This is a genomic window from Streptosporangium sp. NPDC023615 (assembly GCF_040640155.1).
Lineage (GTDB): Bacteria > Actinomycetota > Actinomycetes > Streptosporangiales > Streptosporangiaceae > Streptosporangium.
The window spans coordinates 57,672-115,342 of the sequence record NZ_JBFABE010000017.1 but is presented as its reverse complement, the minus strand read 5'-3'; the positions used below and the strand labels follow the sequence as shown (position 1 = coordinate 115,342).

Annotated in this window: 28 protein-coding genes, 1 tRNA gene and 2 pseudogenes (2 of these 31 cut by a window edge); 22 read left to right on the top strand and 9 right to left on the bottom strand. The window is 69.7% G+C overall.

Annotation, left to right across the window (positions count from 1 at the left end; all coding sequences use genetic code 11):
- The 5 genes from AB0G16_RS15665 to AB0G16_RS15645 form a co-directional block, all read right to left on the bottom strand.
- Positions 1 to 2,445 carry the beginning of an SDR family NAD(P)-dependent oxidoreductase gene (locus AB0G16_RS15665; protein WP_362804792.1) on the bottom strand. Its footprint begins 3,159 nt before the window's first position, so only the first 2,445 of its 5,604 coding nucleotides appear in the window; it begins with the start codon at positions 2,443 to 2,445; its stop codon lies off the left edge, out of view.
- Between the two features lie 178 nt (positions 2,446 to 2,623).
- Positions 2,624 to 8,062: an amino acid adenylation domain-containing protein gene (locus tag AB0G16_RS15660; protein WP_362804789.1), complete on the bottom strand. Its 5,439-nt coding sequence runs from the start codon at positions 8,060 to 8,062 to the stop codon at positions 2,624 to 2,626.
- A gap of 311 nt (positions 8,063 to 8,373) precedes the next feature.
- Complete coding sequence (locus AB0G16_RS15655) at positions 8,374 to 11,607, bottom strand: amino acid adenylation domain-containing protein (RefSeq protein ID WP_362804786.1); 3,234 nt, start codon at positions 11,605 to 11,607, stop codon at positions 8,374 to 8,376.
- Positions 11,607 to 18,659: an amino acid adenylation domain-containing protein gene (locus tag AB0G16_RS15650; RefSeq protein ID WP_362804783.1), complete on the bottom strand. Its 7,053-nt coding sequence runs from the start codon at positions 18,657 to 18,659 to the stop codon at positions 11,607 to 11,609. The genes AB0G16_RS15655 and AB0G16_RS15650 overlap by 1 nt, the downstream gene beginning before the upstream one ends.
- A gap of 395 nt (positions 18,660 to 19,054) precedes the next feature.
- Complete coding sequence (locus tag AB0G16_RS15645) at positions 19,055 to 19,696, bottom strand: GNAT family N-acetyltransferase (protein ID WP_362804780.1); 642 nt, start codon at positions 19,694 to 19,696, stop codon at positions 19,055 to 19,057.
- Between the two features lie 1,894 nt (positions 19,697 to 21,590).
- Here AB0G16_RS15645 and AB0G16_RS15640 point away from each other — a divergent pair.
- From AB0G16_RS15640 to AB0G16_RS15630, 3 genes are read left to right on the top strand one after another with little or no spacing between them, the layout of a single operon-like run.
- Positions 21,591 to 22,130 (top strand): redoxin domain-containing protein, encoded by a 540-nt coding sequence (locus AB0G16_RS15640; RefSeq protein WP_362804777.1) that lies wholly within the window; start codon positions 21,591 to 21,593, stop codon positions 22,128 to 22,130.
- Entirely contained in the window at positions 22,127 to 23,986 is a 1,860-nt protein-coding gene (locus tag AB0G16_RS15635; protein ID WP_362804774.1) for an ABC transporter ATP-binding protein, read from the top strand. The genes AB0G16_RS15640 and AB0G16_RS15635 overlap by 4 nt, the downstream gene beginning before the upstream one ends.
- Positions 23,983 to 24,522: a S26 family signal peptidase gene (locus AB0G16_RS15630; protein ID WP_362804771.1), complete on the top strand. Its 540-nt coding sequence runs from the start codon at positions 23,983 to 23,985 to the stop codon at positions 24,520 to 24,522. The genes AB0G16_RS15635 and AB0G16_RS15630 overlap by 4 nt, the downstream gene beginning before the upstream one ends.
- A gap of 53 nt (positions 24,523 to 24,575) precedes the next feature.
- Here AB0G16_RS15630 and AB0G16_RS15625 read toward each other — a convergent pair.
- A tRNA-Leu gene (locus tag AB0G16_RS15625) sits at positions 24,576 to 24,650 on the bottom strand.
- Positions 24,651 to 24,767: 117 nt separating this feature from the next.
- Between AB0G16_RS15625 and AB0G16_RS15620 the strand changes: the two genes are divergently transcribed.
- The 6 genes and pseudogenes from AB0G16_RS15620 to AB0G16_RS15595 form a co-directional block, all read left to right on the top strand.
- A complete protein-coding gene (locus AB0G16_RS15620; protein WP_362804768.1) occupies positions 24,768 to 25,412 on the top strand; it encodes a response regulator in 645 nt (214 codons plus the stop codon).
- 400 nt (positions 25,413 to 25,812) lie between these two features.
- The gene (locus tag AB0G16_RS15615) at positions 25,813 to 26,991 is read left to right on the top strand and encodes a branched-chain amino acid ABC transporter substrate-binding protein (RefSeq protein ID WP_362804765.1); all 1,179 of its coding nucleotides are present in this window, start codon (positions 25,813 to 25,815) and stop codon (positions 26,989 to 26,991) included.
- 162 nt (positions 26,992 to 27,153) lie between these two features.
- Complete coding sequence (locus tag AB0G16_RS15610) at positions 27,154 to 28,122, top strand: branched-chain amino acid ABC transporter permease (protein WP_362804762.1); 969 nt, start codon at positions 27,154 to 27,156, stop codon at positions 28,120 to 28,122.
- Entirely contained in the window at positions 28,119 to 29,288 is a 1,170-nt protein-coding gene (locus tag AB0G16_RS15605) for a branched-chain amino acid ABC transporter permease (protein ID WP_362804759.1), read from the top strand. The genes AB0G16_RS15610 and AB0G16_RS15605 overlap by 4 nt, the downstream gene beginning before the upstream one ends.
- A gap of 86 nt (positions 29,289 to 29,374) precedes the next feature.
- Positions 29,375 to 30,139 carry an ABC transporter ATP-binding protein gene (locus AB0G16_RS15600; protein WP_362804756.1) on the top strand — a complete coding sequence of 255 codons (765 nt, stop codon included), beginning with the start codon at positions 29,375 to 29,377 and terminating at the stop codon, positions 30,137 to 30,139.
- Positions 30,129 to 30,770 (top strand): annotated as a pseudogene (locus AB0G16_RS15595) (ABC transporter ATP-binding protein); the annotation flags it as partial. The gene AB0G16_RS15600 and the pseudogene AB0G16_RS15595, both read left to right, overlap by 11 nt.
- 414 nt (positions 30,771 to 31,184) lie before the next feature.
- Here the strand turns inward: AB0G16_RS15595 and AB0G16_RS15590 are convergent.
- On the bottom strand, positions 31,185 to 31,751 hold the full coding sequence (locus AB0G16_RS15590; protein ID WP_362804753.1) for a DUF4352 domain-containing protein: 567 nt from the start codon (positions 31,749 to 31,751) through the stop codon (positions 31,185 to 31,187).
- 242 nt (positions 31,752 to 31,993) lie between these two features.
- Between AB0G16_RS15590 and AB0G16_RS15585 the strand changes: the two genes are divergently transcribed.
- From AB0G16_RS15585 to AB0G16_RS15575, 3 genes and pseudogenes are all read left to right on the top strand, one after another.
- The gene (locus AB0G16_RS15585) at positions 31,994 to 32,887 is read left to right on the top strand and encodes an ABC transporter substrate-binding protein (RefSeq protein ID WP_362804750.1); all 894 of its coding nucleotides are present in this window, start codon (positions 31,994 to 31,996) and stop codon (positions 32,885 to 32,887) included.
- 12 nt (positions 32,888 to 32,899) lie between these two features.
- Entirely contained in the window at positions 32,900 to 33,748 is an 849-nt protein-coding gene (locus AB0G16_RS15580; protein ID WP_362804747.1) for an amino acid ABC transporter permease, read from the top strand.
- 7 nt (positions 33,749 to 33,755) lie between these two features.
- A pseudogene (locus AB0G16_RS15575) lies at positions 33,756 to 34,493 on the top strand (amino acid ABC transporter ATP-binding protein); the annotation flags it as partial.
- Between the two features lie 690 nt (positions 34,494 to 35,183).
- On the opposite strand, the gene AB0G16_RS15570 reads toward AB0G16_RS15575, so the two are convergent.
- Entirely contained in the window at positions 35,184 to 35,555 is a 372-nt protein-coding gene (locus AB0G16_RS15570; protein WP_362804813.1) for a hotdog fold thioesterase, read from the bottom strand.
- 119 nt (positions 35,556 to 35,674) lie between these two features.
- Between AB0G16_RS15570 and polA the strand changes: the two genes are divergently transcribed.
- From polA to AB0G16_RS15525, 9 genes are all read left to right on the top strand, one after another.
- On the top strand, positions 35,675 to 38,482 hold the full coding sequence (gene polA / locus AB0G16_RS15565) for a DNA polymerase I (RefSeq protein WP_362804744.1): 2,808 nt from the start codon (positions 35,675 to 35,677) through the stop codon (positions 38,480 to 38,482).
- Between the two features lie 211 nt (positions 38,483 to 38,693).
- On the top strand, positions 38,694 to 39,818 hold the full coding sequence (locus AB0G16_RS15560; RefSeq protein WP_362804742.1) for a polysaccharide deacetylase family protein: 1,125 nt from the start codon (positions 38,694 to 38,696) through the stop codon (positions 39,816 to 39,818).
- Positions 39,819 to 40,038: 220 nt separating this feature from the next.
- A complete protein-coding gene (rpsA, locus tag AB0G16_RS15555) occupies positions 40,039 to 41,541 on the top strand; it encodes a 30S ribosomal protein S1 (RefSeq protein WP_362804739.1) in 1,503 nt (500 codons plus the stop codon).
- A 196-nt stretch (positions 41,542 to 41,737) separates the two neighbouring features.
- A complete protein-coding gene (locus AB0G16_RS15550; protein ID WP_362804736.1) occupies positions 41,738 to 42,193 on the top strand; it encodes a GNAT family N-acetyltransferase in 456 nt (151 codons plus the stop codon).
- A 235-nt stretch (positions 42,194 to 42,428) separates the two neighbouring features.
- Positions 42,429 to 43,028: a dephospho-CoA kinase gene (gene coaE / locus AB0G16_RS15545; RefSeq protein WP_362804733.1), complete on the top strand. Its 600-nt coding sequence runs from the start codon at positions 42,429 to 42,431 to the stop codon at positions 43,026 to 43,028.
- A gap of 63 nt (positions 43,029 to 43,091) precedes the next feature.
- Entirely contained in the window at positions 43,092 to 44,288 is a 1,197-nt protein-coding gene (locus AB0G16_RS15540) for an SLC13 family permease (RefSeq protein WP_362804730.1), read from the top strand.
- A gap of 134 nt (positions 44,289 to 44,422) precedes the next feature.
- A complete protein-coding gene (locus tag AB0G16_RS15535) occupies positions 44,423 to 45,100 on the top strand; it encodes an SDR family NAD(P)-dependent oxidoreductase (protein WP_362804727.1) in 678 nt (225 codons plus the stop codon).
- Between the two features lie 799 nt (positions 45,101 to 45,899).
- Positions 45,900 to 49,220 carry a LamG-like jellyroll fold domain-containing protein gene (locus AB0G16_RS15530; RefSeq protein ID WP_362804724.1) on the top strand — a complete coding sequence of 1,107 codons (3,321 nt, stop codon included), beginning with the start codon at positions 45,900 to 45,902 and terminating at the stop codon, positions 49,218 to 49,220.
- Between the two features lie 385 nt (positions 49,221 to 49,605).
- Positions 49,606 to 50,541, top strand: a complete 936-nt coding sequence (locus tag AB0G16_RS15525; protein ID WP_362804722.1) for a hypothetical protein — start codon at positions 49,606 to 49,608, stop codon at positions 50,539 to 50,541.
- A gap of 13 nt (positions 50,542 to 50,554) precedes the next feature.
- On the opposite strand, the gene AB0G16_RS15520 is transcribed toward AB0G16_RS15525, so the two are convergent.
- A complete protein-coding gene (locus AB0G16_RS15520; RefSeq protein WP_362804719.1) occupies positions 50,555 to 53,572 on the bottom strand; it encodes a BTAD domain-containing putative transcriptional regulator in 3,018 nt (1,005 codons plus the stop codon).
- A gap of 341 nt (positions 53,573 to 53,913) precedes the next feature.
- Between AB0G16_RS15520 and AB0G16_RS15515 the strand changes: the two genes are divergently transcribed.
- A protein-coding gene (locus AB0G16_RS15515) for a LamG-like jellyroll fold domain-containing protein (protein WP_362804716.1) crosses the window boundary here: on the top strand, positions 53,914 to 57,671 show its 5' portion. It continues 1,174 nt past the right edge of the window; the window shows 3,758 of its 4,932 coding nt (coding positions 1–3,758); its start codon is at positions 53,914 to 53,916; its stop codon lies off the right edge, out of view.

Below are 57,671 nucleotides of genomic sequence, written 5' to 3'. Positions count from 1 at the left end.
GCCCGGCGGGTTCTGCGCCCGCGCCAGCCCGGAGAGCTGCTTGCCGGGACCGCACTCGATCATGATCCAGTCGCCGTCGGCGAGCAGGGTCGCCACGCAGTCGCCGAACAGCACCGGCTCGCGCATGTGCCGCGCCCAGTACGACGGGTCCGTCGCCTCGGCCGCGGTGATCCAGGTGCCGGTCACGTTCGACAGGAACGGCAGGCTCGGCGCCGACCGCTCGACCCCGGCCACCAGCTCCCGGAACTCGCCCAGGATCGGGTCCATCATCTCCGAGTGGAAGGCGTGCGAGGTGCGCAGCTCCATCCGGCCGATGCCCTCCTCCTCCAGCAGGGCGGCCAGCTCGGCGATCGTGTCCGGCGGGCCGGCCACCACGCAGGTGCCCGGGCCGTTGACGGTCGCCACCGACACGCCGTCGGGCAGCATCGGCCCGATCTCGTCCGGCGCGAGCTGCACGGCGAGCATCGCCCCGGCCGGCATGCTCTGCACCAGGCGGCCCCGGGCCGCCACCAGCCGCAACGCGTCCGGCAGGCTGAACACCCCGGCGACGGTCGCCGCGACGTACTCGCCGATGCTGTGGCCGATCATGCCGGCGGGCTCGGCGCCCAGCGAGCGCCAGAGCGTCGCCAGCGCGTACTCCACGGTGAACAGGGCCGGCTGGGTCAGCGAGGTCTGCCGCAGCCGCTCGTCGGCCTCCTCGCCGCGGGCGAAGATCAGGTCGCGCAGGTCCTCGCCGAGCTCGGCCCGCAGGATCTCGGCGCACTCGTCGACCGCGTCCCTGAAGACCGGCTCGGTGCGGTACAGCTCGGCGCCCATGCCCGCGTACTGCGAGCCCTGGCCGGAGAACAGGAAGGCCGGACGGGGGGTGCGCCGGGAGGTGGCGCCGGCGATGAGCCGCTTGGGGTCGCGCAGCGCGGCGACGGCGTCGGCGACGCCGGAGGCCACCACCGCGGTCCTGCGGGAGAGCTCCCTGCGCCCCACCCGAAGGGTGTGGGCGACGTCGGCCAGGTCGGCCTCGGGGTGGGCCTCCAGGTGCGCGGCCAGCCGCTCGGCGGCGGCGGCCAGCGCCGAGTCGGTCCTGGCCGACAGGCGCAGCAGGTGCGCCGGGCGCGGGTCGCGCTCCTCGCGGGCCGTCCTGGGCGCCTCCTCCAGCACGATGTGCGCGTTGGTGCCGCCGATGCCGAACGAGCTGACGCCCGCCCGCCTCGGGAAGCCGTTCGGCTCCCACTTGGTCGGCGACGCCGCCACGTAGAACGGGCTCTGCGCGAAATCGATCTTGGGGTTGGGGCTCTCGTAGTGCAGCGTGGGCGGGATCAGCCCGTTCTCCAGGGCCAGCACGGCCTTGATGATGCTGGCGATGCCCGCCGACTGGCCCAGGTGGCCGATGTTGCTCTTGACCGAGCCGATGCCGCACCACTGGGTGTCGTCGGTGTCCTGGCGGAACACGCTGCTCAGCGCCGCGACCTCGATCGGGTCGCCCAGCGCGGTGCCGGTGCCGTGCGCCTCGACGTAGGTGATGGTGCGCGGGTCCACCCCGCCGACCCCGAGCGCCTGGGCGATGACCGCGGCCTGGCCGTCCATGCTGGGCGCGGAGAAGCCCACCTTGCTGGCGCCGTCGTTGTTGATCGCGTTGCCCAGGATGACGGCCCGGACGTTGTCGCCGTCCTCGATCGCCTCCGACAGGCGCTTCAGCACGACCACGCCGCCGCCGCTGCCCCAGATCGTGCCGGCGGCCTTGGCGTCGAAGGCGCGGCAGTGACCGTCGGGGGAGACGATGCCGTCCTCGTCGTAGACGTAGCCCTGGCCCTGCGGCAGGTCCAGCATGGCGCTGCCGGCCAGGGCCATGTCGCACTCGCCGTTGCGCAGCGCCTCGGCCGCGACGTGGATCGCGACCAGCGACGTCGAGCACGCCGTGTGCAGCGTGTAGCTGGGACCGCGCAGGTCCAGCTTGTACGACGACAGGGTGGCGCAGTAGTCGACGTGGTTGCCGACCATGACGGCCAGCCAGCCCGCGTTGGCGTGGGCCTGCGCGTTGCTCCTGATGTTGATCCACTGGTAGAAGTCCGAGCCGGAACCGGCGTAGACGCCGATCTCGCCCGGGTACCGGAACGAGTCGTAGCCGGCGTCCTCCAGGGCGGTGTGCGACAGTTCGAGGAAGAGCCGGTGCTGCGGGTCCCGGATCTCCGCCTCCCTGATCGACATGCCGAAGAACGCGGCGTCGAACCCCTGGTGGTCGTCGAGCATCATCGCGGCCGGCACGAAGTCCGGGTCGTCGAGGATGTGGTCGGGCACGCCGAGCGCGCGCTGCTCCTCGCGGGTGAAGTGGGTCAGTGACTCGACTCCGTCGGACAGGTTGCGCCAGAACTGCCTGGCGTCCCCGGCTCCCGGCACGCGGCACGAGAGGCCGATGATCGCGATCGGTTCGACGGTGGGCTCCTCGGCCATGCGGGGGTCCCTTTCTTCCTTGCTGGGCGCGGTCGGCGCCGGTGCGGGGGGTGGTGCGGTCGTGGACGTCATGTGCGCCGGCGACGTCGGGGACGTCGGTGACGCTGTGGACGCCGGGGTCCGGGACCCCGGGCCGACCGGTCGTCGGCCCGGGTCCGGTTTCGGAGGCGGCAGGGTTTCAGCTCGGTTTCCGTGAACGGTCCTTGAGGCGGTCTCGCCGGACGGCGAGGCGCCGGGCGGCGCGGTCGAGGCCGGGGGTGGGGCCTCCACCGTCCAGGTGCGCGGCGAGCGCGCGGATGGTCGGATGGCGGAACAGGTCGACGATCGGGATCTCCCTGCCGAGCGCCGCGCCCAGGCGGGCCTGGACCGCGGCGATGGCCAGGGAGTGACCGCCGATCTCGAAGAAGTTGTCCGCGGCGCCGACCCGCGGGACGCCGAGCACGGCCCGCCACACCTCGGCCACGGCCCGCTCGGTGGGGCCCGACAGCTCGCCGCCCGCACCGTCGTCCTGCCGGACGGCGGGACGGCGCAGCGCGGCGCGGTCGATCTTGCCGTTGGGGGTCAGCGGCAGCGCGGGCACCACGATCACCTCGGAGGGGATCGCGTGCTCGGGCAGCGCCGCGCGCAGGTGCTCCAGCAGCCGCTGCGGGGCCAGGCCGGGCCTGCGGGGCACAGCGTAGGCGAGCAGCACGGTCTCGCGCCCCTCGCCCCGGTCGGCCACCGCGGCGGCGGCGCGGACCTCGGGGTGGGCGGTCAGCGCCGCCTCCACCTCGCCCGGCTCCACCCGGAAGCCGCGGACCTTCACCTGGTCGTCGCGCCGCCCGGCGATCGTGACCGTCCCGTCCGGGTTGAGCCGGCCCAGATCGCCGGTGGCGAACGAGTCCCCGGTGAAGCGGAGCCGGGTCAGCTCGGGGTCGAGGTAGCCGGTCGCCAGGTTGGCGCTGCGCACCACCACCTCGCCCAGCTCGCCCACCCCGGCCCGGCCGCCGTGCCGGCCGAGGACGACCAGCTCGCTGCCCTCGATGCCGCGCCCCGCGGGGACGGGCTCGGCGCTCGCGCGCGGCCGCTCGGGGATCTCGTACCAGGCGTGCGCCTGCGGCGTCTCGGTGGTGCCGTAGAAGGCGACCAGGCGGGCCGAGGGGGCCAGCCGCCGCAGCCGCGCGGCGTCGGCGTGGGTGAGGCGGTCGCCGCCGGTCGCGATCAGCCGGACGTCGGGCAGCACCGTGCCGGTACCGCAGAGCATCCTGGCGAGCTGCGGGGTCAGGTGCAGCACGCCGACACGGTGCTCGCGCAGCCATCCGGCCAGCCGGGCGGGGTCGCGCAGCAGGTCCTGCTCGGGCATGAGGAGCCGGGCGCCGGTGGCCAGCGGCACGAACAGGTCGCGTAGCGCCGGGTCGTGCGCCAGGCCCGAGAGCAGGGCGAAGCGGTCGTCGGGGGTCACCGCGAAGGTGGCGGCGTACCAGGCGACGAAGTGCGCCAGCGGGCCCTCGCCGGTCAGCACCGGCTTGGGGTCGCCGGTGGTCCCGGAGGTGAGCGAGAGGTACCCGCGCCCGCCGGCCCCCGGCAGGACGGTCCCGGACGGGCCGGTCCCCGGCAGGGCGTCCTCGGGCAGGGCGTCCTCGGGCAGGGCGTCCTCGGACGGTACGGTCCCGGGAAGGACGATCTCCGGCAGGCCCGGCAGGGCGGGCGCGCCCGGGCAGCGCAGCGCGGCCACCGCGCCGGCGGCGGCCGCCTGGCGCGACAGCACCGGCTCGGGGTGGGCCGGGTCGAGGATCACCCAGCGGGCCCCGGAGGCCAGCACCCCCAGCAGCAGGCCGGGAAGCTCGGGAACCCGCGCCGCGAGCACCGCGACCGCCTGCCCGGGCTCGACCCCGGCGGCGCGCAGCGCCTCGGCCGTGCGCCGGCGCAGCGCGACCAGCCCGTCGTACCCCACGGTCCGGCCCGCGCCCTCCACCACGACCTCGGGACGCAGCGTCTCCAGCGGTCCCGGCCCGTCCCAGGCCGGCAGCTCGGCCGGCGGCTCCGGCTCGGACAGCGCGGCCAGGCCCGCCGCCTCGGCGGGACGCTCCAGCAGGCCCGCCAGCAGGTGCCGGTAGGAGGCCAGCAGGGCCTCGATCCTGGCGGCCGAGAACAGGTCGGGGTTGTAGACGAGCTGCAGCGCGTAGCCGTCGCCGCGCTCGCTGACGTACATCGTCAGGTCGAACAACGCGCCCGGCAGCCCGGCGGCCAGCGCCTCGGTCACGCACCCGGGCAGGTCCAGCTTGGGCTCGGCGAAGTTGTACATGTTGAACATGACCTGGGTCACCGGGTTGCGTCCCAGGTCGCGGGGGACGCGCAACGCCTCCACGACGCGCTCCAGGGGCACCTCGCCGTGCGCCACCACCCGGGCCAGCTCGTCGCGGCAGCGGGCCACGTCCTCCTCGAAGGAGGAGCCGGGGTCCTGGCGCAGCCGCAGCGGCAGCACCCGCACGCACATGCCGATCGTCGACTCGAACGCCACGTGCCCCCGGTCGGCGTACGGGGTGCCGACCACCAGGTCGCCCTGCCCGGACAGCCGGGCGAGCAGTTCGGCGAACGCGGCCAGCAGCACCGGGTACGGGGTGACCCCCATCCGCAGGGCCAGCTCCCTGACACGCCCGCCGACGGCCGCGTCGACGTCCGCTGTCAGGAGCGCTCCAAAAAAGGTCTGCACGGGGGGGCGGGGGGCGTCCCTGGGCAGGTCGAGGACCATGGGCGCGTCCCTCAGGTGCTCGCGCCACCAGTCGACGGCCTCGCCGTTCGAGCGCTCCCTGGACCAGGCCACGTAGTCGGTGAACGCCGCCCCGGCCGGTCCCGGATCGGCGCCCCGGTAGGCGGCGCTCAGGTCGCGGTAGAAGACGTCCTGGGACCAGCCGTCGAAGACGACGTGGTGGACGGTCACGGCGAGCACGTGGTCGTCGTCGGCCAGCCGCAGCAGCCTGGCCCGTACCAGCGGCCCGGTCTCCAGGTCGAAGCGCGTCCGCGCCTCGCGCTGCAGCAGCCTCTCCAGCGCCTCCTCGGGGGAGGGGTAGGCCGAGAGGTCGTCGAGCGGGAGCGGCACCTCGCCGGGCGGGGTGACCGAGACGTGCGGCACGCCGGCGCGGGAGGCGATCCGCCAGCGCAGCGCCTCGTGCCGGGCCACCACGGCCTCCAGGGCGCCGCGGAGCGCGTCCGGGTCGAGCGGGCCGCGTACCCGTTCGGCCATCGCGATGTTGTGGGCGGGCGTCTCGGGGGCGAGTCGCTCGACGAACCACATGCGCCGCTGCGCGGGCGAGAGCGACGGTCCCTCCGTGCCCGTCGTGCCCGTCGTGCCCGTCGTGCCCGTCGCGACCGGGGAGCCCGTCGTGGCGGGGGCGCCGGTCGCGTCCGGGGCGCCGGTCGCGTTCGGGAGGGCGGCGCCGGTGCCGCACGGGGGTGCCTGCTCGACACCGGACGACAGGGCGCCGTAGGTGCGGGCAGCGTAGACGTCCTCGACCGAGACCTCCCGGCCGAGCTCGGCCCGGATGGCGGAGACCAGGCGCATCGCCCGCAGCGAGTGCCCGCCACGCTCGAAGAAGTCGTCGTCGGCGGCCGGGGCGGGGGCGTCCAGCACCCGCGCCCAGATACCGGCCAGGCCGGCGGTCCCGGCGGTCCCGGCGGCCTCGGGGGAACCGGCGGTCCCGGGGGAACCGGTGACCGGCGCGGCGGATCCCGTGGCGGTGGTCTCCCCGGCCCGCCCGGTGTCTCCCGCGTCCGCGCCGCCGGCGGTCCCGCCGGTGCCGCGCGCGCCGTCGTCGGCGAGACCGGTGCCGCCGGTGCCGCCGGTGTCGCGGGGGAGTGCCCGCAGGGCGGCCAGGTCGACCTTGCCCGAGGAGTTCAGCGGCAGGACCGGGACGCGCACCACCCGGGTGGGCAGCATGTACACCGGCAGCCGGCGCGCGCAGTGCTCGCGCAGGGCGGCCTGTCCGGGCGCGTCCAGCGGCGCGACGTAGGCCACCAGTTCGCCGGGGGCGTCGACCACGGCCTGCGTCACCCCGGGGTGGGCCCGGACGACCGACTCGACCTCGCCGATCTCGACCCGCTGACCCTGGATCTTCACCTGCCGGTCCAGCCGCCCCATGAAGGCGATCCGGCCGTCGGGCTGCCAGGCCACGTGGTCGCCGGTGCGGTACAGCCGCGCCCCGGGCGCCCGGGAGAACGGGTCGGGCACGAACCTGGCGGCCGTCATGCCGGGCAGCCCCAGATAGCCGCGGCTGACCTGCGGCCCGCCGATGTACAGCTCGCCGGGGACGCCGACGGGGCACTCGCGCATGTCCTCGTCCAGGATGTGCGCCCGGCAGCCGCGCAGCGGGTACCCGATGGGCAGCGACCGCTCCCAGGTACCCGACAGCTCGGTGCCGACCACGCACACGGTCGTCTCGGTGGGGCCGTACCAGTTGTGGAAGCGGGTCCGCGCCGACCAGCGCCCGACCTGCTCGGGGCCGGGCGGCTCGCCCGCGGTGACCAGGTCGCGCAGGTGCGGCAGCCCGGCCGGGTCGACCAGCGGCAGCAGCGCCGGGGGGATGAAGCCCCAGGTGACGTCGTGCGCCTCCAGGAACCGCTGGAGGCGGCCCGGGTCGGTCCTGTCCTCGTCAGGCACCAGCTGCACGCACCCGCCGACGGTGAGCGGGGTGAACATGTCGAGGACCGAGACGTCGAACCCGAGCGCGGAGAAGGCGATCGACCGGCACGTGTCGTCCAGGCCGAAGTGGGCCGCCGAGGCGGTGACGAAGGCCACCACCGAGGAGTGGTCCACGACCACTCCCTTGGGCCGCCCGGTCGATCCCGAGGTGTAGAGCACGTAGGCGGCGTTCCCGGGACGCACGCCGGAGCCGGCGGTACCGCCGCCGGCGCCCTCGTCACCGCCGCCGGTCGCGCCGATGGTCGCGCCTCCGGTGCCGGCCGTTGCGGCCGCGGTCGTTCCGCTGGTTTCGGTCGCGGTACCGCTCCCGGGTGTCGTATCTCCGGTTTCGGACGCCGTGGGGGTGGTGGTCCCGCTCACGGGCGCGATCGGTGTGACGGAGGGGGTGCCCGCCGGGGCGGTGGCGGTAATTTCGGACACGGTTCCGGTCGTCGAACCGATTTCCGGCTCGACCAGGGGCCGCCCGCACCCGGCCAGCAGCCCCCGGCCGCGGGCGTCGGCCACCACGACCGTGACGCCGGCGTCGTCGAGCACCTCGTCCAGCCGGCGGCGCGGGTGCGCCGGGTCGAGGGGGACGTACGCGCCACCGGCCATCATGATGCCCAGGGCGGCGACGGTCATCAGGGGAGTGCGCGCGGCGCAGAGCCCCACCCGGTCCTCGGGTCCCACTCCCAGCGCGCGTAACCGCAGCGCAAGGGCGGTGGCCGCGTCCATCAGCCCCCGGTAGGTGAGGCGGTTCCCCCACTGCCGGATCGCGGGCGCGGACGGCGTCCTTGCCGCCTGGGCGGCGATGAGGTCGCACAAAAGCGCCTCCGGAGCGGTGTGCGCCGGTCCGGCCGTCCAGGAGGCGGGAGCGGGAGCCGCCGGCGGCTCCGGAGAGGTGAACGGCCCTCCGGTCGCCGATGCGGACGACGAGTCCTCCCGCGTCGCTTCGAGCATCCACCCCCCATAGTCCCAAACAGGGTTTTTGCCCTGTCAAGTATTCACAAGCCTCAAGCCAGATCATTCCTAATGTTTGTGTCAGTGGGCAGTCAAGGGTTGAAAGTTAAACCTGTGTCGGAATGCCGGTTTCGGCTGTCCCCCAAGATCCCCAAGGGCATTGACCGTCCAGAATCACCGCAGGTCACAGTGCTTGGTTAGACGGAAGGTGACCGACCACTTCCCTCTGTCGCGAACAGGGGAGCCGGACGGTCACCTGACGTCATGGCGCGTTGACCGAAAGCAAGTGGCCGAAATGCCTATTTCGGCTGTCAGTTCACGACCCGGTCATCCCGGTCGTAGTCGTCGGCGATCCGCTCGGCCTCCTCGTCGGTCAGCCGGTCGATCTCGGCCGCCAGCGTCCCCTCCACCACCAGGGCCAGACGGCGGACCGAGCGCGTGTCGAACAGGGCGTTGAGCGGAAGGTCGATCCCCACCGCCGAGCAGATCCTGGCGACCACCTTGGTGCCGAGCAGCGAGTGCCCGCCGACCTCGAAGAAGTCGTCGTCGATACCGAAGCCCTTGCGGCCCAGCACCTCGCACCAGATCTCGTGCACCAGTTCCTCGCTCGCCGTGACCGGAGCCGCGGGCGGGGCCGTCGCGCCCGCCGCGGCACCGTCGGCGCCGGCGGGGGAGGGCAGCGCGGAGCGGTCGAGCTTGCCGTTGGGCAGCCGGGGCACCGGCCCCAGCGGCACGAAGACGCTCGGCACCATCGTGGCGGGCAGCCGCGACGCCAGGAACGCCCGCAGCTCCCCGGACGGCACCCCGCCCGCCACGCCGCCCGCCACGGCCGCGGCCTCCGCGCCGTCGCCGCCGTCGCCGCCGTCGCCACCGGTCACGGTGGCGGTCGCGCCGGCGGGGGCCATGTCCACGTACGCGACCAGTGCCCGGCCGCCGGGGGCGTCGTCGCGGACCGCGGCGACCACCCGGCGCACCCCCGGGTACGCCGCCAGCGCCGCCTCCACCTCGCCCAGCTCGATCCGCACCCCGCGCACCTTCACCTGGTCGTCGGCGCGTCCCAGGAACTCCAGGGTGCCGTCGGCCAGCCGCCGCACCAGGTCGCCGGTGCGGTAGAGCCGCGCCCCGGGCACCCGGGAGAACGGGTCGGGGACGAAGCGCTCGGCGGTCAGGCCGGGCCGCCCCCGGTACCCCCGGGCCACCCCGTCGCCTCCCAGGAGCAGCTCCCCGGCCACCCCGGCCGGTACCGGCTCCATCCGCTCGTCCAGCACGTACGCCGTCGTGCCCGCGACCGGCGTGCCGATCGACATCGACTCCGCGTCGTCGGGCACCCGGTAGGCCAGCGACCAGATCGTCGTCTCCGTCGGCCCGTAGAGGTTCCACAGCTCACCGGCGACCCGCCTGATCCGCCCGGCCAGCGCCACCGACAGGGGCTCCCCGCCGCTGAAGACGCGGGGCAGCCCGGCCGGCAGCCGTTCCACGATCTCCTCCAGCACCGACGGCGGCGCCTGCACGGTGGTCACCCCGGCCCGCGTCACCAGCTCGGCCAGCCCGCCGTTCCCGTACGGGGGAGCCAGCACCACCGCGCCCCCCGCGGTCAGCGGGCCGAAGATCTCCAGCGCCGCGATGTCGAACGAGAGCGAGGTCAGCAGCAGCATCCGCTCCCGCTCGGTGAAGCCGAACCCGGTGACCAGGTTCACCACCCCGCGGTGCGGCACCACCACCCCCTTGGGCCTCCCCGTGGAACCCGACGTGTAGATCACGTACGCGGGCGCGTCCGGGGAGAGCGGCTCCGGTTCCAGCACGGGCCCGCCGTTCATGGGCAGCGCGTCCATCAGGATCGCCGGGGGATGGTCCGGCGGCAGCCGCTCCACCATCGTCGAGCGGGTCAGCAGCAGCGGGCTGCCCGAGTCGGCGAGCATGAAGGCCAGCCGGTCCGCCGGGTAGTCCGGGTCCAGCGGCACGTAACAGCCGCCCGCCTTGAGCACCGCCAGCAGCGCCACGAGCAGCTCCGGGCCGCGCGGCAGGCAGACCGCGACCGGGGTCTCGGCCCGCACGCCGCGCTCGCGCAGCCGCCGGGCCAGCACGCCCGCCCGCCGCTCCAGCTCCCCGTACGTCAGCTCGCCCTCGCCCCAGACCACCGCGGGCGCGTCAGGCGCCCGCCCCGCCCGCTCGGCGATCAGCTCGTGCAGGCAGCGCTCCGGGTAGGAGGGCGCGGGCCCGTGCCAGGAGGACAGCACCCGCTCCCGCTCCGCGCCGTCCATCAGCGGCAGCCGCGACAGCGGCAGCCCCGGGTCGGCCACGGCGGCGCCGAGCAGCGTCAGGAAGCCCGACACCAGGCGGCGGATCGTCGCCTCGTCGTACAGGTCCGTGCTGTACTCGATCCAGCCCTCCAGCGCCCCCTCGGGGTTGTGCAGCTCCATCGTCAGGTCGGTCTGGGAGGTGCCGTTCCCGTACCGGCCGCGCCCGTCCACCGCGACCTGGTTGAACCCCACCTGGAACAGCGGCGTCCTGCCGGGGTCGCGCGGCGGGTCCACCACCTCCACCAGCTTCGCGAACGGCACGTTCTGGTGGTCGAACGCCTCCAGCACGGTGGTGCGGACCCGGTCCAGCGCCTCGGCGAACGACGGGTCGCCCCCCAGGTCGCTGCGGAGCGGCAGCGTGTTGACGAACATGCCGATCAGCCCGTCCAGCTCGGGCAGTTCGCGCCCGGCCACCGGGGAGCCCACCACCACGTCCGTGCGCCCGCTCCAGCGCGCCAGCAGTGCCGAGAACGCCGTCAGCAGCACCATGAACGGGGTGGTGCCCCGCTCCCTGGCCAGTGTGCCCACCCGCGCCGACAGCTCCTCGGGGACGGTGAAGTCCAGCGCGTCGCCCAGGTAGCTCAGCTGCGCCGGGCGCGGCCGGTCGCCCGGCACCTCCAGCGGGACGCTGCCGCGCAGCCGCTCCCGCCAGTAGGCCAGGTCGGCGTCGAGCTCGCCGCCGCCCAGCCGGTCACGCTGCCAGGCCGCGTAGTCGGCGTACTGGATCGGGAGCTCGGGCAGTTCCGGCGCGCGGCCCTCGCGCAGCGCCAGGTAGATCTCGGCCAGCTCCCGCGAGAACACCCCGGAGGACCAGGCGTCGAAGACCGTGTGGTGCATGACGCCCACCAGCCGCCGGCGCCCACCGCCCAGCGTCACCAGCCGCACCCGCCAGAGCGGGGCGGCGTCCAGGCGGAAGGGCCGGCGCGCGTCCTCGGCGGCGATCCGCTCGAACTCCGCCGAGGCCGCCTCGGGCGCCAGGCCCGACAGGTCCGTCCTGGCGAGCGCGGCCGGCGCCCGGCCCGCGATCGTCTGCACCACCCGCTCGTCGCGCAGCTCGAACGCGGTCCGCAGCGACTCGTGCCGGCCGGCCAGCGTCTCCAGCGCCCGCTCCAGCAGCTCCGGATCCACCGGTCGCAGAGCGGTCAGCTCCGAGACCCAGGCGATGTTGTAGACGGCCAGCTCCGGCATGAGCTCGTGCAGGAACCAGATCCGCTCCTGGGCGAACGAGGCGGGGAAGACGTCCATCACACTTTCTCCTTCAGGCATTCGCGGAGCTGCTCGGCGATCGTGGGCAGGGCGGCCGTCTCGCCCAGGGTGGCCAGCCAGTGCCACTGCTCCAGGGCGTGGCAGAGCCGGTACAGGGCCAGGCGCTCGGCCCAGTCGTCCGGCAGGTCCCCGTAGCCCTCCAGCAGGTGGCGCCGCAGCTCCTCGTCGCCCCTGACCGCGAAGTAGTCGGTCCGCGCCAGGTCCATCAGCGGATCGCCGCCCAGCGCGTTCTCCATGTCGATCACACCGGTCAGCCGCAGCGGCCCGTCCGCCGCGCCCGATCCGTTCCGGCCGTTCAGGCCGCTCAGGCCGTCGGCTCCGTTGAGGCCGTTCGCCCTGTTGAGGCCGTTCGACCCGGCCGCTCCGTGCGAGCCGTTCGCTCCGGTCGAGCCGTTCAGGCCGGCCGTTCCGTTCGAGCCGGTCGTTCTCTCGACCATCACGTTGCGTTCGTGGAAGTCGTAGTGGCACAGCACCGGCTCGGTGCAGCGCGCCAGCAGGTGCCGGTCGCGCCCGATCCGGGCGGTCAGCTCCGCGTGCAGCTCCGCCTCCCCGCCGAAGTCGACGAACTGCGCCAGCAGCGTCTGCGTCCGCGCGCCGAACCAGGCGTCGTTGGTGGGCTCCGTCGGCCCCTCGATCGGCCCGAAGGCCTCCACCCGCACGCCGTGGATCGCCCGCAGCGTCCGGCCCATCTCGCGGTAGAGCGGGGCGATCTCCTCGCTCGACAGCCCGGAGGACACCTCCGACAGCGGACGCCCGGCCACCTTCGTCATCACCGAGTACGGGTAGGGCAGCTCGCGCCGCGAGTCGTCCCAGTGGACCACCTCCGGGCACGCGGCGCCGCTGCCGCGCAGCAGCTCGTAGACGCCCACCTCCTTGTGCAGCCGGGCCGCCAGCACGTTCGGGTAGATCTTCACGATCAGGTCCCGGTCGGCGCACGCGACCTCGTACACCGCGCTGATCTCCCCGCCGGTGCGCAGCCTCACCCCGCGCACCTCCACGTCCGGGCACGGCCCGCGCAGCAGCGCCCGTGCCCTCTCCACCGGCAGCGGCATGGTGATCGCCTTGGCGAACGCCGGGGCGGTCCACGACACGCTCACCCGGTTGCCCGTCCGCTCGCGCAGGATCTGCGCGCCCACCAGGTCGTCCGGCGGCGCGTCGGGCATCTCGTCGTCGAACGTGGACAGCACCCGGGTGCGCATCGAGATCAGCACGTGTACCGCGATGCCAAGGCCGAGCACGACGTACATCAGCGCCACGCCGCGGCCGGGGCCGACGCCGATCACCGCGCCCACCGTCGGCGCCAGCGCCCCCTCGGGCATCATCAACGGGTTCAGCAGCCGCTCGCCCAGCGGCGCGACCACCGCCATCCCGATCGGCAGCGTCGACCACGACACCATCTGGTTGAGCGACTGCACCCGGCCGTGGAAGCGCTGCGGCACCTTGGTGTGGATGATCGTCAGGAAGGTGCCGTTGACGATCGACAGACAGCCCCACAGGCCGAACGCGCCGATCCCCACCACCAGCGCGGAGGGGTGCAGGCCGGTGATCACCGCGAACACCGAGAGCGCCAGCGTCGCCAGCAGCACCCCGCGCATCCGCCGCCGCCGGGGACCGCCCCACAGCGCGATCACCATGCCGCCGACCGCCCCGCCCAGCCCTCCGACGAAGGAGATCTGACCGGCGACCGTCAGCGTGGAGAACGACAGCACCAGCGGCGTGATCGACAGCAGCAGCGCGGCGAGCATCACGTTGAGCGTCGCGAAGTAGATCATCGCCGCCCGCAGGTGGCGGTTGCCGATCGACATCCGCAGGCCCTGCCTGATCTCCTTGGAGAGCGGCTCCCTGGGCGAGTGCGCCATCGTGTCCGGGAAGCGGATCACCAGCAGGGCGACCAGCACCAGCACGAAGCTCGCCACGTCGACCACCAGGATGCCGCCCAGGCCGATCGTGGAGAGCAGCGCCACGGCCAGCAGCGGCGCCGCGAACTGCGCGGTGCCGATCACCATCTGGACCACCCCGGCCGCGTGCCCCATGTACTCCTTGGGGACGAGCTGGGGGAGCGCGGTGGTGAAGCCAAGCCGCTGGAAGATCAACGCGATCGACAGGCAGGCCGTCAGCGGGTAGATGTGCCAGATCTGCAACGTGTCGGTCCAGAACAGCGCGCCCAGGACGAGTTGCGTGCCCCCGGCCATGCAGTTGCCCAGGATCATCATCGTGCGCCGGCTCGACCGGTCCACCAGCGCTCCGGCCAGCGGCGCGATCAGCACGCCCGGCATGATCGACAGCACCACGAACAGGGCGAAGTCCACCAGCGACCCGGTGGTCAGGTAGATCCACACCGGGATCGCGAAGTCGGTGACCGCGGTGCCCACCATCGACACGAGCTGGAACACCGAGACGATCAGGAACCGCCGCAGGCTGGGCGGTGGCGCCTTCCGCGCGGAGCCCGTGGAGCCCGCGGAGCTCGTGGAGCCCGGGGGCCTCGCGGCTCTCGCGGGTGTCGTTCTCGCCGGCGCGGTCCTCGTCGCCGGTGTCGTGGCCGTGACCGTGGTCGTCGTCGGTGTCGTGGCCGTGGCCGTCGTCGTGGCCGTCGCCGGATCGGCCTCCTCCGGCTCCGGGGAGCGGACGGAGACCTCCTCGACCCACCAGCCCGCCACCGGGCCGCGGGAGGGCCGGTCCAGGGTGTCCGCGGCCCCGTACCCGATGGCGATGTGCGTGTTGGTGAGGATCTCCGACAGCTCAGCCGCCCGATATTTCAGGAAATAGTGACCGGCTTCATCCAGGATCACCAGCGCGGCCGTGTCGCTCAGGAAGTGCCACTCACGGTAGCGCTCCAGGTAGTAGTCGGTCGTCGGGTCCTGCTCGCCCACCACCGAGATCACCGGCGCCCGCAGCCGCTCCACCCGCTCGGCCAGCGCCCGCGTGAAGATCTCCTCCGCGATCAGCGTGTCCTGTCGCTGGTTGCGCACCATGAACCGGACCTGCTCGTCGTCCAGCCCGGAGATGTCGGTGCCCATCGACTTCATCCGGTTCTCGTACACCCGGTCGCCGCGCAACCGGTCGTAGCGGGTCAGCCGCGCCAGCGGCCCGGCGATCCGCCCCCGGGGCCGGGCGAAGGGGAAGATCGCGCCGATGTACACCGCCTCCAGCGCGCGGCCCCGCGCCTCCAGCCGCCGCGCCACCTCCACCACCAGTGCCCCGCCGATGCCGCAGTGCCCGTACAGCGCCAGCGGGCCCTCCACGTTCGCCAGGATCTCCTGCACGCACAGGTCCGCGACCTCCTCGAACGGCCGGGTCTCCTCGTCCGGCAGCCCCGGGTCGTGCCCGGGGAAGGCCAGCGCGTGCAGCGCGCACCCGTCCGGCAGCGCGTCGGCCAGCGGCTGGAAGATCAGCGGGCTGCCGCCGCCGTACGGCACGCACACGTACGTCATCAGCCGCGGTCCCGGCGCGGTCAGCTCGTACAGCAGGCTCCGCGGCCCCGACGGGCCCGCGGGCCGCTCCACCAGCGCGGCCAGCTCGCGCACCGTCGGGTGCTTGAACAGGTCCATCACCCCGACCGCCCGGCCCCCGACCGTCGGCAGCGCCTTGCGCATCCGCGCCACCGCCTGGATCGCGACCAGCGAGTGACCGCCCAGCGCGAAGAAGTCCCCGTCGGCGCCGACCGACTCCACGCCCAGCAGCTCCCGCCAGATCTCGGCGATCGCCCGCTCCACCGGCGTCCGGGGCTCGGCCCCGGGCTCCGCCGTCTCGGCGGGCCGGCCCGGCGCGGGCAGCGCGGCGCGGTCCAGCTTGCCGTTCGGGCTCAGCGGCAGCGCGTCCAGCACCACGAACGCCGAGGGCACCATGTGCTCGGGCAGCGTCAGCTTCAACGCCCGCCGCAGCTCCGCCCCGTCCGTCGCCGCCCCGCTGCCCGCCCCGGCCGTCGGCCCGTCCGCCGCCCTGGCCGAGCCGGTCGCCGAGCCGGTCGCCGAGCCGGTCGCGCCGTCCGAGGCCGGGACCACGTACGCCACCAGCCGCCGGTCTCCGGGCGCGCCGTCTTCCCGTACCGTGATCACGGCCTCGCGCACCCCGGGCAGCTCGCGCAGCGCCGCCTCGATCTCGCCCGGCTCGATCCGCTGCCCCCGGATCTTCACCTGGTGGTCGATCCGCCCCAGGAACTCGAGGGCGCCGTCACGGCGGAGCCGCGCCAGGTCACCGGTGCGGTACAGCCGCGATCCCGGCTCCCCGAACGGGTCGGGCACGAACCGCTCGGCCGTCAGGCCGGGCCGGGCGTGGTAGCCCATGGCCACCTGCACCCCGCCGATGTGCAGCTCCCCGGGCACCCCGAACGGCACCGGGCGCAGATGCCCGTCCAGCACGTACAGCGACGTGTTCCGCACCGGATGCCCGATCGGCACCCTGTCGTCACCCGGACGGCACCGCCACAGGCTCACGTCGATCGCGGCCTCCGTCGGCCCGTACAGGTTGTACAGCTCCGTGCCCGGCAGCCGGTCGAAGAGCCGCCCGGCCACGTGGGCGGGCAGCTCCTCGCCGCTGCACACCACCCGCCGCAGCGACCCGCACGCCTCGACGCCCTCCTCCTCCAGGAACGCCGCCAGCATCGAGGGCACGAAATGCGTCGTCGTCACCTTCCGGTGCACGATCAGGTCGCGCAGGTACGCCGCGTCCCGGTGCCCGCCGGGACGGGCAAGCACCAGCCGCGCGCCGGTCACCAGCGGCCAGAAGAACTCCCACACCGACACGTCGAAACCCGCCGGCGTCTTCTGCAGCACCACGTCGTCGCCGGTCAGCCGGTAGACCTCCTGCATCCAGCCCAGCCGGTTGCGGATGCCCGCGTGGCTGTTGGGCACCCCCTTGGGCCGTCCGGTCGACCCCGAGGTGTAGATCATGTACGCCGCGTCCGCCGACGTCGCCGAGGCCGCCGACGGCTCCGGCGGCGTGCCGGGCCCGTCCAGCGGCTCGTCGAGCACCACCGTCACCACGCCGGGGCCGCCCGGGCCGTCAGGGCCGTTCGTGCCGTCAGGACCGTTCGTGCCGCCCAGGGCCGCGTCCCGCAGCTCGGGGAGCGTCTCCAGCACCGCCCGCTGTGCCAGCAGTACCGGCACGGCCGCGTCGGCCAGCATGAACGCCAGCCGCTCCGGCGGGTAGTCCGGGTCCAGCGGCACGTACGCCCCGCCCGCCTTCACCACGCCCAGCAGCGCCACCACCAGCTCGATCGACCGCTCCGCGCACACCGCCACCAGCGAACCGCGCCGCACCCCCAGCTCGCGGAGCCGGTGCGCCAGCCGGTTGGCCCGCGTCTCCAGCTCCGCGTACGTCAGGCGCTCACCCTCGAACTCCACCGCCACCGCGAGGGGCGTCCGCGCCACCTGCGCCTCGAACATCCCACCCAGCGTCGCCCCGTCCCGGTACGGCTCACCCGGCCCCGGCGCGCACGCCAGCACCCGCTCCCGTTCCTCGGCCGACAGGACGTCCAGTTCCGAGACGCGTGCGGCGGGGGTGGCGACGACCGCCTCCAGCAGCGTCCGCAACTGCGCGGCCATCCCCTCCACCGTGGACGCGTCGAACAGGTCGCGGTTGTAGACGAACAACCCGCCCATGCCGTCCGGCTGCTCGGTCAGGAACAGCTCCAGATCGAACCGCGTCGCCCTGGCCTCGAACTCGAACGGCTCCACCTCCAGCCCCGGCCAGCGCGCCGGCTGCCTGCTGCCGTAGCTCTGCAGCGCGAAGACCGTCTGGAACACCGGCGAGCGGCTCACGTCCCGCTCGACGCCCAGCTCCCCGACGAGCTGCTCGAACGGCAGCTCCTGGTGCTCGTACGCCTCCAGCGTGGTCCGCCTGACCCGTGCCAGCAGCTCCGAGAACGTCGGGTCGCCCGACAGGTCGGCCCGCATCGCCAGCACGTTCACGAACATGCCGATCACGCTCTCCAGCTCCCGGCGGGGCCGTCCGCCCACCGGGGAGCCGACCGCGAAGTCCTCCTGGCGCGCGTAGCGTCCCAGAAGCACCTGGTAGGCCGCGAGCAGCACCATGTACAGCGTCGCGTCGGACTCCCGGGCCAACCGCGTCAGCCGTTCCGTCAGCCCGGGGCTCAGCGAGAACCCCTGGGAGGCACCCGCGAACGTCTGCTCGCCCCGCCGCCGCCCGTCCAGCGGGAGCTCCAGTGGCGCCACCCCGGTCAGGCGCGACCGCCAGTACGACAGGCTCGCCTCCGAGGTGGGCCGCTCCCGCTGCCAGAGCGCGTAGTCGCCGTACTGCAGCGCGGGCGCGGGCGGTTCCTTCCCCGCGTAGCAGGCTCCCAGCTCCTCGGCCAGGATGTCGGCGGACCAGCCGTCCCCGCAGATGTGGTGAAGGGCCACCAGCAGCACGTGCTCCTGCGCGTCCTGGTCGTCCCCGGCCCCGAGGGCGTCGCCCGGGTCCCCGGCCCCGCGGACGTCACGGACGTCACGGACGCCGGGGGTGTCACGGGCTTCCGGGGCGTCGGGAGTTTCGTGGCCGTCGCGGGGCTCGCCGGCGTCACGGGCGTCACCGGCGTCCGGGGTGCCGTCCACCCGGACCAGCAGCACCCGCAGCAGCGGCCCGCACGACAGGTCGAACGGCGCCGCCGCCGCGTCGCTCACCAGCCGCAGCGCCTCCCGCAGGTCGGCCGCGCGGGCCCGCTCCAGCGGGACCTCCACCCGCTCCTCGACCACCGCCGACGGGCGGCCGTCCTCGTCGGACGGGAAACGGGTCCGCAGACTCTCGTGCCGGGCGATCACCGCCCCCACGGCCCGCTCCAGCGCCGCCACGTCCAGCCGGCCCCTCAGCCGCAGCGTCATCGGGATCGTGTACGCGGCGGTGCCCGGGGCGAACCGGTCCATGAACCACAACCGCTCCTGCCCGAACGAGAGCGGAGCCACCTGCCCCGCCGCCCGCCGGGGGATCGTGAACGCCGGATCCGGCGCGCGGCGGCGTAACCGTTTCTCCAGCAACGCTCGCTTGGCCTCGGAGAGCTCGGTGCTGCTGGGGGATGGGCCAGGCGAGGAGGTCACGCAGATCTCACTTTCCGCGGGGAGTCGGGCACGCTCCGCGGCGAGGAACGCGCCGGATCGCTACACGACCACTTCCCCTTCGTCGGGATAACTGACATCCATGCATATCTGCCGAAGCCAGTTGAGATCAACGAAAATCAGGATTGAAGTCACGATTCGTTCATGCGGTGTTCCGCTCGCGCGCCGTTCCCTTCACGCCGCGTCCCGTCCGTATCGCGTTCCGCTCACCCGCGAATCGTTCGCCCCGGATTCCCCCACGTCGCCCCGCCACCCGAACCCGCTCACCCCGCGACCCGCGCATGCCGCCCACCCAGCGACCCGCGCGTGCCGTTCACCCCGCGACCCGCGCGTGCCGGATCCTTCTCACGCCGGAGCCCCCTCGCGTGCGATCCTCCTCACGCGGGATTCGCCTCCCGCGCATCGGAGCCCGCGTACTCCCACGTGCGCAACGTGATCGGCCGCCCCTTCTCCTCCAGGGACACCGGTGGCGCGTCCGTCAGCCGGTATCCCGCCGCGCGGGCCACCGCCACGCTCGCGGCGTTGTCGTCCTCGATCTCCAGCAGCAGCCGGTCCACCCCGACCGTCTCCCGGGCGAACTCCGTCATCGTCCGGACGGCCGCCGTCGCCAGCCCGCGCCCGCGGTAGGCGGCTCCCACGCTGTAGCCGATCATGGCCATGTCCAGGCCCAGCTCCCTGAACATCAGCAGGACCTCACCGGCGGGCTCGCCCCCGTCCACGGTGATCGCCAACTGCAGGGACTCCCCGGCCACCCGCCGCTGCCGGGACCGCTCCAGGTAGGTCCGTGCCGCCTGCGGGCCGAACGGCGAGACCAGCGGCGTCCAGTAGGCCACGTCGGGATCGTCGAACAGCTTCGTCATCGCGTCGAGGTCGCCGTCCTCCCACTCCCGCAGCACCATCCCCGGGCCGCTCAGCCTCACGGTCTCCGGAAGGTTCACGGGGCGCCGCCCCGGGCCGTTCCCGTCCTCCGGGACGGTCCGGGCCTCCTGCTCCGTCCGGCCGTCTCCCACGGTTTCCATGCCGCCACCTCTCGTCAGGTCACTTTTCAAGCAACCTACCCGCCCCTGTCGGGAGCGTTCGCGGGCGTGGGTGGTCCGTGCCTCGGAGAGGTCTCGTGTCGTGGCCGGAGAGCGGGAACGGCCTTCCGGAACCGAGCCTGTCCGGGCTCTGAACTCCGGAAGGCCGCGGCCTTCGTCTTCCCGGGCCTTCTCGTCCGGTCCGGCGGGACCGGGTCGGCGTGTTCACCGCGCAGTTTTTATACCGCTGGTTCCAGAGGAATCACTTTCGCCCCGATTCGCGATTCGGCAAGAAGGGGCCCGGTGATTTCTCATACCCGTTCGGGGCGTGTTCGGGATCGCTCGTCGCCGCCGGGCGTGGGAGCGATTCCCAGGAGACCGAGACGGCCCGCCGCATGCCACCTCCGCCGGAATTTCACGGTGGTGTCATGGCCCATGAGGCCGCGTCATCCGTGTCCGAGGATCAGCAGGGCGTGGTCGTCGGCGCGCACGCGTCACACTCCGGCGGATATCCTGGCGCTCCGTAGTAGCACTTCTGTCGGAATTGCACTCGGCCGAGGATCGGGGCCAAGCCGCACCAGCAATGCCGGTAGAAGCCGGCGGCGTCGGCGCCGGTCCGTGGAACGAGCCGTTCGAGCATGTGGTCGCCGATCCTTTTCAGGGGATCGGCCAACCTCGTGAAACTTGCTCTCATCCTGGTCGAACCTTTCTTGTGTAGGTGTGAGCGGATCGAGATCTTGATGCCATGCAAGCACGGGTATTTTATTTAGTCAACGACCGTTCAATCTTGTGTTCCGGGCCTGTGGGGCGGTGAAATTCGCGGCCCGACCTGCACGCTGTCGGCCGGGAACCGTGTCTCTTCGGTCGCGACGGGCCTTGTTTTTCGTCCGCGAACTCCCAAGATGTGACCGGACGTAATTGAAAAGTGCTCCTCCGTGCGATCGGGGATACTTGCCGCCCCGGGAATTCGTGACCGCCACGACACCGCCGCCGGCGACTCGTCCCCGACGCCCTTTGGGGCGTGACCCGACGATCGGTGACCTCCGTCCGGACGAACGGACCGGCATCGCCCCTGCTCACCGTCACTTTTGAGCCGGCGCCCCGGTCGCGGTCATCCTTGTTTGTTTCGTCCCGTACGCCCTGAACCGGCGATGTGTTTTTTCTTCCGGTCCCATTGTGGCTTGAAATCGGATTCGTTGACATTGACGATTCGCGTGTGCTTGCATGGTCGGCGAGCATCCGGCCGATGCCTCGAATCATTCCAAGGAAAAAGGAAGAAGTGATTCCGGATGAACAATTCCCTCCAGGCGCTGGCCGCTCCCTTCAGAAGGGTTGGTGACCGGCTGATCGAACGACTCGTTCCTGGAACTTATGCCTCTGCGGCCGCGGGCTTCTACCAGTACTGCGGATGCGGTTACACCCCGTACCCCGGGGGGAAGGCCACTTACCGTAGGTTCTGTCAGTCGGCGAACAACTGTGGTCCCTGTGTCCAGACGACGGTGCCCTGCTGAGACCGTGAACAGGAGACCGTGAACGGGAGACCGTGAACGGCTCGCCGGCGACAACGTCCACATGGTCGTGAACGCTTGCGGAACTGAAATCCCACAGGTCTCCTCCCGGTGTCGCGACCTGGGCGCAGGGCTTCTTCGCCCGGCCCGCGGCACCGGGACCGGGCCGTCACGGAGCCGAGGCGGTGGTTTCTCCGCTCAGGCGCGGGCGCCGTCCTGCCGAGAAGCGGTGTGAAGGCCGTTGAGACGTCGTCCCGGCTGCCGTGCCACCCATGTGACGCGCCATTTCGACGAAATGAGAAAAGCCGAGCCCGGTCCATGCCGGCCGGGCCGCTTCGAAAAGATCGCGGGCACCGCTCGTGCCCTCGAGTGAACCGTGAGGAGACGCCGTGTCCTTCCTGATTACGGCCGTGGTGTTCGTCGGGTCGCTCGGCGTGCTGAACCTGATTCTCATGCTGGGGGTCATCAGACGGCTGCGGGAGCACACCGCGTTGTTGTCGGCCCGGGGGGACGATCCGTTCTTCATGGCCGCCGGTGAGGAGGTCGGTGAGTTCACCGCCTCCACCACGGACGGTGAGACGCTGAGCCGGGACCTGCTGAAGGACGAAACGCTGGTGGCGTTCTTCTCGCCCGACTGCCTGCCCTGCAAGGAGAAGCTGCCGAAATTCGTGGAGTTCGCACGGGCGATGGCCGGTGGGCGCGACCGGGTGCTGGCCGCCGTGGTGGGGGACGAGGACGAGGCGGCCGCGTTCGCCGCCGAACTCTCACCGGTGGCCCGCGTGGTGATCGAGAAGCCCGGTGACGCCCTCAACGCCGCGTTCAGGATCAGGGCGTACCCGAGCGTGCTGACGGTCGCTCCGGACGAGGGCGGGCGGCTCCTGGTCAGGAACGGCCAGGTCGAGCTGGATCGACCCGTCGCCGCGATATGAGCGAGGGAACGGCGGCCGGGGCGACCTCGAGACAGCGGATCATCGCCGCCTGTTCGCTCGCCGTGACGGCCGCGCCCCGGGCGCTCCTGGCGTACGTGGTGCTGTCGTTCGTGAGTGGTTCGCTGCCGGTGGCCGGCGCGTGGCTCACCAAGCTCGTCATCGACGCCCTCGTGGCCGGGGCCCCGCTGGACGCCCTGCTCCCGCCCGCCGCCGGCATAGGGGCGGTCGGCCTGGTCGCCGTGGTGGCGCCGCAGGTCACCCAGTACCTCCGGGCGGAGATGGACCGCGAGGTCGGCCTGGTCGCCCAGGACCGGCTGTTCGGCGCGGTGGAGCGCTTCGCGGGGCTGGGACGATTCGAGAACCCCCACTTCCTGGACCGCCTGCGGCTGGCGCAGCAGGCCGGGGGCATGGCGCCGAACCAGGCCGTCGACGGGATGCTGGGTGTCGGACGGGCGGCCGTCACCATCGCGGGCTTCCTCGGTTCGCTGTTCCTGCTGGCTCCGCTCATGACCGTACTGGTGCTGATGTCCGGGGTCCCGACGCTGATCGCCGAGGTCGCGCTGTCGCGCCGGCGGGCACGGATGGTCTGGGACGTCGGACCGGTCGAGCGGCGGGAGATCTTCTACGGTCAGCTCCTGTCCAGCGTCGAGGCCGCCAAGGAGGTGCGGCTGTTCGGCATCGGCTCTTTCCTCAGGAAGCGGATGCTGGCCGACAGGCGCACCGTCAACGCCGCGAAGCGGGCGATGGACCGGCGGGAGGTCCTCACCCAGTCGGGGCTCGGGCTGCTGGCCGCGGTGGTGTCCGCCGGTGGCCTGCTCTGGGCGGTCGCCGCCGCGCGGGCGGGACAGATCTCGGTCGGTGACGTCACCATGTTCGTGGCCGCGGTCGCGAGCGTGCAGGGCGCGCTGGCCGCGCTGGCCGGTGAGGTGGCCCGCTCGCACCAGGCGCTGCTGATGTTCGACCACCATCTCGCGGTGACCATGGCGGAACCGGACCTGCCGGTGCCCGCGACACCGTCCGCGCTGCCCCCGCTGCGGCGGGGGATCGAGCTGCGCGACCTGTGGTTCCGCTACTCCGACGACCACCCGTGGGTGCTGCGCGGTGTCGATCTCCACATCCCCGCGGGGAAGGCCGTCGCGCTCGTCGGGCTGAACGGGGCGGGCAAATCCACGCTGGTGAAGTTGCTGTGCAGGTTCTACGACCCCACCCGCGGCTCGATCTCATGGGACGGCGTGGACCTGCGGGAGGCCGACGTGGCGGAGCTGCGCCGGCGGATCGGCGCGGTCTTCCAGGACTACATGCACTACGACATGACGGCCGCGGAGAACATCGGGCTGGGCGATCTGGACGTGTTCGGCGACCTGGAACGCGTGCGGGCCGCCGCGCGGCGCGCCGGCATCCACGAGAAACTCGCCGGCCTGCCGCACGGCTACGACACCTTGCTGACGCGGATGTTCTTCAAGGAGTCGGACAAGGAGGACCCGGAGACCGGAGTGGTGCTCTCCGGCGGGCAGTGGCAGCGAATCGCGCTGGCCCGCGCGTTCCTCCGGGACAGGCGTGACCTGATGATCCTCGACGAGCCCTCGGCGGGACTCGACGCGGAGGCGGAGCACGACATCCACCGATCCCTCAGGCGGCACCGCGCCACCCGGACCAGCCTGCTGATCTCGCACCGTCTCGGTGCCGTGCGCGAGGCGGATCTCATCGTCGTCCTGTCCGACGGGCGGATCGTCGAACGGGGCGACCACGCGGGGTTGATGGCGACGGGTGGAGAATACGCACGGTTGTTCACGCTGCAGGCGTCCGGCTACCGGAACGAGGAAGCGGGCGAACCCACACCCTCAGGAGGACGATGACCACCGGACGAGGACGGACGACGCTCCGCCGCACCTCGGCGCTGTCGCTCGGCCTGGCGGCCCTCGCGGGTGTCGCGGCTCTCGCGGCGCTGAGACGCAGGCTGGTCGTGGTGACCGTGCACGGGGAGAGCATGGAGCCGGCCTACCACGACGGCGACCGGGTGCTCGTGCGCCGGGGCCTGACGCCCGCCCGGGGACAGGTGATCGTGGTGGAACGGCCGACCGTGGACGACCGGTGGTGCGACCCGCCGCGGCCGGCGGTCACGGCCGGCGCCGGGTGGACGGACGACCGTGACTGGATGATGAAACGGGTCGCCGCCCTGCCGGGTGACCCGGTGCCGTACGACCTGGTTCCCGCCCTCGCGGACGTGGCGGAGAAGGTGGTGCCACCGGGCAGGCTGGTCCTGCTCGGGGACAACCGGCGGGCCAGTTTCGACTCCCGGACGGTGGGCTACTTCCCCGCGGAACGCGTACTCGGCGTCGTCCTGCGTCCTTTGTCGAACGGCTCCGCCGGTGCGGCGGACCGAACCGGCTGACCGCCGGGAACAGAAGAACCGCCCGGCTGTTCGGCCGGGCGGCCCGAAGATTGTGCCCCGGGTGGGACTCGAACCCACACTGTACGGGTTTTGAATCCGCTCCCTCATGCCAATTGGGGTACCGGGGCAGTAATCCGGACGCATCCGAATTATCCAAAACGCCTGCCGTGCAGCCTAGCCGATGACGATCCTTTGACCGGTACCGGCGTGGTCCTAATCTAGCGGACGTCGGTACTCTCTTGCTCGTGAGTACGCAGCGGCGAGTGGTGATCGCGGAAGACGAGGCTCTGATCCGTCTCGATCTCAAGGAGATGCTGGAGGAAGAGGGGTATGCGGTCGTCGCGGAGGCCGGGGACGGGGAGTCGGCCGTCACGCTGGCGCTGGAGCACCGGCCGGACCTGGTGATCCTGGATGTGAAGATGCCCGTCCTGGACGGGATCTCCGCGGCCGAGCGGATCGTGTCGCAGCGGGTCGCCCCCTGCCTGATCCTCACCGCCTTCTCGCAGCGCGACCTGGTGGAGAGGGCGAGGGACGCCGGCGCGATGGCGTACCTGGTGAAGCCGTTCACCAAGTCCGACCTGGTGCCGGCGATCGAGATGGCGGTCAGCAGGCACCAGGAGATGGCCGCGCTGGAGCGCGAGGTGGGGACCCTCTCCGAGCGGCTGGAGACGCGCAAGCTGGTCGAGCGGGCCAAGGGCCTGCTGATGGAGCGGCACGGCTGGAGCGAGCCCCAGGCGTTCCGGTGGATCCAGAAGGCGTCGATGGACCGCCGGCTGAGCATGCGGCAGGTGGCGCAGATCGTGGTGGCCGACACCGGCGCGGGGGCGGCGGTCGCCGCGGACGGGGGAGCGGCCGGACCGGAGACGGACACGGGGACACCGGAGGCCTGACACGCGGACACCCCGGGCTTGACACGGGAGCACCCAGGGCTTGAGCGGCTTTTCCTGCTATCCGAGGCTTTTCGGTCACCCCCGCCGGGGAACCGTAATGTGCCCCCCGCGACGCGGTGCCGGGGGTCCGGTGTGGGGTTCCAGGTGCTCGGAGTGATCTCTGGGAGGCCGTAAGGTTGCCAGTGACCACGGCTTTTGTATCTGATAGCCGAAAAGGATCGGTGTTGTAACGAAGCGGTAACGGCGGGCCGTACTGTATCGACCCGTGACATCCGCTGGTTGTACTAACCGACACAACCCCTGGCCACCCGCCAGGGAGGGCATCTGTGAACCCGGGCCCGACGAAGGGCCGGGCGAAAGGAAGGCAACCTTGCGGCCTAAGACTGCACGCCTCGGTGGAGTGCTTGCCGCCAGTGTGGCGCTCACCCTCGGTCTCGCTGCCTGCGGTGGGAGCGACAGTGGTGCGGGAGCCACGCCGGCCGAGGGCGGCTCCAGTGCTGCCGCCTCTGGTACCGTCAAGATCGGCTTCATGGGTGACCTGACCGGCCCCAACGCCGGTATCGTCATTCCCCCGCGGAACGGCGCGAAGCTCGCCATCGACGAGTACAACAAGACCAACCCGGCCACGAAGATCGAGCTGGTCGAGTACGACAGCCAGGGAGACGCCTCCAAGGCGGTCGCCCTGGCGCAGAGGGCCATCAAGACCGACAAGATCGTCGCGATGGTCGGCCCGGCCTTCTCCGGTGAGTCCGCCCAGGTCGCGCCGGTTCTGGAGGAGGCGAAGCTGCCGAGCATCTCGGCCTCCGCCACCAACGCCGCCCTGTCGGCGAACGGCTGGAAGTACTGGCACCGCGTGCTTCCCAGCGACAGCATCCAGGGCCCCGGCATCGGCGAGTTCATCGCCACCGGCGTCGCGGCGAAGAACGTCTTCGTCATCGACGACAAGTCCGAGTACGGCAAGCCCCTGGCCGACGCGGTCCGCAAGACCCTCGGCGACAAGGGCGTGAAGATCACGAACGACTCGCTCGACCCGGCCGAGAGCGACTTCTCCTCGGTCGTCAACAAGGTCGCGGCGGCCAAGCCCGACGCGATCTTCTTCGGTGGCTACTACGCCGCGGGCGGCAACCTGCTCAAGCAGCTCCGCGACAAGGGCGTCAAGGACACCAAGTTCCTGTCCGGCGACGGCTCGCTCGACAAGGGCCTGATCGACGGCGCCGGCGCCGGGAACGCCGAGGGCGCCCTGGTCGGCTGCCCCTGCTACATCGCCACCCCGGACGTGACCGACGAGAAGGTCAAGGCCTTCGCCGACGCCTACAAGGCCGCCTACAGCGCCGACCCGGCCATCTACGCGGCCGAGGGCTACGACGCCGGGACGGTCTTCGTCAACGCGGTCAAGGAAGGCGCCGTCACCTCCGAGGCGATCAACGAGTTCATCGCCAAGGTGGACTTCGGCGGGGTGTCCAAGCAGGTCAAGTTCGAGGCCAACGGTGAGGTCTCGGCCAAGGACATCTACATCTACCAGGTCAAGGACGGCGTCATCGGCCTGCTGGGCAAGTCCACCGAGGCCAAGGTGGGGTAAGGCCGGCGCTACAAGATGAGTAGGTAGCCGACGCGCCGGGAGCGGGAACGCCGCGATGCGTTCCCGCTCCTGTCGTACTCTCAGCGAGATCCACGAGATTCCACTGGGAGCGGCGTGCTACCCGATAGTGCAGGCGACCCCCGCTAGAAGTGGTAAACCCTAGTGCTCAATGACTTCATCAATCAGTTCTGGCCGGCGACGATCGACGGCCTGTCCTTCGGGTCGATCTACGCCCTGATCGCGCTCGGCTACACCATGGTGTACGGCGTGCTCCGGCTGATCAACTTCGCGCACTCCGAAGTTTTCATGATCGGCACCTTCGGCGCGATGCTCGTGCCGTTCGTGTTCGGCATCAACTCGCCGCTGACCGGCATCGCGCTGGTCGGCCTGATCGCGGCGATGATCCTGGCCGGCATGCTCGCCTCGGCGGGCACCGCGGTCGCCCTGGAGCGCATCGCCTACCGGCCGCTGCGCCAGCGCGGCGCGTCCCGGCTGGCGGCGCTGATCTCGGCGATCGGTGCCTCGATCTTCCTGCAGGAGCTCTTCGCGCTCCTCGTCATTCCCAACGTGTTCAACCGTCCCGAGCAGGGCCGCATCCAGATGGGCCTGCCCCGCATCATGGAGCGGAGCGAGCTCTTCTCCGTCTTCGGTTTCGGGGTCCGGGTCGACCAGGTCTTCGTCATCGTGGCCGCGGTCGGCATGATGATCGTGCTGGACGCCCTGGTGAACCGCACGAAGGTCGGCCGAGGAATCCGCGCCACCGCGCAGAACCCCGAGGCCGCCGTCCTGATGGGCGTCGACATCAACAAGGTCGTCCGGATGACCTTCCTCGTCGGCGGCGCCATGGCCGGTGTGGCCGGCGCGCTCTACCTGATCTCGTACGAGAACACGAACTACTACATCGGATTCCTCTTCGGTATCAAGGCGTTCACCGCGGCGGTCCTGGGTGGGATCGGTAACCTGCGCGGGGCCCTGGTCGGTGGAATCACGCTGGGACTGGTGGAGAACTACGGGGCCATCTTCTTCGGCTCCGACTGGAAGCACGTGATCTCCTTCAGCATCCTCGTCTTGGTCCTGATGTTCCGCCCCACCGGAATCCTCGGTGAATCACTCCAGCAGGCGCGCGCATGAACCAGAAGAAACTCCCGACGGGCCTTCGCAGCGGTCTTGGCAACTTCGGTGACGCCATGCACGAACGTTGGCTGAAGACCCCCGGCTGGCAGCGCTGGATCCTCTACGTGGCGTTGATCATCGGGGCTCTGCTCCTGCCCTCCGAGAGCCTCGCGCCCGTCATGTCGCCCTACACCGACTGGGCGAGCATCCTGTTCTTCCCGATCGGGACGTACGTGGTCCTGGCGATCGGCCTGAACGTGGTGGTCGGCCAGGCCGGCCTGCTCGACCTCGGTTTCGTCGCGTTCTACGCGGTGGGCGGCTACGCGATGGCGTTGCTCGGCACCCGGCTCGGATGGAACTTCTGGGTCATCCTGGTGGTCGGCATCGCCATCTGCGCGCTGTCGGGCCTCACGCTGGGCGCTCCGACGCTGCGACTGCGCGGTGACTACCTGGCCATCGTCACGCTGGGCTTCGGTGAGATCATCCGCATCACGGCCCGCAACACCGACGAGATCGGCGGCCCGAACGGCGTCCGCGGCATCCCGCACCCGCCGAGCGTCGAGGACTTCCAGCTGTTCGGGATCAACTTCTCCGAGGTGTTCGGGGTCGATCCCTTCAAGTACGGGGTGCTGGACCCTCGGCCCTACTACTACCTGCTGGTCGCGCTGGCCGTCATCGTGATCATCCTGGTGAAGCGCTGGGAGAAGAGCCGGGTCGGGCGTTCCTGGGCCGCGATCCGCGAGGACGAGGACGCGGCCGAGGTCATGGGCGTGCCGACGTTCCGCTTCAAGATGCTCGCCTTCGCCATCGGCGCCTCCATCGGCGGCGCCATGGGCGTGCTCTGGGCGGCGAAGTCGATCTCGATCAACCCGAACGACTTCCAGTTCCTGCTCTCGGCGACGATCCTGGCCGCGGTGGTCATGGGCGGCGCCGGCAACCTGCCGGGCGTCATGCTGGGCGCGTTCGTGGTGGCCTGGCTGCCCGAGCGGTTCCGCGGCCTGCAGGAGTACCGCATGCTGATCTTCGGTGCGGTGCTGATGGCCCTGATGATCTTCCGTCCGGAGGGTCTGCTCCCGTCACGCCAGCGCAAGGCGGAGCTGCAAGAGGGATCAGGCGGGATGGGTACGCTCGGAGCCGAGGTCCCCGGGCCCGAGTCGCACGGTGAGGAGGTGGCTTCCAAATGAGCGCCGACGTCAATCCCGGCGGTACGACCGCAGAGCCTACCGGGGCGGGGCCGCAGTCCCCGTCTCCGGCGAGGGCGGGTCGCGACATGCTGGAGCTGAAGAACCTCGTCATGCGGTTCGGCGGCGTCACGGCACTGCGCGAGGTGAACCTGACCATCAAGGAAGGGGAGATCTTCGCGCTGATCGGCCCGAACGGCGCCGGCAAGACCACGGTCTTCAACGTGGTGACCGGCGTCTACCAGCCGACCGAGGGCGAGGTCCGCTTCCTGGGGGACCGGATCGACGGCGTCAAGCGCTTCAAGATCACCAAGCGGGGCATCGCCCGTACGTTCCAGAACATCCGGCTGTTCCACAACATGACGGCCGTCGAGAACGTCATGGTGGGCGCGGACGCGCACCACAAGGCCGGCATGGTCAGCGTGGCGCTGGGGCTTCCCTGGCACCGCAGGGCCGAGCGGGACGGGCGCAGGCTGGCGACGGAACTGCTCGACTTCGTGGGCATCTCGCACCGCGCGGACGAGCACGCCAAGAACCTGCCCTACGGTGACCAGCGCCGTCTGGAGATCGCCAGGGCACTGGCGACGAACCCGAAGCTGCTGCTGCTGGACGAGCCGGCCGCCGGTATGAACCCGGCGGAGAAGGTGGCGCTGCAGCAGCTCATCCGGGACATCCGCGACGCGGGCCGGACGATTCTCATCATCGAGCACGACATGAGCCTCATCATGGGCATCAGCGACCGCATCGCGGTGCTGGACTTCGGCCAGAAGATCGCCGATGGCCTGCCGGACGAGGTGCGGAACGACCCCCGGGTCGTCGAGGCGTATTTGGGAGCTCCCGCCGATGCTTCTTGAGGTCAAGAACATTCGTGTCCACTACGGCAAGATCGAGGCGCTCAAGGGCATCTCGGTCGAGGTGAACCAGGGCGAGATCGTCACGCTCATCGGTGCGAACGGGGCCGGTAAGACCACGACCCTGAAGACCATCTCGGGCCTGCGCGGTCTGTCCTCGGGGAGCATCTTCTTCGACGGCCAGGACATCAGCAAGATGCCCGGTCACAAGCGGGTCATCGCCGGTCTCGGGCAGGCGCCCGAGGGCCGGGGCGTCTTCCCCGGCATGACGGTGTACGACAACCTGCTGATGGGCGCCTACACGCGCTCGGGCGACCTGTCGGGCGACCTGGCCGAGGTGTTCGAGCTCTTCCCACGCCTCGCCGAGCGCAGGACGCAGATGGGCGGCACGATGTCCGGCGGCGAGCAGCAGATGCTCGCCATCGGCCGCGCGCTGATGGCCAAGCCCAAGGTGCTGCTGCTGGACGAGCCGTCGATGGGCCTGGCCCCGCTGATGGTCCAGCAGATCTTCTCGATCATCGAGGAGATCAACCGCCGTGGCACCACGGTGCTGCTGGTGGAGCAGAACGCCCAGCAGGCGCTGAGGCTCGCCCACCGCGCCTACGTCCTGGAGACGGGGTCGGTGGTCAAGAGCGCGAACGCGGACGTGCTGCTCAACGACCCGGCCGTGCAGGCCGCCTACCTGGGCGGCGGCGCGGAGGCCGCCATCGTCACCGGGGCGAAGGCCACGCCGGCCTCCGCCGCGGTCCCGCCGTCGGGCTCGTCGCCCGCCCCGGCCCCCGCTCCGGCCTCGGGCGAGCGGGACGTCACGGGCGAGCGGGACGCGACGGACCGGGACGTTCCCGGCCGGGACGTCCCGGGGGAGCGGAGCTGACCCGCTCCGAAGCCCCTCTCGCGTGACCGGGACGGTCCCGCCACCCGGCGGGCCCGTCCTCCCGCGGCCAGGACAGGTCAGGGAACGGCAGGGAACGGCAGGGAACGGCGCCGTGACCCTCCGGACCACGCCGGGGCGCGGTACGGCGGGGTGGGGCGCGGTACGGCAGGGGCCTCAGGGCAGCGGTACCTGCGCCCCGTCGGTGCCGCCGGTCACGCCCAGCGGCGGGTCGCCGAACAACCGGATCGCCGCGACCTTCGCCTCCTTGGGAATGTCGTACCAGAGGTCCATCTCCACCCTGACCTGGGCGCCGAGCGAGAACGTCTCGGGCTGGCGCTTGATGGCCTGGGCGAACTTGTTCGGCGCGTGGGAGGTGCCGTCGGCGGCGACGAGCCTCTGCAGCCCGGCGTCGAAGCGCGAGTTGGTGCGGCCGGTGTTCTCCACCACGACCCGTACGACCACGTACTGGCCCTTGGCCTGCCACTCGGCGTGGCTGCCGAAGAAGCCGCTCAGGCCCTTCTGCAGGCCGATCACCTGGAACCGGGTCTCCCCGTCGACCACCGGGGCGGACCTGACCGGGATCTCGCCGGGCCGGACCGGGCGCGGCGGGAGGTCGTAGGTCGGCGTGGGGCTGGCCGAGGGGGAGGGGGAGGCGGACGCCCCCCGATCCGCCCCGGTGCAGCCGGACATCGCGACGACGGCAAGGACGGCACCGGTCAACGCTATTAGGGGGTTGCGCACACCGGGCAACGTAACCGAGATCGCCGCCGGAGTTCAACGGCTCGCCCGCGTGGCATCGACGATCCGGCAGGTGCCCCGTCCCCGGACGCCCCGGCGGGCAGGGTATTGACTCGGCATGCTTTGGATGTAGTTATTGTCCGAATTGTGTCGTAGTGGTGATCTGCATGGTCATGCAGGTGATGCAGCATCACCTGCACTGAGGTATCCATACAAGACGCGACATTGACCGTAAGGAGGCCTTCGTGGGCCTGAGTTTTGTTTCCCGTCGTGCGCTCGCCGTGGGCGCCATGGTCGCCGCCGGCGCGCTCGGCCTGTCGGCCTGCGGTAGCGGCGAACCGACCACGGCGAGCCCGAGCGGTGGTACCTCCGCGGACGCGGGCGCGGGCGCGAGCGCCCCGGCCGCCTCCGGCGTCAAGCTCGTCAAGCCCGGCAAGATCACCACTTGCACGAGCCTGCCGTACCCGCCCTTCCAGGCGGCTGACAACACCGGCAAGGTCGTCGGTTTCGACGTCGACATGGTCGACCTGGCCGCCAAGAAGCTCGGCGTGACCCAGGAGATCGTGGACGTCAAGTTCGACGTGATCAAGAGCGGCGCGGCCCTCAACGGCGGCACCTGCGACATCGCGGCGGCCGGAATGACGATCACCGACGAGCGCAAGGCGAACCTCGACTTCGCCAGCCCCTACTTCGACGAGGTGCTCGGCATCCTCGGCAAGAAGGGCGCGGGCGTCAAGAGCCTGGACGACGTCAAGGCCAAGGGGCTCAAGCTGGGCGTGCAGACCGGCACCACCAGCCTGGACCTGGCCAAGGAGAAGGGGCTGGCCGCGACCGAGTTCGACGACGCGGGCAAGCAGGTCCTGGCCCTGCAGTCCGGTCAGGTCGACGTGGTCCTCCAGGACCTCCCGGTCGTCAACGACTGGCTGAAGACCAAGACGGCGATCTCCGACAAGTTCGAGCTCGGCGACACCATCGTCAGCGGCAACCAGTACGGCTTCGCGGTCAAGAAGGGCGGCAACCCCGAGCTGCTCAAGGCCGTCAACGAGGCGCTGGCCGAGGGCATCGCCGACGGCACCTGGGCGGCCTCCTACAAGAAGTGGATCGGCTCCGACCCGGTCTCCACTCCGGCTCCCAAGTAACCCGAGACGTCCATGTCCACCACCACGACGAACGAGCCTCCCCCCGTCGCGACCCCTCGCGGCGGAGGGGGTCTCAGCCCGCGCAAACGCCGAAGGATCATCCTCGGCGTCCAGTACGCGATCGTGCTCGTGATCCTCGGGCTGATCATCGCGACCGTCGACTGGGCCACGATCCGGGAGCACTTCCTGGACGTGGAGGCCGCCAGGCAGATGCTGCCGATGCTCTTCACGGTCGCGCTGAAGAACACGATCATCTACACCCTCAGCGCCTACGTGATCGGCTTCGTGCTCGGCCTGGTGCTGGCCCTGATGCGGATGTCCTCGGCCGCGCCCTACCGGTGGGCCGCGCTCATCTACGTCGAGATCTTCCGGGGCCTGCCGGCCCTGCTGGTCCTGCTCCTGATCGGGTTCGGCATCCCGATCGCCTTCCAGGGACTCCAGTTCCCCGGTGACGTCTACGGCAAGGTCGCCGTGGGACTGGGCATGGTCGCCGCCGCCTACATGGCGGAGACCTTCAGGGCGGGCCTGCAGGCCGTCCCGCGCGGTCAGATGGAGGCCGCCAGGACGCTGGGCATGTCGCACACCCGCGCCATGGTGTCGGTCGTCATCCCGCAGGCGCTGCGCCTGGTGATCCCGCCGCTGACCAACGAGCTGATCCTGCTGTTCAAGGACTCCTCGCTCGTCTCCGCGCTCGGCATCACCGCCGCGACGATCGAGCTCACCAAGCTCGGCTCGGACGCGGCGATCAACAGCGCCGACGCCACGCCCTTCGTGGTCGCGGGCCTGACCTACCTGATCATCACGGTGCCCCTGGGCATCGTCGTACGCCGCCTCGAGGCCCGTCAGACGAGAGGACGGTGAACCGGCGATGAACCGGCACGCGGTGGAGATCCGCGACCTGCACAAGTCGTTCGGCCAGCTCCAGGTGCTCAAGGGCATCGACTTCTCCGTCGACACGGGCCAGGTCGTCTGCGTCATCGGCCCCTCCGGCTCGGGCAAGTCCACGCTGCTTCGCTGCGTGAACCTGCTGGAGCAGCCCACGGCCGGCAAGGTGTTCGTCGAGGGCGTCGAGCTGACGGACGTCGACGTCGACATCGACGCGGCCCGCCGCCGCGTCGGCATGGTCTTCCAGCAGTTCAACCTGTTCCCGCACATGACCGCGCTGCAGAACGTGATGATCGCCCAGCAGCGGGTGCTGAAGCGGGGCAGGGCCGAGGCCGAGCGGATCGCCCGGGAGAACCTGGAGAAGGTCGGCGTCGCCGAGAAGTGCGACGCCTACCCGGCCCAGCTCTCCGGAGGCCAGCAGCAGCGGGTGGCCATCGCCCGTGCGCTGGCGATGAACCCGGCGCTCATGCTCTTCGACGAGCCCACCTCGGCACTGGACCCGGAACTGGTCGGGGACGTGCTCACGGTCATGCGCAAGCTGGCCGAGGAGGGGATGACCATGCTCGTGGTCACCCACGAGATGGCCTTCGCGCGTGACGTGGCCGACCGGGTCGTGTTCATGGACGGCGGCGTGATCGTGGAGGACGGCCCCGCCGAGCAGGTGATCGGCGCCCCGACGCACGAGCGCACGAAGACCTTCCTGCGTCGTGTCCTCGACCCGACCCACACCGACGCCGGTGACGCCGGTGACACGGGGAGCGCCGGGAACGCCGGGAACGCCGGGAACGCCGCCCGGCGGGCGGACGGTGTCCCGCGCGACGCCTCACGCGACGCCACCGCCGGCACGCCGGCGGCCGGGGCGGGTACTTCGGATACGCCTTCCGGTGCCCCGGCGGGTGCGGGGCCCGGCGCCTCGTCGCCCGGTTCCATGCCGGGCGAGGGCTGACCCCTCGGGCGGACGGCCCGGCCGGCACCGGGCCGTCCCCGCGCGCCGCGGTCCTCACGCGCCGCCGTTGCCGCGCGCCGCGTCTCCGGCGTGCCGGGGGATCCTCGGCCCGTGGAGAGCCCGCCGGAACACGGAAGGGTTCTCCGGCGTGTCGAGATGCGTCAAGGGGTGGGAGGGGTTGGGAGGGGCCGGGTGGATCCCGGCCGCCCCACGATCCCGGCGAGCCCGGGGAAGACCTTTGGCGCCATACGAAGCTTCCCCGACCCCGTACGTTTTCTACTCGGCCTTCCCGCGGGCGTCACCGTCACCCACCGTAGCGGACCGGTCGCTCGGAGAGGGCAAAAAGGCGGTCCGAATATGATCGAGTACGAGATGTGATCAGACGTCCGCCGCCCCCTGACGTCCGTCGCCTCCTTGAGGCCCGCCGCCCCTCGGGTGCCCGCCGCCCCTCGCGCGTCCGCCTCCTCAGGCGTCGCGGAGCATGCAGGTCAGGCGCGAGCTGCACACCCTGCGCCCCCGCTCGTCGACGATCTCGATCTCGTACGTGGCCAGCGTCCGGCCGCCGTGCACCCGGGTGGCCACGCCGGTGACCAGGCCCGTGGTGGCCGAGCGGTGGTGGGTGGCGCTGATCTCGACGCCCATCGCGATGCGCCCCTCGCCCGCGTGCATCGCCGCGCCGGTCGAGCCCAGGGTCTCGGCCAGCACGCAGGACGCGCCGCCGTGCAGCAGGCCGTAGGGCTGGATGTTGCCCTCCACGGGCATCGTGCCGACCACCCGTTCGGGGGAGGCCTCGGTGATCTCGATGCCCATCCTGTCCACGAGGGTGTTCCGGTGCATGGCGCCCACCCGTTCCCGGGTCGACCGCGCGGACTCGTCGGGGTCTGTCATGGTCAAGGGGACGTCTCCTGTCGAGCGAGGCCAGGCTTTCTGTCGTAGGAGGAGACTAGGCTTTCGCTGTGCCGAAGAGCGAAGCGACCCCCACTCGTCCGTGTCTCCTGCTGCTGGACGGTCATTCACTGGCCTACAGGGCGTTCTACGCCCTCCCCGAGGAGAACTTCTCCACGAGCACGGGCCAGAAGACCAACGCCGTCTACGGGTTCACCTCGATGCTGGTCAACGTGCTCAGGGACGAGCGGCCCACCCACGTGGCGGTCTGCTTCGACCGCTCCGAGCCCACGTTCCGCCACGAGGAGTACGCCGACTACAAGGCGGGCCGGAGCGCGACCCCCGACAGCTTCCGCAGCCAGATGAGCCTGATCCACGAGATGCTCGACGCGCTGGGCGTGCCGCACCTGTCGCTGGCAGGCTACGAGGCCGACGACCTGATCGCGACCCTGGCCACCCGCGCCTCCGCGCAGGACATGAGCGTGCTGATCGTCACCGGCGACCGTGACGCGCTGCAGCTCGTGGACGAGAACGTGACCGTGCTGATGACCCGCGTCGGCATCAGCAACATGACCCGCTTCACCCCCGAGGCGGTGCTGGAGAAGTACGAGCTCACCCCGGCGCAGTATCCCGACTTCGCCGCCATCCGCGGCGACTCCAGCGACAACCTCAAGAACATCCCGGGCGTGGGCGAGAAGACCGCGGCCAAGTGGATCCGCGAGTTCGGCTCGCTGGAGGCGCTGGTCGACCGGATCGACGAGATCAAGGGCAAGGTCGGCGACAAGCTCCGCGACCACCTCGACCAGGTCCTGATGAACCGGCGCCTCACCCAGCTCGTCCGCGACGTCCCGGTGGACCGCGAGGTCGGCGGCCTGTCGCTCGGCAAGCCCCACCGCGAGGAGATCGACAAGATCCTCGACACGCTGGAGTTCCGCGGCGAGATCCGCGACCGGGTGCTCAAGACGGTCGCCTCGACCGAGGCCACCGGCGAGGCCGAGGAGGGCTTCGAGATCGAGGTCGTCGTCCTGGGGCCCGACGAGGTGGCCCCCTGGCTGAGCGCCCTGCCCCGGGGCCGCGCCGGCCTCGCCTTCCGGGGGACCTACGGCAGCGGCACCGGCCGCATCGACGGCATCGCCATCGCGGCGGCGGGAGCGGCGGACGAGACGGGAGCCGGCGCCGGGGCGGGAACCGATGCAGAGGCCGGCACCGGCGCGGGAGCCGAGGCAGGCGCCGGAGCCGGGGCCGCGAGGCGGACGGGCGGGCGGGCCGCGTTCGTCGACCCGGCCACGCTGACCGAGGCGGACGAGGCGGCACTGCGCGCGTGGCTGGCCGACCCCTCGATCCCCAAGGCCGTGCACGACGCCAAGGGGCCGATGCTCGCGCTCTGGGCGCAGGGCATGGAGCTGTGCGGCCTGAACTGCGACACCGCCCTGGCGGCCTACCTCGCCACGCCCGGGCAGCGCTCGTTCCCGCTGGAGGACCTCGTCCGCGTCTACCTCAGGCGCGAGCTGCGCAGCGAGGCCGACAATGGCGGCCAGGCCAGCCTGTTCGACGACGACGACGCCGACGGCGCCCGGGAGCTGGCCCTGCGGGCGATGGCCGTCGGCGAGCTGGCCGACGCCCTGGAGGCGTTCCTGGAGCCGCTGGGCGCCATCCACCTGCTGCGCGACGTGGAGCTCCCGCTCGTCACCGTCCTGGCCGAGCTGGAGCGGGCCGGTATCGCCGCCGACCGCGACCACCTGGAGGCGCTGGAGGCCGAGTTCGGCGCCGCGGTCAAGCAGGCCGTCGAGGCCGCGCACGCCTCCATGGGCGGCGAGCAGTTCAACCTGGGCTCGCCCAAGCAGCTCCAGGACATCCTGTTCGTGCGGCTCAACCTGCCCAAGACCAAGAAGACCAAGACCGGCTACACCACCGACGCCTCCGCGCTGGCCTGGCTGGCCACCCAGACCGAGCACGAGCTGCCGACGATCATGTTGCGCCACCGCGACCAGGCCAAGCTCAAGGTCACGGTCGAGGGCCTGATCAAGGAGATCGCCGACGACGGCCGCATCCACACCACGTTCAACCAGATCGTGGCGGTCACCGGCCGGCTCAGCTCGGAGAAGCCCAACCTGCAGAACATCCCGATCCGCACGGCCGAGGGCCGCAGGATCCGCCAGGGCTTCACGGTCGGCAAGGGCTTCGAGACCCTGCTGACCGCCGACTACAGCCAGATCGAGCTGCGCATCATGGCCCACCTGTCCGGCGACGAGGCGCTGATCGCCTCCTTCGAGTCCGGCCACGACTTCCACAAGGCCACCGCGGCGCGGGTCTTCGACACCGACCCCGAGAAGGTCACCGGGGAGATGCGCGCCAAGATCAAGGCGATGAACTACGGCCTCGCCTACGGCCTGTCCGACTTCGGGCTGTCGGAGCAGCTCGGCATCCCGGTCCCCGAGGCGCGGTCGCTCAAGGAGGAGTACTTCGAGGAGTTCGGCGGCGTCCGCGACTTCCTCAACGCGATCGTCGCCCAGGCCAGGAACGACGGCTACACCGAGACCATCATGGGCCGGCGCCGCTACCTGCCCGACCTCAACAGCGACAACCGCCAGCGCCGCGAGATCGCCGAGCGGATGGCGCTCAACGCGCCCATCCAGGGATCGGCCGCCGACATCATCAAGATCGCCATGCTGGGCGTACAGGACGCGCTCAAGGAGGCCTCGCTCGGCTCCCGGATGCTGCTCCAGGTCCACGACGAGCTCGTGTTCGAGGTGGCCCCCGGCGAGCTGGAGACGCTGCGCGAGCTGGTCAGCGACCGGATGAACGCCGCCTACTCCCTGCGGGTCCCGCTTGCGGTCTCGGTGGGCGTCGGACGCACCTGGGAGGACGCCGGGCACTGACCGGCGCACCGACCGGCGCACCGACCGGCCGCCCCCCGCGTCCCTTCCGTCCCCCTCCCGGACGGCCTCCGTCCGGGAGGTCGTCCGCATGCCTTTCCGCGGCCTCGCTGGTGCGGCGTGGGGAGGGTGGAGCCTGTTGATTGGTCGGGCCTGTCCGAGTCTGTTCTAGGGTGGTCACCCAGCCGATAAGCTCGATGGGCACGGGAGTTTTGTGCTGAGTTCAATCCCCCTGACGCGGATCATCATGCTGGCCAACGTGCTGGTCGTCACGATGGCGGTGGTGGTGCTCCTCACGCTCCCCACCCCGCCCGCCAGGCCCGGGGCGGCCGCGTCCGGCGACCCCACGCGCGGTCCGTCCGGGCCACCCGGCCCGTCCGCCTCCCCCTCGCCGACCCCGAGCCTGCCCTCGGCCGAGCTGCCGCCGCCGGTCACCGCCTCGCCCGAGTTCGCCCGGCAGGTCAAGGCCAACGAGGCCGGAGCGGTCCCGATCCTGATGTACCACCGGATCACCAAGAAGCGGCTGGCCTCGATCGACCGTACGCCCGCCCAGGTCCGCAAGGAGCTGGAGAGGCTCGCCAGGGGCGGCTACGTGCCGGTCACCGCGCGGGAGTTCGCCACCGGGCGGATGGACGTCCCCGCGGGCAAGCACCCGGTCGTGCTCACCTTCGACGACGGCCACCACAGCCACTTCTCGCTCCAGGCGGACGGCGCGCCGGCCAGGGACAGCGCGGTCGGCATCATCTACCAGGTCGCCAGGAAGTACCCCGGTTTCCGGCCGGTGGCCACCTTCTGGATCAACAACCACCCCTTCGGCCTGCGCGAGCACCGCGACCAGGAACGGGCCGTGCGCTGGCTCGTCGACCGGGGATTCGAGGTGGCCAACCACACCTGGAGCCACCCCCACCTGCCGAGCCTGGGGAAGAAGCAGATCGCCGGCCAGCTCGCCCGGCTGGAGCGGCTGCTCAAACGGCTCGGCGTGCCCCCCTCCGACACGATGGCGCTGCCGTTCGGGGCGATGCCCCGCAAGCGCTCCACCGTGCAGGCCGGGAAGTGGCAGGGGACCCCGTACCGCTTCAAGGGGGTCTTCCTGGCCGGGGCCGAGCCGTCGGTGTCGCCGTTCGACAAGCGCTACGACCACCGCTCCATTCAGCGCGTCCAAAGCAACGGTAAAAAGGGTGAATGCCGGAAATGGTGTTCGCAGTACTGGCTGGAGTGGCTCGACAGGCACCCCCGCGAGCGCTACACCGCGGACGGCGACCCGGGCCGCATCTCCGTCCCACGCGGACTTCGGGATAATATCAGGAGCGATCGGAAACATTTGATCAACGTGTACTGAGCGAGATCGTCGACCTCGCGGCCCGTGGTCGCGTAGGGTCGTCGGATTGACCACACCCGTCTGGTCTCATATGCTGATCGCTGCGCTGTGGGCTCGCGCGTGTCTCGGACGGAGTGGGCTCGCGCTCGATCATGTCGACGTCAATTCTTCGGCTGACGGTAAGAGGCCTGCCGCGCGTTCGCCACATCGACATCTGTCCGCGTTCGGAGCATCTCCACACATGACGAGCAGCACTGAGGCCACCTCGAGCACCCCGCAGGTAGCGGTCAACGACATCGGCTCCGAGGAAGAGTTCCTCGCAGCGATCGACCTGACCATCAAGTACTTCAACGACGGCGACATCGTCGAGGGCACCGTCGTCAAGGTCGATCGAGACGAAGTTTTGCTCGACATCGGCTACAAGACCGAGGGTGTCATCCCCTCGCGCGAGCTCTCGATCAAGCACGATGTCGACCCGGCGGATGTCGTCGAGGTTGGCGAGCACGTCGAGGCCCTGGTCCTCCAGAAGGAGGACAAGGAAGGCCGCCTGATCCTGTCCAAGAAGCGCGCTCAGTACGAGCGGGCCTGGGGCACGATCGAGAAGATCAAGGACGAGGACGGCATCGTCACCGGCACGGTCATCGAGGTCGTCAAGGGTGGTCTCATCCTCGACATCGGCCTGCGAGGCTTCCTGCCGGCGTCCCTGGTCGAGATGCGGCGCGTCCGCGACCTCCAGCCGTACGTGGGCCGCGAGCTCGAAGCGAAGATCATCGAGCTCGACAAGAACCGCAACAACGTGGTCCTGTCCCGCCGCGCCTGGCTCGAGCAGACCCAGTCCGAGGTTCGCCAGACGTTCCTCAACACCCTGCAGAAGGGTCAGGTCCGCAAGGGCGTCGTCTCCTCGATCGTCAACTTCGGTGCGTTCGTCGACCTCGGCGGCGTCGACGGTCTGGTCCACGTCTCCGAGCTCTCCTGGAAGCACATCGACCACCCCTCCGAGGTCGTCGAGGTCGGCCAGGAGGTCACCGTCGAGGTGCTCGACGTCGACATGGAGCGCGAGCGCGTCTCCCTGTCGCTCAAGGCGACGCAGGAAGACCCCTGGCAGCAGTTCGCCCGTACCCACCAGATCGGTCAGGTCGTCCCGGGTCGCGTCACCAAGCTGGTGCCGTTCGGTGCGTTCGTCCGCGTCGAGGAGGGCATCGAGGGCCTGGTGCACATCTCCGAGCTGGCCGAGCGCCACGTCGAGATCCCCGAGCAGGTCGTCCAGGTGGGTGACGAGATCTTCGTGAAGATCATCGACATCGACCTCGAGCGCCGCCGGATCTCGCTGTCGCTCAAGCAGGCGAACGAGGGTGCCATGGGCGCCGACGTCGAGTTCGACCCCACGCTGTACGGCATGGCGGCGACCTACGACGACTCGGGCAACTACATCTACCCCGAGGGTTTCGACTCCGAGACCGGCGAGTGGCTCGAGGGCTTCGACAAGCAGCGCGAGGAGTGGGAGCGGCAGTACGCCGAGGCCCAGACCCGCTTCGAGGCGCACAAGAAGCAGGTCGAGGAGGCCCGCAAGGCCGAGGCCGAGGCGGGCGAGGCGGCCCCCACGTCCTACTCCGGCGAGACCCCGCCGGCCGGTGGCTCCACCGGTGCCGCCAGCAGCGGCTCCTCCGCCCCGGCGGGTGGCGCCCTGGCCTCCGACGAGGCTCTCGCGGCTCTGCGCGAGAAGCTCGCGGGCGGTCAGAACTGATCACGCGGTAGACGTTCCACGAAAGGGCCCCGCTCCGGCGGGGCCCTTTCCGCGTCCGGGGCCCTTTTCCCCGTCCGGGAGCGCTTCCCGCGTCCGGGGCCGTTCCCGGCGTTCCCGCTCCGGCGGGGCTTCCCACGTCCCCGGCGGGACCTTCACGCCTCTCCGCCGGTTCCCGCGTTCCGGCTAGGGTGACGCCGTGACCGTGATCGAGTGCGCGAGACCCGGGGACGCCGGCGAGATCCTGACCGTGCAGCGCGCCGCCTACGTGGGCGAGGCCCAGCTCTACGGCGACCCGTTCATCCCACCCCTGGTGGAGTCGGCCGACCAGGTCCGCAGGGCCGTCGAGACGGCCGTCGTGCTCGTCGCCAGGGACGGCGGCAGGATCGTGGGCGCGGTACGCGGCCGGATGTCGGGCACGACCTGCCTGGTCGGCCGCCTGGTCGTCGCCCCGGACCGGCAGGGCGCGGGCATAGGCGGCTCCCTGCTGGCCGCCCTGCACGCCGAGGCCGCCACCGCCCTCGCCTTCGACCTGTTCACCGGGCACCTGTCCGAGGCCAACCTGCGCCTCTACCGCCGCCAGGGCTACCGCGAGACCGGCCGGGAACGGATGAGCGACCACCTGACGCTGGTGCACATGCGCCGGGAGCCATGAGGCGGCCTCGCCGGGCCGGGAACGCCTGGGAGCGCCTCACAGGACAGTGACCCCCTTTGCCGCAACGGGCCTCCCGGGGTCCTTCGGAGCGCCCCGGCAGCGGTACAGGCGGCCGCCGGAGCGCACCTTGAGGGGTCGCGAGGAGGGGCCCGCGGACGGCCCCGCCGGCGCGTCGGGCGAGACCCGAGGGGCCGCAGGCCCTGTGGCACGTCCCGTACCGCGTATGCTGCGGATCATGTTCAAGGTGGGGCTTACCGGCGGCATCGGGTCCGGCAAGAGCGAGGTCTCCAAGCGGCTTGCCGCCCGAGGCGCCATGGTCATCGACGCCGACAAGATCGCCCGCGAGGTGGTCGAGCCGGGCACCTCCGGCCTGGCGCGCGTCGTCGGCGTCTTCGGCACCGGGATCCTGCGCGAGGACGGCTCCCTCGACCGGGAGAGACTCGGCTCGATCGTCTTCGCCGACTCCGAGAAGCTGGCCTCGCTCAACGCCATCGTCCACCCGCTCGTCGGCGCCCGCATCGCCGAGCTCCAGGAACAGGCGCCCACCGGCGGCATCGTGGTCTACGACGTGCCGCTGCTCGCCGAGAACGGCCTCGCGGGCATGTACGAGCTCGTGGTCGTCGTGGACGCCCCCGACGAGGTCCGTCTCGCCCGCCTGCTCGACCTGCGCGGCATGACCGAGCAGGACGCCAGGGCCAGGATCGCCGCCCAGGCGACCCGCGAGGAACGCCTGAAGATCGCCGACATCGTCGTCCGCAACGACGGCACCCTGGAGGAGCTGGAGGCCCGGATGGACGACCTCTGGTCCGACCTCACCGCCCGCGCCACCGCCTGACCCGTCCGCGCTGTCCGCTCCCCGGCAACGTCGTGGCAGGTCAGGCATGCCATCCTTGCCGATGTGCCACGCAGACCGAGTGCCCTGAACCTGATCCGCCTCGCCCTCCTGGGGCTCGGCCTGCTGTTCGTCGCCACCGGCCTGCTTCCCGCCCGCGAGGCGTGGGCCGAGATGGAGCGGATCGGGCCGATCCTGCTCTTCCTCGCCGCGGTGATCGTCATGGCGGAGCTCGTCAAGGAGGCCCAGGTCTTCGACGTGGTCGCCACCCGGCTGGCGGTGCTCGGCCGCGGGAACCACGCCGCGCTCTTCCTGCTCTGCGTCGCCTTCGCCTCGCTGGTCACCGTGTTCCTGAACCTGGACACCACGGTGGTGCTGCTCACGCCCGTCATGCTCGCCCTCGCGGCCAGGACCGGCATCGCCGCGCTGCCACCGGCCATGACGACCCTCTGGCTCGCCAACACCGCGGCCCTGCTCCTGCCGGTCTCGAACCTGACGAACCTGCTGGCCGTGGACCGGCTCGGCATGTCCGCCCGCGAGTTCGCGGGAAGGCTCTGGTTCCCCCAGCTCGTGTCCATCGCGGTCACCGCGGTCCTGCTGTGGGTGTTCTTCTGGCGCCGGGGACGCCGGGGCCCGCGCGGGACCGGCCGCTACCGGCCGCCCGTCGCCGAGGCGGTCTCCGACCCGCTGCTGTTCAGGATCGCGGCCGGGGCGTGCGCGCTGTTCGTCGCCGCGATCCTGCTGGAGGTGCCGATCCAGCTCGCCGCCGTGGCCGGAGCGGCCCTGATGCTCGCCGCCTTCGCCTGGCGTGACCGCTCGAAGCTCACCCTGGCGCTGTTCCCCTGGCAGCTCCTCGTCTTCGTCGTCGGCCTGTTCCTGGTCGTGCCCACCCTGAGCCGGTACGGGCTGGCGGGGGTGATGAGCGCCCTGATCGGGACCGGCGAGGGCGGTGAGGCGGCCGGCGCCTACCGGGTGGCCGCCGTCGGCGCGGCGCTGTCCAACCTGGTCAACAACCTGCCCGCCTACACCGTGGTGGAGCACGTCATCCCCGCCGGCGACCGCGACCTGCTGCTCGCCCTGCTCATCGGCACCAACGTCGGCCCGGTGATCACCCCGTGGGCCTCCCTCGCCACCCTGCTCTGGTTCGAGTGGTGCCGCCGCAGGGGAGTGCGGGTCCCGATGCTCACCTTCGTGCTGACCGGGACCGTCCTGGTGGTGTCCTGCGTGACCGCGACGGTTGGAGCCCTGTTGCTCACCGCCTGAACGACACCGCCGCCGTGGCGGCCCGGCCGATTCCGTTCCGGGGGTCGTGCCGCGTCCCGGCGGCGGACGATGTTGTGCGGCTCTCTCCCGGCGGGGATGATCACACGTACCGCACGCCGAGGAGGGAGACCGCCGTGGGACATGTACTGGTGACCGGGGCCAGCGGAGGAATCGGGACGGCGCTGGTCGGTGCGCTGCTGGAGGCCGGGCATCGCGTGACCGCCGTGGGGCGCGACGTCGGACGCCTGGAGGTGCCAGGGATCGAGGCGGATCTGTCCGACCCCGGGTCACTGGCCGCCGCCGTGGGAGCGCTGGAGGACGCGGGGGAACCGGGGGAGGTGCAGGCGCTGGTGCACTGCGCGGGAATCTCCCCGGTCGGGGCCGTCGCCGACACCGGCCCCGAGACGTGGCGGCGGACCCTGGCGGTGAACGTGGCCTCCGCCGCCGAACTGGTACGGCTGACGCTGCCCGCGCTGCGGCGCTCCAGGGGCCATGTGATCTTCGTGAACGCCTCACCCGGGATGACGGGCGTCCCGCGCTGGTCGGCCTTCGTCGCCAGCAAGGCGGCCCTGCGGGAGCTGGCCGACTCCCTGCGCGAGGAGGAGGCGGCCCACGGGATACGCGTCACCACCGTCTGTCCCGGCGGTACCGCGACCGATCTGCTGGGCGAGGTCAGGAACGCCTTCGGACGCCCCTACGAGCCCGAGTCCTGCATCCAGCCACGGACACTGGCCGAGATGATCGTCTGGGTGCTCGACGCACCGGCCGACGCCTATGCCTGCGAACTGTCCGTACTGCCGACGCCGCGTTGAGCCGTGTCGCCGGGCAGCGGACGGATTCCGGCTCTTTTGAAAGAACGACAAGCCGGCGACCGCAGACCCCGGCGGAGCTGCTGTCGCTGTCGCCACCTGATCCGGGTACTCGCGGACAGATCCGAGTCGCTCGGTGCGACGTCCGTCGGGCGATCGATGCGTCGGTGTGCTCAGGGAGTACCGGCGTGAGGTTCGATCGGAGTGGATCGATCTTCGATGCACGTGGTTCGGTCCCGTTCTGGCCGGACGCCGCGAGCAGGCACACCGTGAGTGCCGTCGCCCATCTGTTCGACCACGTGAAATTGTCCGATGATATTGAAAATCAATTAACGAGGGAACAATTCTGCATAAATGGTAATTTGTTACGTCTATACCTCTTGTGTTATTCTGTCGGGGTGGATGCACCCTTTCCGGCTGGTCGTCTGAGCATCTTGATGAGCGAGAGTTCGTGAACAGGTCGAGAATTCGGCTCATCTCCCGGATCGACAGGCCTTCTGGACGGTCGGCGATCGCGACCATGCTCGCGGTGACGGCGTCGTTGCTGGTTTCCGGGGCCACGGGGGCCACGGGGGTCACGGGGGCGTCGGCCGATCCCGAACCTGCTCCTGCCGCGGTGTCGGCTCCACCGTCGATGACGACTTTTCCCAAGCCGCAGGACCCGGACGCTCCGCTGCGGGCGGCGGCGGATCAGGCGCGTCGGTCCGGCCGGCCGGTGCCGGTGGAGAGCGCCTTCACGGAGACCTCGCGGGTGTGGGTTTTCCCTGACGGGCATTTCACCACGCATGCCTACGGCGGGCCGGTGCAGCTCAAAAAGGCCGACGGCGCGTGGGGCTGGGTCGATACCGGTCTCGTGGAGCGGGACGGCGTGCTGAAGCCGAAACTCGCCAAGGCGAATACGAGTTTCTCTCTCGGCGGTGACGGCCCTTTCGCCTCGCTGACGCGGGGTGAAAAGCAGAGTGTCACCCTGTCCTGGGAGGCGCCACTGCCGCGCCCGGAAATCACCGGCGATGTCGCCCGGTACGCCGGCGCGGCCGGCCCCAGTGTCGATCTTGTCGTGACGGCCCTGCCCTCGGGGTTCCGGCATGAGGTGGTGTTGCGGGAGCGGCCCGCCAAGCCGGTGGAGTTCCGCCTGCCCGTACGAACCAAGGGACTGACGCTCTCGACGGCCAAGGGGGGCGGGCTGGCACTCAAGGACACCAAGGGCACGACCACCGTGTCGGCGCCGGCGCCCCGGATGTGGGACACCGCCGACGATCAGCCGGGCCGTGAGGCCAAGGTCGCGACGAAGGTGGAGACCAAGGACGGTAAGACCGTCCTGGTGCTCAGGCCGGACGCGGCATGGCTGGCCGACCCTGTCACGCGATATCCGGTGACCATGGAACCCACCACCCTGGGCATCACCCAGGAGGCGGGGATCGTCTCCCCGAACGCCCGGACCGGTCCCGGCGCCGTCGCCGGGAAGAACCATCGGCGCTGCAAGGGAACCTGGCCGAACCAGACGTGCACCCACCGGCCGGGGGCCTGGCACGCTCTGATGGCCTTCGACACCGCCCCCATCACCGGACGTCAGGTGATCAAGGCCACCATGCGGCTGACGCTTCGCGAGGACGCCGACGCCTGTCAGACCGACCACCGATCGATCTTCGCCAACCGCGTCACCGGCGCACGGGTGGACGACGGCACATCCTGGGGCGATCGGCGTTCCACGACCACGGAGGGGCGTACCTCCATCAGCGCCTGTTCCCTGCTCCGTGCCGGAGGCTCGGTGTGGAGCCGGGATCTGACCGCGACGACCCGGGAGTGGGCCGGAGGCACCGCCAACCACGGCCTGATGCTCCGGTTGACCGACGAATCCGCAGCCCCTTGGAACACCACGGAAGTCCCTCCCCTGTGGACGCAGCCGTGGGGCCGGAACGTCCCCAGGCTGGCCGTGGACTGGATGCTGCCGCCGCAGATCCCGACCGTGGCGGTCGAGTCGATCGACTCCCTGAACGGTGACGACGCGATCGTCCGCTCCACCGCGGTCAAGGTCACCTACAGGTCCGGCGTGCCGGAGGGGACCGCGCTGGACTACACCGTCAGCGTCGACGGCTCCACGACGACGTCCCCGCCCGTACGGTCGCCCACCGGCGAGGCCGCCCACTGGAAGCTGGACGAGACCACCGGTGCCACCGCGGCCGACGCCTCCGGACGCGACCGGCCCGTCACCCTCTCGGGCGGCTACAACCGCGTTCCTGGGCAAACAGGTCAGGCCGTGGACCTCAACGGGGCGACCGGCTCGACCTCCGGCCCGGTGCTCGACACCGACCAGAGCTACACGGTGACCTCCTGGGTCCGTCTCGACGACAACACCAGGGACCAGGTGATCTTCTCCCAACGGGGCGTCGACCAGCCCGCCTTCACCCTCGCCTTCGCCGCCTCCGGCTATTCGGGGCTGGACCAGCGGTGGGTGTTCGACCAGGTCACCCCGGACATCCCCGACACCGTCCACGAACGATGGGCGGTCTCCAAGAACGTCGCCCGGATCGGTCTGTGGACCCACCTGGCCGTCCAGTACGACCGGCCGGCTCACAGGATCCGCCTGTTCGTCGACGGTGAACCGGCCGGCGAACGCGACCACACCGTGGACTGGAACGCCCGCGGCGGCTTCCAACTCGGCCGCGGCCAGTTCGCCGGCACCGCCACGCCCTTCACCGGCGCAATCGACGACCTACACGTCTACCAGCGCGTCCTGTCGCCCGCCGACCTGCGCGCCATGGCCACCCCCCCGGGCACCACGACCGACGACAACGTGCCCGCCGAACAGACCCCCGAGCGGATCCTCTCCCTCGACGACCCGGCCGGCCTCACGTTCGTGGTCAAGGCATGTCGCACCGGTGTCGTGCCGCCCTCCTGCAACCGATCCCCGGCCTACCGCATCACCTCCGACGCGGCGACACCGCCCAGCGACACCAGAACCGGCATGACCGACCCGGCACAGCCCGTCCTGAGCGGCGTGGTCGACCGCCCCTCCGGCGGGCCGGTCACTGCCAAGTACTACCTCTACAGGCAGGACGGCACACCGGTCGGCACCGTGCCGCTGGGGACCCGCACCGTCAACGGTGGCGAGCGCGCCTCCCTGCAGATCCCCGCGGGAACCGTGCGACCCGGCACCACCTACACCTGGCAGATGACCGCCTGCGCCGTCGGCCGAGGCGGAACCACGCCCCCCACGTCGACTCCGACGAGCACCACGCCCCCGGCCGCCGGTGGCGGCCTGGAGGAGGTCTGCACCGACAAGACCGCCGCGGTGAGCTTCACCACCCCGGCCCCCCAGGCCAGGCCGCGCGCGGAAGACGTCCGGCACCTGACCCTGGGCAAGGACGACTTGGTCATCAGGACGGCGAAGACCGATCCGACCGCCTGTGACGGCGCACCGTGTGAGGTGACCGACGCTGCGGTGATGCGGATCGGTGACACCGGTACCGACAGGACCGCCGCGGTGATCAGCTTCGATTTTGACAAGCTTCCCGAGGGTGCGGCCATCAGTAAGGCCATCCTCAAACTCGGTACGCCGACCTGCCCGGAAGGCACATGTCCACGTGGTGCGGTCATCACCGCCACGCCGCTCCTGAGCTCGGTGACCGGCGAATCCACGGGATCGGAATTGGCGCGCGACGCCGACACGACGGTTTCACCGTTCGCATTGCCTCTCGGTGACGCGCGGGCCGACATCGCGGGCAACGAACATCAGTGGCTGCTGCTCACCTCCAACAGGGATGAGGCCGTCGTCTTCGGAGACCCGGACGGCACGGCGCAGCCCTCGCTCGCCCTTACCTACCTGCTTCCCGGACCACCGAGCAAGGTGCTCGACCTGGCCGCGCAAGGGGGCGATGACAGCACGCTCGCCACCTGGGCACCGCCCGCGTCCCACGGCACCGTCGCCGTTCCGAACGGCTACGACGTCCAGGTGGTGGACAGCGACGGCATCGTGACAAAGACGTTCGAGGTCGTGGACCCCTATGTCGCCATCAGCGACCTGGCGAAAGGCGCTACCTACACCATCAAGGTCCGAGCCAGATCCGCCTACGGGGTCAGCGACTGGGAAACCACAACCGTCACCGCCAAAGCCGTACCCTGACCGGCAACCGGCTCAGGCGGCGAGGGAAACAGCTGGAACGAGTGGGGTACATCCTCGGTAGCAATTCGGAGCACGAACCACGGCTGATCGTCGATGCCGCTGTCGGCCGAAAACCCGATCGTCGTGGCAGGTCGAGGAAACTTCCAACAAGATGGTTACGTACTCGTCGATGCATCCGGTTTCATGTTGGACGTTCCCTTTGCTACGCGGGCAAGAGGTTCCAGCTCGAAAGGATGCTCGTCGGCTGCGAAAACCAATGGTTTATCCCGCCAGCTCGGAGCGGTGCTGAGTAGTCAATGTGTGGGGAAGAAGTTCAATGGCGTCGATCAGCGTAGGTGGTGCCGAGCCGCCTCCCCTGCAGTCTTCTCCTTCAAGGCGGTCGAAAATGACGAACACCGTCCGACGTCGTTGGCCGCTCGTGGTGGGATGCGGGGGTGTTCTCGCATGTGCCTTTCTCGGGCTGAACCTGCTCGTCAAGGACGATGACAACTGGAGAGTTCATCGGGGGGAGGGGGCCGATCACTTCTACATGGTGACGAGGAACGCCGTGTCCGCGGCCAACCCGGATATCCGGGTCCGCTCCGAGTTCCTTCCTGAACAACCGGCGGACATCTTCTCGGTTCGTGTCGCGGTGGAACCACAGTGGGCGCGACCGGCGAATGAGTCATCGCTGGTCCACATGTACGACATCAACAAGCTCGCGGTCAGCGGCGAAACTTATGTGATGCCGTTCGGTTCCTCGTACATCCGTCATCCCGTTTTTCCGCCGTCTCGGATCAAAACCGTTCTCAAGACCATGAGTTCGTCCGGTTCGGATGACAAGAGAGGGCCCGAAAAAACATTGACGTCACTTGGCCGTGCCGTGTCGGTGACGGCCGTCGTTCAGTATGACGACTCGGGGGAGATGCCCCGCCGAGGCGCCATGGGGGCATCGGGTGGGGGGAACATACTGATCTCTTCGAACTCGAGGACGTCTTTGCCGATCTACTGGGACAATTATCCGTCGTGTGGGGAACGAAAGGTCAGCGAGAGGTGTGATGAGCTCACGCAGCTCGAGGAGTTCCGGCTTTGGGTCTCCCGGCTGCGGCCGGAGGACGACACCGTTCTCTCCACCTTCGGGTTGAGTCTTCTGGAACTTCGTGAAGCGGCTCATCACGGTCGCATCGTCGGCCACATCGAGGTCAACACGGACCCCGAGGAACTGCGGGACATGCTGCAGGACCCACGTGTGAAGACGATCCACATAGTGGAGACGAGGCTGAACTGCGCCTTCGGCTCGGGAGACGTCTGCGAACCCGAAGTCTGGTCGACACCGAAATAACATCGCAGGAACGTCATCGGCTCAAACCGGCGTCGTACATCCGCTTCGCGACCTCTTCGGCCTGAGGAACGCCCATGGGCGCCCATATCTTGAACGCCGTTCTCCAGTGTTCGGCAGCCTCGTACGTCCGCCCCAGAGCTTGCAACGTATCTCCTAGCCCTTCGTGGGCGGAGCCACGCTGATACACATTGATTACCTCTCCAAAACGGGAGACGAGCTCCTGATAATGGTCTAGTGCCGCCTCGGCATTCCCACTTAAAAGACAGGTGGATGCGAGGTTGTTAAGCGCTTCGCCCTCTAACGGCTTGCTCCGTATGCTCCGCGCCATACTGAGCGCCTTTTCGTGATACTTGAAAGCTTCATCGTATCGTTCCTGATTACGCATGACGATGGAAATTCCATTGAGTATGTCGGTTTCGAAATTCTTATTCTTTTGATTTTGGCTTAACAATAGTGCTTGCCGGAAGAGTTTTAGGGCCGTTTTCGGGCGACCTAGTTTTGTGTGGGCATTCCCCAGCTGAATAAGACAGTATGTCTGTTCGTATTCCCGATTAGCTTCCTGCCAGTATTCTAAAGAGTTTTCCAAAACTTTCACCGATTCGTCGAACCTGCCGAGAGTGAGATATGTGTCCGCCAAATAGGTGATTGCTATCAATTCGCCTAGGCGATCTCCGAGTTCGTGGTTCAACGCCAAGCACTGCTCGCCGACCTCGGCTGCTCGGAGAGGTTGTCCGGCTAGTTGCAGAGCGTAACTTACGTGCCGAAGGGCTTTGGCCTCTCCTGCTCTGTTGCGAATCGAGCGCCAAATCTTAAGAGCTTCCTGCTGATAGCTGAGGTGCTCGGTATACTTTCCGATGAAGACCTTGGCGTAACCGAGGTCACTGAGGATTTCCGCCTCACCGCGGTGGTCGCGGGCCAAGCGAGCGCAAGACAAGGCGATATCTCCTGTTAGGAAGAGATCGTCGAAATAATTTCTCACATAGAAGAACCATGACAACCTGGTGAAGATCTGCCAAGCATGAATGTGGCGCTCACTTGTGGCGGCATGCATGATCATAGCTGTGAGCGTGTGGTGCTCCTGCTCCAGCCAAACCATTGCTTCATCGAAGTCGGAGAAGTCCGGCGTCCCCCCGACGGGGGAAATGGCTAGAGATGTCGTATCCACAGGGGACAGGTGGTCCATGGCCTTCAGAACCGCGTATCGGTACCAATCAAAGATTCTCGTCAGAGCACTGTCACGCCGATCCGCAGTCTCGTCATGTGTGCAACGTTCTTCCGCATAGACGCGCACGAGGTCGTGCATCGACAATCTTCGCTTGTTGTCCTTCTGTAGAAGGTGGGCGTTGACCAGTGTCTCGGTTGCGGCGGCGGCACTCTCAGTGGACATGCCGGCGAGAGCGGCTGCGGCGTCCAATCCGATGGACGGTCCAGGATGCAGGGCAAGCATTCGGAACATCCGTCGAGTCGGCGTCGTGAGGCTTCGGTAGGAGATCTCGAGTGCGGAACGGACGCCGATTCCCGGATCTTCGTCAAGATCAAGAACGGTAAGCCGATTTTCCAGCCGAAGCTTGACGATGAACTCTCTGATGGGAGCAGGGGAATGACCAGTGAGCTGTGCTGCCGCCAGCCGTAGTGCCAACGGTAGGTATCCGCAGAGCTGGGCTAGTTCAGCGATGTCCGCCTCATGGGCCGTTCCGCCCTTACCCAGAAGGCTGGTGAGCAGAGCGATCGCCTCATCTGCCGACAAGACGTCGAGCGAGATGCCGTACACGTCATGGGTCACCGACAGACTGCGTAGAGCGTCGCGGCTGGTTATGACAACTCTGGAGCGTGAGGAGCCGGGTAACAGAGGACGAACCTGGTCCGATGTGGCGGCGTTGTCCAAGACGATGAGCATCTGCTTATCGGCTAACAGCGACCTGTAGAGTGCCGAACGTTCATCGATGTCGTGCGGGATCTCCTCGTCCACCACGCCGAGGCTGCGGAGAAGCTGCCCCAGTGCCTGAGCCCCTGTTACGGCCTGCACTCGCGAGTAGCCGTGCAAGTTGATGTAAAGCTGCCCGTCTGGAAACCTGGTGGATGTTTTGTGCCCCCAATGTGTTGCCAGGGCGGTTTTGCCGACTCCGGCGGTTCCCGCGATAGCGGAAATCACCACGGTCGTTGCGCCTTCCCTCTCGGCCAGCAGCATGTCCAGCTGGCGCAGGCTCTCCACACGGCCGGTGAAACGTGTGATATCGGTGGGCAACTGCCGAGGTACGTGCGAAGCGCGAACGGCTGGGGAGGGTGCGGCATCGTTGGAGATGCCCTCTCCGGACAGGATGATCTGGTGGAGCCGGGCGAGTTCCTCGCCGGGCTCCAGGCCAAGCTCATCGCGGAAGTGCTGACGACCGATCCTGAATTCTTCAAGTGCCTCCGCCGTACGACCGGCGCGGTGGAGCGTGAACATCAATTGCCCCCGTAGCCTCTCGTTCAGCGGGTGCTCGGCCACCAGCAGGCGTAGCTCGCCGATCAGCTCAGCGTGGCGCCCCAGAGCGAGATCGGCTTCGATGCGATCGACGAGTACGGCAAGACGCCGCTCTTCCAGGGCGACGCCCTCGGTTGCCTGTAACTCGGAGGTGGTGCCGCCGAGTGCGGGGCCACGCCATAGCGATAGCGCCCGTCGAAAACCCTCTGCGGCGTTGGCGACGTCTCCCCTCCCTAAAGCGGAGCGGGCGAGCGCCGTCTCGGTGACGAAGACGTCAAGGTCGGAAGCGCCGGGCTGTAGTTGCAGTGAGTAGCCGGTGGGTGTGCTCACCACGGCGTTGCCTTCACTGAGCAGACGTCGCACGGACCACAGATGGTTGTGCAATAACCGTCGTCCGCTGGCTGGAACCTTCGTTCCCCACAGCGCCGTCAGGAGCCGATCGTGGGACACCACCCGGTCAGCCTGCAGAACCAGAACGGCTAGCAAAGTTCGTTGCTTGGGACCGACGATCGCGATCGAGCGACCGTCACGCCAGATATCGACCGGACCGAGAACACGAACTTCCATCCCAACCCCCAGTAATGACTGTCGTTACGGAGCGGTACCTGTCGAACATCCCATGAATGTTTTCCCTTGCCTGCGTCCTCAACTGTGCTTCCTTGCGGAGAAACAGGCGGCGATCAACCAGAAGTCAAGATCACGACATTCTATATGACAAGATCAACAGCGCGAGCCCTGATGCTTGTGACGATCATCTCTGGCCAGGTGTTCCCATCTCTGAACCCTGACCGCTCCCTCACAAGTACTGGAGGTAATCGGTGGGGTTTCCCTTACCGAATCGCCCTTCCATGCCGTCAAGGCATGGATCGATCAGACGCATCACACCTACGGTTGTAACCGTTACGGCCTTGGCCGCGTCACTGCTGGTAGCCGGTGGTTCCACCCCGGCACAGGCCGACCCCCAACCCGGCTTTCAGGCCGCTCCCGCCGCCCCCAAGGCGATGGAGTTCTCTCGTCCTGAAGATCCTGACGCAACGCTGAGAGCCGCGATCGAGGAGGCAAGAAAGCAGAACAAGCCGGTAGAGGTGGAAGCCGCCTACACCGAGGGGTCGCGTACCTGGGCCTATCCCAACGGGCAACTGACGACACAGTCCTACGCTGGTCCTGCCCAGCTCAAACAGGCCGATGGCTCGTGGGCCTGGATCGACACCACCCTGGTGGAGCACGATGGGGTTCTGAAGCCCAAGCTGACCAAGGCGAAAATCGAGTTCTCCGCAGGCGGTGCGGATCGCCCCTTCGCATCCATGGAACGCGGTGACGGGCAGAAGGTGTCGTTCGGCTGGCCGACCGAACTGCCCAAGCCGATCGTCAAGGGAAACGTCGCGACCTTTGTCAACGCGGCCGGCCAGGGGGCCGATCTCGTTGTCACGGCCCTCCCCACGGGATTCCGACATGACGTGATGTTGCGGGAGCAGCCCAAGGGGCCTGTGGAATTCCGCATTCCGGTCGAGACGGACGGGCTCGACTTCGCCGAGGCCAAGCGAGGCGGTCTCGAACTCACCGACTCCAAGGGAAGGCAGGTGGCGTCGGCGGCAGAGCCGGTGACGATCGATGCCGGCCCCAGTGCTGCTGATACCAAAAAGGCTGGAGCGGTTCCACCACGCACCGGGAAAATCGACACACGAGTGGTGGAGGAGAAGGGAAAACAGGTACTGGTTCTCACTCCCGATCCGGCATTCCTCGCCGACCCGGCGACCAGATATCCGGTCACGGTTGATCCCACTACCACTCTCACCCTGCAGAGCGATCTGGTGGTGAGCAACGCCCCCAACGCCGACACCTCGCCGGCTTCGCCGCGACTGGTGACGAGCATCGAACGCACCACCTCCGGGGGAGCGCTCACCTACAGTCACTCTCTCCTCAAGTTCGACACCGGAGTCCTGGCAGGCAGGTCCGTCGGCAGCGCCAGGCTGGACATGTACGCCGACCAGCTTGTGGGTTGCCGCTGGTACGGACCCGCGGGGATCGAGGCCAAGCGGGTGACCTCAGCCTGGCCGCAGTACGTGAACTGGAGCAATCAACCGTCCGTGACCAGCTTCGGCTCGTCCGTCCAGCTCTGCCCGAGCGAGCCATCGATCGACGACAACGGCAACTGGATCCCGAGGACCTTCACCTGGAGCGTCACCGCGATGGCCCAGGCATGGGCCGCGGGCCAGCCCAACGAAGGCATCCGGCTCTCGGGTAAGGGCACGACGGACCCCTCGCAGAACACGGGGTGGTGGGTCTACTTCCACTCGGCGGAGACGGCCGGTGGCACTCGGCCGAAGCTCACCGTGTCCTACTTCCTGCCACCGGAGATCCCCACGGTCACCGCCGAGTCCATCGACTCCATGAACGGCAACGACGCGATCGCCCGCAGCCAGAGCGTGAAGGTCGGCTTCAAGTCCAGCGTGCCCGAGGGTACGAACCTGAACTACACCGTCACCGTCAACGACTCCACCATGGCGCCCCCGCCCTCCTTCCCGACCGGGCATGTGGCGCACTGGAAGCTCGACGAGCCGTCCGGAGCCACCGCCGCAGCAGATTCCGGCACGGGTGGCTACACCGCCACCTACACCGGCGGCAGAAGAACGGCCACCACCGGCAAACTCGGCGGCGGAGTACAGCTGAACGACATGACCGGCAGCAACGGCTGCTGTCTCCCGGACTCCTACGCCGCCACCAACAGGCCGGTGCTGAACCAGAACTCCAGTTTCAGCATCAGCACCTGGGTTCGCCTCAAGAACAGCGAAGACGTCCAACACGTCGCCAGCCAGGACGGTAACCCGTTCGGCATGAGCCTCTACTATCTCGGCGACAGTCACCAGAAGTGGCGGCTGCAGATATCCGGCACCGGCGGCACGACCGGGTACGGCGTCTGGGTCGACTCGGCCAAGCTGGCCGCGGCCGACACCTGGACTCACCTGGTCGGCATCTACGACGCCGGCGCCTCCAAGATCCGCATTTACGTCGACGGTGTACTGTCCGGCGAAGCCGACTACCAACCGGCCGAGACGGTGACGGGCGGCCCGTTCCGCATCGGCGGCTACAGGTCGGGCTTCCAGTTCCTCCAGGGCTCGGTCGACGACATGCGCCTCTACCAGCGGGCCCTGTCCCTGGCGGACATCAAGAAGCTGTACGGCGAGGTCGCCGCGACCAGCTACAACGCCAAGCCCTCCGGTCAGGTGATCGAGCAGACCTTCACCCTCGACAACCCGGCCAGCCTCAAGTTCGTGGTGCGAGCCTGCCGCAGCGGCGTCACCCAGCCCTCCTGCAACGAGAGCCCGGCTTACCGCATCACTAGTGATGCCCCCTTCGTTCCTTCTGATCCTCAAACGGGCTTGTGGGGAACAGAGCACACACCCATTCTTTCAGGCATGCTCTCGCGTCCGTCAGAAGGGCCGGTGACCGCCAAGTATTTCTTGTATGACAACACCGGTGCGCCGGTCGGGTCAGTCCCGTTGGGGGAGCGCACGGTCAACGGTGGAAAACGGGCGTCATTCCAGCTGCCGGAGAACACCGTGCAGCCGGGCCGTAGCTACACCTGGCAGATGCAGGCCTGTGTCGAAGAAATTTGCACTTCCAAGACACCCTCAATCGGCTTCACTGTACCCGGTGATGAAATACAGCCCGTCGAGGACATTCGAAATGTCACGCTGCTGAAGGACAATTTCGTCATCAAAACGGTGAAGGTCGATCCGTTTGCGTGCGATGGCGCCCCCTGCTCGCCGGCCGATGCCGATCGAATCCAAGTCGGTGGCGGCGGCGCGGACAAGATCGCCACGATTATCGGGCTAAAACTCGACGAGATACCCGACGGGGCGACTTTCACCGGGACAGTACTCGAACTAGGAACCCCCGCGTGCCCGGGTGGCGTTTGCCCGCCGGAAACGATCATCACGGCTGCCCCGTTGAAGGGCGAGGTGAGAAGTGACAGCAAGGGACCGGATCTGGTCGATGACATCGACACGTCCACAAGCTTCTCCTTGTCGATTACCGCACCCCGAGCTGATGTCACGGACAGCGTACATGCTTGGTTGATGCTGACTTCCAACCGGGAGGAGGTGGTGACTTTCGGTGATCCGAGTGCTGTGAAGCAGCTTTCCGTGTCCCTTTCCTATGTGCCGGCGAAGCCTCCGAGCAACGTGCTCAACCTTGTCGCACAGCCAGGTGACAACGGTGTGACCGCGAGCTGGGGGATGCCGGTAGACAACGGTGCGCTGGTTTTGCTGGATGGCTACGACGTGCAGGTGTCGGACGCCAATGGCGAGGTGGTGAAAGATTTCAAGGCGGTCGATCCGACCGTTGCTTTCAGTGGGGTGACCAATGGGGTCACGTACACAGTGCGGGTTCGCGCCCGAACTCATTTCGGTGTCAGCGGGTGGGAAGAAACCACGGTCACTCCTAAGGCGGTTCCGCCGCCCCCGCCCCCCACGGGATCGAACTGCGGGTTCGGCCGTGGCGGCGCCAGGGCCACGAGCTCCCAGTCGACGTCAAATGTTGGTGAGTACACTGAGAGAATAAAGAGCTACTATCGTGCGCAGGATGCTGTTCTTGAAGGCCGCGCCCGTACAGTCTGGCAGGCGCCGGAGATAAGCGCCCAAGCGCCCGTCACCGCCAAGCTTTC

Coding starts and splice junctions, on each gene's coding strand:
- AB0G16_RS15660 (WP_362804789.1), bottom strand. CDS start 8,062: ATGCTCGAAGCGACGCGGGAGGACTCGTCGTCCGCATCGGCGACCGGA.
- AB0G16_RS15655 (WP_362804786.1), bottom strand. CDS start 11,607: ATGGACGTCTTCCCCGCCTCGTTCGCCCAGGAGCGGATCTGGTTCCTG.
- AB0G16_RS15645 (WP_362804780.1), bottom strand. CDS start 19,696: ATGGAAACCGTGGGAGACGGCCGGACGGAGCAGGAGGCCCGGACCGTC.
- AB0G16_RS15635 (WP_362804774.1), top strand. CDS start 22,127: ATGAGCGAGGGAACGGCGGCCGGGGCGACCTCGAGACAGCGGATCATC.
- AB0G16_RS15630 (WP_362804771.1), top strand. CDS start 23,983: ATGACCACCGGACGAGGACGGACGACGCTCCGCCGCACCTCGGCGCTG.
- AB0G16_RS15605 (WP_362804759.1), top strand. CDS start 28,119: ATGAACCAGAAGAAACTCCCGACGGGCCTTCGCAGCGGTCTTGGCAAC.
- AB0G16_RS15600 (WP_362804756.1), top strand. CDS start 29,375: ATGCTGGAGCTGAAGAACCTCGTCATGCGGTTCGGCGGCGTCACGGCA.
- AB0G16_RS15580 (WP_362804747.1), top strand. CDS start 32,900: ATGTCCACCACCACGACGAACGAGCCTCCCCCCGTCGCGACCCCTCGC.
- AB0G16_RS15570 (WP_362804813.1), bottom strand. CDS start 35,555: ATGCACCGGAACACCCTCGTGGACAGGATGGGCATCGAGATCACCGAG.
- rpsA (WP_362804739.1), top strand. CDS start 40,039: ATGACGAGCAGCACTGAGGCCACCTCGAGCACCCCGCAGGTAGCGGTC.
- coaE (WP_362804733.1), top strand. CDS start 42,429: ATGTTCAAGGTGGGGCTTACCGGCGGCATCGGGTCCGGCAAGAGCGAG.
- AB0G16_RS15525 (WP_362804722.1), top strand. CDS start 49,606: ATGACGAACACCGTCCGACGTCGTTGGCCGCTCGTGGTGGGATGCGGG.
- AB0G16_RS15520 (WP_362804719.1), bottom strand. CDS start 53,572: ATGGAAGTTCGTGTTCTCGGTCCGGTCGATATCTGGCGTGACGGTCGC.